General features: G+C 60.7%; 46 protein-coding genes and 2 tRNA genes. 31 read left to right on the top strand and 17 right to left on the bottom strand.

Going from position 1 to position 52,966, the window contains the following annotated elements; genetic code table 11:
• Window positions 1-243 precede the first annotated feature (243 nt).
• On the top strand, window positions 244-984 hold the full coding sequence (locus ASD64_RS19400; protein ID WP_056108686.1) for a DUF1194 domain-containing protein: 741 nt from the start codon (window positions 244-246) through the stop codon (window positions 982-984).
• Between the two features lie 324 nt (window positions 985-1,308).
• Here the strand turns inward: ASD64_RS19400 and ASD64_RS19395 are convergent.
• Window positions 1,309-1,383: transfer RNA gene (locus ASD64_RS19395), tRNA-Asn, on the bottom strand.
• A gap of 195 nt (window positions 1,384-1,578) precedes the next feature.
• Here ASD64_RS19395 and ASD64_RS19390 point away from each other — a divergent pair.
• Complete coding sequence (locus ASD64_RS19390) at window positions 1,579-1,845, top strand: hypothetical protein (protein ID WP_056108683.1); 267 nt, start codon at window positions 1,579-1,581, stop codon at window positions 1,843-1,845.
• A 126-nt stretch (window positions 1,846-1,971) separates the two neighbouring features.
• Here ASD64_RS19390 and ASD64_RS19385 read toward each other — a convergent pair whose 3' ends face one another.
• Window positions 1,972-2,208, bottom strand: a complete 237-nt coding sequence (locus ASD64_RS19385; RefSeq protein ID WP_056108680.1) for a DUF378 domain-containing protein — start codon at window positions 2,206-2,208, stop codon at window positions 1,972-1,974.
• 254 nt (window positions 2,209-2,462) lie between these two features.
• Between ASD64_RS19385 and ASD64_RS19380 the strand changes: the two genes are divergently transcribed.
• From ASD64_RS19380 to ASD64_RS19365, 4 genes are all read left to right on the top strand, one after another.
• A tRNA-Cys gene (locus tag ASD64_RS19380) sits at window positions 2,463-2,536 on the top strand.
• An 87-nt stretch (window positions 2,537-2,623) separates the two neighbouring features.
• A complete protein-coding gene (locus tag ASD64_RS19375) occupies window positions 2,624-3,292 on the top strand; it encodes a protein-L-isoaspartate O-methyltransferase family protein (RefSeq protein ID WP_056108676.1) in 669 nt (222 codons plus the stop codon).
• Window positions 3,293-3,466: 174 nt separating this feature from the next.
• On the top strand, window positions 3,467-4,846 hold the full coding sequence (locus ASD64_RS19370; RefSeq protein WP_056108674.1) for a TolC family outer membrane protein: 1,380 nt from the start codon (window positions 3,467-3,469) through the stop codon (window positions 4,844-4,846).
• 276 nt (window positions 4,847-5,122) lie between these two features.
• The gene (locus tag ASD64_RS19365; RefSeq protein ID WP_244480862.1) at window positions 5,123-5,896 is read left to right on the top strand and encodes a PopZ family protein; all 774 of its coding nucleotides are present in this window, start codon (window positions 5,123-5,125) and stop codon (window positions 5,894-5,896) included.
• A gap of 107 nt (window positions 5,897-6,003) precedes the next feature.
• Here ASD64_RS19365 and ASD64_RS19360 read toward each other — a convergent pair whose 3' ends face one another.
• From ASD64_RS19360 to uvrA, 4 genes are read right to left on the bottom strand one after another with little or no spacing between them, the layout of a single operon-like run.
• Entirely contained in the window at window positions 6,004-6,813 is an 810-nt protein-coding gene (locus tag ASD64_RS19360; RefSeq protein WP_056108670.1) for a DUF72 domain-containing protein, read from the bottom strand.
• Window positions 6,814-6,830: 17 nt separating this feature from the next.
• The gene (locus tag ASD64_RS19355; RefSeq protein ID WP_056108667.1) at window positions 6,831-7,298 is read right to left on the bottom strand and encodes a GNAT family N-acetyltransferase; all 468 of its coding nucleotides are present in this window, start codon (window positions 7,296-7,298) and stop codon (window positions 6,831-6,833) included.
• A gap of 12 nt (window positions 7,299-7,310) precedes the next feature.
• Complete coding sequence (locus ASD64_RS19350; RefSeq protein WP_056108664.1) at window positions 7,311-7,721, bottom strand: DUF302 domain-containing protein; 411 nt, start codon at window positions 7,719-7,721, stop codon at window positions 7,311-7,313.
• Window positions 7,721-10,642, bottom strand: a complete 2,922-nt coding sequence (gene uvrA, locus ASD64_RS19345; protein ID WP_056108661.1) for an excinuclease ABC subunit UvrA — start codon at window positions 10,640-10,642, stop codon at window positions 7,721-7,723. The genes ASD64_RS19350 and uvrA overlap by 1 nt, the downstream gene beginning before the upstream one ends.
• A gap of 848 nt (window positions 10,643-11,490) precedes the next feature.
• Here uvrA and ssb point away from each other — a divergent pair.
• Window positions 11,491-11,991: a single-stranded DNA-binding protein gene (gene ssb, locus ASD64_RS19335; protein ID WP_056108655.1), complete on the top strand. Its 501-nt coding sequence runs from the start codon at window positions 11,491-11,493 to the stop codon at window positions 11,989-11,991.
• 180 nt (window positions 11,992-12,171) lie between these two features.
• On the opposite strand, the gene lhgO is transcribed toward ssb, so the two are convergent.
• Complete coding sequence (lhgO, locus tag ASD64_RS19330; protein ID WP_056108651.1) at window positions 12,172-13,362, bottom strand: L-2-hydroxyglutarate oxidase; 1,191 nt, start codon at window positions 13,360-13,362, stop codon at window positions 12,172-12,174.
• A gap of 412 nt (window positions 13,363-13,774) precedes the next feature.
• Between lhgO and ASD64_RS19325 the strand changes: the two genes are divergently transcribed.
• On the top strand, window positions 13,775-14,197 hold the full coding sequence (locus ASD64_RS19325) for an OsmC family protein (RefSeq protein WP_056108648.1): 423 nt from the start codon (window positions 13,775-13,777) through the stop codon (window positions 14,195-14,197).
• A gap of 52 nt (window positions 14,198-14,249) precedes the next feature.
• On the opposite strand, the gene ASD64_RS19320 is transcribed toward ASD64_RS19325, so the two are convergent.
• Window positions 14,250-14,996 carry an SDR family oxidoreductase gene (locus ASD64_RS19320; RefSeq protein WP_056108646.1) on the bottom strand — a complete coding sequence of 249 codons (747 nt, stop codon included), beginning with the start codon at window positions 14,994-14,996 and terminating at the stop codon, window positions 14,250-14,252.
• Between the two features lie 3 nt (window positions 14,997-14,999).
• On the bottom strand, window positions 15,000-15,773 hold the full coding sequence (locus ASD64_RS19315; protein ID WP_082550069.1) for an enoyl-CoA hydratase-related protein: 774 nt from the start codon (window positions 15,771-15,773) through the stop codon (window positions 15,000-15,002).
• A 169-nt stretch (window positions 15,774-15,942) separates the two neighbouring features.
• On the opposite strand from ASD64_RS19315, the gene ASD64_RS19310 reads away from it, so the two are divergent.
• The gene (locus ASD64_RS19310) at window positions 15,943-17,151 is read left to right on the top strand and encodes a CaiB/BaiF CoA transferase family protein (RefSeq protein ID WP_056108639.1); all 1,209 of its coding nucleotides are present in this window, start codon (window positions 15,943-15,945) and stop codon (window positions 17,149-17,151) included.
• Here the strand turns inward: ASD64_RS19310 and ASD64_RS19305 are convergent.
• The gene (locus tag ASD64_RS19305; RefSeq protein ID WP_056108636.1) at window positions 17,076-18,224 is read right to left on the bottom strand and encodes a LacI family DNA-binding transcriptional regulator; all 1,149 of its coding nucleotides are present in this window, start codon (window positions 18,222-18,224) and stop codon (window positions 17,076-17,078) included. The genes ASD64_RS19310 and ASD64_RS19305 overlap by 76 nt on opposite strands.
• Window positions 18,225-18,648: 424 nt before the next feature.
• Between ASD64_RS19305 and ASD64_RS19300 the strand changes: the two genes are divergently transcribed.
• From ASD64_RS19300 to ASD64_RS19285, 4 genes are read left to right on the top strand one after another with little or no spacing between them, the layout of a single operon-like run.
• The gene (locus tag ASD64_RS19300) at window positions 18,649-19,953 is read left to right on the top strand and encodes an ABC transporter substrate-binding protein (protein ID WP_156460235.1); all 1,305 of its coding nucleotides are present in this window, start codon (window positions 18,649-18,651) and stop codon (window positions 19,951-19,953) included.
• A gap of 4 nt (window positions 19,954-19,957) precedes the next feature.
• Window positions 19,958-20,908 carry a carbohydrate ABC transporter permease gene (locus ASD64_RS19295; protein ID WP_056108629.1) on the top strand — a complete coding sequence of 317 codons (951 nt, stop codon included), beginning with the start codon at window positions 19,958-19,960 and terminating at the stop codon, window positions 20,906-20,908.
• Entirely contained in the window at window positions 20,905-21,762 is an 858-nt protein-coding gene (locus tag ASD64_RS19290; protein WP_056108626.1) for a carbohydrate ABC transporter permease, read from the top strand. Before ASD64_RS19295 ends, ASD64_RS19290 begins: the two co-directional genes overlap by 4 nt.
• A gap of 25 nt (window positions 21,763-21,787) precedes the next feature.
• Complete coding sequence (locus tag ASD64_RS19285) at window positions 21,788-22,879, top strand: ABC transporter ATP-binding protein (RefSeq protein ID WP_056108623.1); 1,092 nt, start codon at window positions 21,788-21,790, stop codon at window positions 22,877-22,879.
• 104 nt (window positions 22,880-22,983) lie between these two features.
• On the opposite strand, the gene ASD64_RS19280 is transcribed toward ASD64_RS19285, so the two are convergent.
• Window positions 22,984-24,030, bottom strand: coding sequence for a LacI family DNA-binding transcriptional regulator (locus ASD64_RS19280; protein ID WP_056108620.1), 1,047 nt, complete (start codon window positions 24,028-24,030; stop codon window positions 22,984-22,986).
• Window positions 24,031-24,177: 147 nt separating this feature from the next.
• Between ASD64_RS19280 and ASD64_RS19275 the strand changes: the two genes are divergently transcribed.
• From ASD64_RS19275 to ASD64_RS19220, 12 genes are all read left to right on the top strand, one after another.
• A complete protein-coding gene (locus ASD64_RS19275; protein ID WP_244480860.1) occupies window positions 24,178-25,395 on the top strand; it encodes a CaiB/BaiF CoA transferase family protein in 1,218 nt (405 codons plus the stop codon).
• Window positions 25,392-26,225: a 3-ketoacyl-ACP reductase gene (locus ASD64_RS19270; RefSeq protein ID WP_156460234.1), complete on the top strand. Its 834-nt coding sequence runs from the start codon at window positions 25,392-25,394 to the stop codon at window positions 26,223-26,225. Before ASD64_RS19275 ends, ASD64_RS19270 begins: the two co-directional genes overlap by 4 nt.
• A 99-nt stretch (window positions 26,226-26,324) precedes the next feature.
• A complete protein-coding gene (locus ASD64_RS19265; protein ID WP_244480858.1) occupies window positions 26,325-27,833 on the top strand; it encodes a sugar ABC transporter ATP-binding protein in 1,509 nt (502 codons plus the stop codon).
• 9 nt (window positions 27,834-27,842) lie between these two features.
• Window positions 27,843-28,676, top strand: a complete 834-nt coding sequence (locus tag ASD64_RS19260) for a Cof-type HAD-IIB family hydrolase (protein ID WP_056108616.1) — start codon at window positions 27,843-27,845, stop codon at window positions 28,674-28,676.
• Between the two features lie 2 nt (window positions 28,677-28,678).
• Window positions 28,679-29,656, top strand: coding sequence for an ABC transporter permease (locus ASD64_RS19255; RefSeq protein WP_056108613.1), 978 nt, complete (start codon window positions 28,679-28,681; stop codon window positions 29,654-29,656).
• 94 nt (window positions 29,657-29,750) lie between these two features.
• Entirely contained in the window at window positions 29,751-30,695 is a 945-nt protein-coding gene (locus ASD64_RS19250) for a substrate-binding domain-containing protein (protein ID WP_082550056.1), read from the top strand.
• A gap of 71 nt (window positions 30,696-30,766) precedes the next feature.
• A complete protein-coding gene (locus tag ASD64_RS19245; RefSeq protein ID WP_156460233.1) occupies window positions 30,767-31,729 on the top strand; it encodes a dihydrodipicolinate synthase family protein in 963 nt (320 codons plus the stop codon).
• Between the two features lie 16 nt (window positions 31,730-31,745).
• On the top strand, window positions 31,746-32,177 hold the full coding sequence (locus ASD64_RS19240) for a MaoC family dehydratase (RefSeq protein ID WP_056108610.1): 432 nt from the start codon (window positions 31,746-31,748) through the stop codon (window positions 32,175-32,177).
• Complete coding sequence (locus ASD64_RS19235) at window positions 32,174-33,805, top strand: GMC family oxidoreductase (RefSeq protein WP_056108608.1); 1,632 nt, start codon at window positions 32,174-32,176, stop codon at window positions 33,803-33,805. Before ASD64_RS19240 ends, ASD64_RS19235 begins: the two co-directional genes overlap by 4 nt.
• Window positions 33,802-34,590, top strand: a complete 789-nt coding sequence (locus ASD64_RS19230; RefSeq protein ID WP_056108605.1) for an enoyl-CoA hydratase-related protein — start codon at window positions 33,802-33,804, stop codon at window positions 34,588-34,590. The genes ASD64_RS19235 and ASD64_RS19230 overlap by 4 nt, the downstream gene beginning before the upstream one ends.
• Before the next feature lies 1 nt (window position 34,591).
• Window positions 34,592-36,190: a GMC family oxidoreductase gene (locus tag ASD64_RS19225; RefSeq protein WP_056108600.1), complete on the top strand. Its 1,599-nt coding sequence runs from the start codon at window positions 34,592-34,594 to the stop codon at window positions 36,188-36,190.
• Window positions 36,191-36,305: 115 nt separating this feature from the next.
• Entirely contained in the window at window positions 36,306-37,805 is a 1,500-nt protein-coding gene (locus ASD64_RS19220) for an aldehyde dehydrogenase family protein (RefSeq protein ID WP_056108597.1), read from the top strand.
• 182 nt (window positions 37,806-37,987) lie between these two features.
• Here ASD64_RS19220 and ASD64_RS19215 read toward each other — a convergent pair whose 3' ends face one another.
• Together ASD64_RS19215 and ASD64_RS20790 are read right to left on the bottom strand one after the other, a co-directional pair.
• Window positions 37,988-38,992 carry a Tim44 domain-containing protein gene (locus ASD64_RS19215; protein ID WP_056108594.1) on the bottom strand — a complete coding sequence of 335 codons (1,005 nt, stop codon included), beginning with the start codon at window positions 38,990-38,992 and terminating at the stop codon, window positions 37,988-37,990.
• Window positions 38,993-39,095: 103 nt separating this feature from the next.
• Complete coding sequence (locus ASD64_RS20790) at window positions 39,096-39,398, bottom strand: zf-TFIIB domain-containing protein (protein WP_082550068.1); 303 nt, start codon at window positions 39,396-39,398, stop codon at window positions 39,096-39,098.
• Window positions 39,399-39,897: 499 nt separating this feature from the next.
• Here ASD64_RS20790 and ASD64_RS19205 point away from each other — a divergent pair, with 499 nt between their 5' ends.
• Window positions 39,898-40,533 carry a TerC family protein gene (locus ASD64_RS19205; RefSeq protein ID WP_056108588.1) on the top strand — a complete coding sequence of 212 codons (636 nt, stop codon included), beginning with the start codon at window positions 39,898-39,900 and terminating at the stop codon, window positions 40,531-40,533.
• Window positions 40,534-40,682: 149 nt separating this feature from the next.
• Here the strand turns inward: ASD64_RS19205 and torT are convergent, their stop codons facing one another.
• Window positions 40,683-41,753: a TMAO reductase system periplasmic protein TorT gene (torT, locus tag ASD64_RS19200; protein WP_056108586.1), complete on the bottom strand. Its 1,071-nt coding sequence runs from the start codon at window positions 41,751-41,753 to the stop codon at window positions 40,683-40,685.
• 215 nt (window positions 41,754-41,968) lie between these two features.
• Between torT and torS the strand changes: the two genes are divergently transcribed.
• Window positions 41,969-44,887 (top strand): TMAO reductase system sensor histidine kinase/response regulator TorS, encoded by a 2,919-nt coding sequence (gene torS, locus ASD64_RS19195; protein WP_056108583.1) that lies wholly within the window; start codon window positions 41,969-41,971, stop codon window positions 44,885-44,887.
• Window positions 44,888-44,908: 21 nt separating this feature from the next.
• Here the strand turns inward: torS and torR are convergent, their stop codons facing one another.
• Complete coding sequence (torR, locus tag ASD64_RS19190) at window positions 44,909-45,646, bottom strand: two-component system response regulator TorR (RefSeq protein WP_056108579.1); 738 nt, start codon at window positions 45,644-45,646, stop codon at window positions 44,909-44,911.
• Between the two features lie 175 nt (window positions 45,647-45,821).
• Between torR and ASD64_RS19185 the strand changes: the two genes are divergently transcribed.
• The 3 genes from ASD64_RS19185 (at window position 45,822) to ASD64_RS19175 (ending at window position 49,896) form a co-directional block, all read left to right on the top strand.
• A complete protein-coding gene (locus ASD64_RS19185) occupies window positions 45,822-46,775 on the top strand; it encodes an ABC transporter substrate-binding protein (protein WP_056108575.1) in 954 nt (317 codons plus the stop codon).
• Between the two features lie 107 nt (window positions 46,776-46,882).
• The gene (locus ASD64_RS19180) at window positions 46,883-47,911 is read left to right on the top strand and encodes a quaternary amine ABC transporter ATP-binding protein (RefSeq protein ID WP_056108572.1); all 1,029 of its coding nucleotides are present in this window, start codon (window positions 46,883-46,885) and stop codon (window positions 47,909-47,911) included.
• Complete coding sequence (locus ASD64_RS19175) at window positions 47,908-49,896, top strand: ABC transporter permease (RefSeq protein ID WP_156460232.1); 1,989 nt, start codon at window positions 47,908-47,910, stop codon at window positions 49,894-49,896. The genes ASD64_RS19180 and ASD64_RS19175 overlap by 4 nt, the downstream gene beginning before the upstream one ends.
• A 107-nt stretch (window positions 49,897-50,003) precedes the next feature.
• On the opposite strand, the gene ASD64_RS19170 is transcribed toward ASD64_RS19175, so the two are convergent.
• Window positions 50,004-50,396 (bottom strand): hypothetical protein, encoded by a 393-nt coding sequence (locus ASD64_RS19170; protein WP_156460231.1) that lies wholly within the window; start codon window positions 50,394-50,396, stop codon window positions 50,004-50,006.
• Between the two features lie 157 nt (window positions 50,397-50,553).
• Between ASD64_RS19170 and ASD64_RS19165 the strand changes: the two genes are divergently transcribed.
• On the top strand, window positions 50,554-52,092 hold the full coding sequence (locus ASD64_RS19165) for a winged helix-turn-helix domain-containing tetratricopeptide repeat protein (RefSeq protein ID WP_056108562.1): 1,539 nt from the start codon (window positions 50,554-50,556) through the stop codon (window positions 52,090-52,092).
• Window positions 52,093-52,171: 79 nt separating this feature from the next.
• On the opposite strand, the gene ASD64_RS19160 is transcribed toward ASD64_RS19165, so the two are convergent.
• Window positions 52,172-52,966 (bottom strand): LysR substrate-binding domain-containing protein (locus ASD64_RS19160; RefSeq protein WP_082550055.1); only part of this gene is annotated, 795 nt, incomplete at its 5' end.

Here is a 52,966-nt window from a genome sequence, read left to right as displayed (position 1 = left end):
GCAAAAGTCGCCCATTTCCGCGTCGCGAACCCTCGACGGTGGTCCACACCGCCTTCGGCTCCGCTCCTCGAACTGAGCGATTTTTGCTCATACCACGCTCCAAACCCTGAATGTCGATTGGTCCTAGCTCCTTCAGTCACCTATCCGATCTTCTCAATGCGGCGTAGCATGATGTATGTTCACCCGAGGTGCGGGAGGCGTTATTGGGGGGCGCGATTTCGTGCCGGAGACACGGTTGCGGCCATGAACTCCCTTGCCGGTCCAATGGCTATCGTCGCAGCCCTGGCACCGCTATTGCCTCCATTGGCGCATACCGCGGATGTTGATGCCGCAATTGTATTCGCGGTTGATGTCTCGGCATCCATTGATCCGGCCACCGCCGACCTGCAGCGCGAGGGCCATGCTGCAGCAATCTCTTCGCCCGAGGTCGTCGCAGCCATTACCGGCAACCGCACCGGCTGCATCGCGGTTGCCTATGTTGAATGGGCAAGTTCGGGGGATGCACGTTCGGTTGTGCCGTGGACAAGCGTCTGCGGGCTTGGAGATGCGCAGGCCGTGGCATCAGTCATCCGCAGGGAGGGCGACAGAGGCTTCGGATGTGAACGCCGGTGCGCGACCTCCATCTCTTTCGCCATCGATGTGGGCTGTATGCTGCTCGACAACTATGTTGGATCAGTTTCCAGAAAGATTATCGATATCTCGGCCAATGGCACCAACAACGATGGCTTACCCGTTGCAGGAAGCCGATTGCGAGCGATTGCCAAGGGCTACACGATCAACGCAATCGCCATTCCTGAGGTGATACTGGGCCAAGTGTACGACTTCACCGCATATTTCGCGGACAATGTCATAGGGGGTCCAAGGGCTTTCGTTATCGCGCTATCCTCGACTGGCGACTACGCTGCGGCGCTCCGCCGAAAGTTGGTGACCGAGATCAGTCTGTCCATCAGGTCATCGAGAAATGAAATGACCGCCCACGAATAGCGTCACCCGTTCGGACCCCTTGTGATTCCTCGCGGGTCCTTCTGTGCCGTCCACCGTACTCCTCTTCAGAAACCTTTCGGCCTCGGTGTGTACTTTTCCGTAGAGTCTGAGGGCTTTCCCTTCATCGTGGCCAAGGCGATCAGAACGTTGTTCTTGCCGATGAAGGCCCAGGTTCCTTGGGAACACCCCCCTGTAGCGAGCGGCCATCGCTTCCTAACTGGAGGAATTGCGCGTCGAACGACATCGAGAATGTACCCGGCTAGGTACCCAAAGGCGGCTGGATGCCATGGAATGTGTGGGTCCGCGACGTATCGTTGCCAGAAATGGCTCCCCGGGCCGGATTCGAACCAGCGACCAACCGGTTAACAGCCGGTTGCTCTACCACTGAGCTACCGGGGAACAGCAGGCTCATGCGAACGGGGCAGCCTATAGCAAACCCGTTTCGGCTTTGCAAAGCAGCAATTCGTAATTTTTGGCGTTTGTTTGGACGACGTTTCTCGCAATATGCCAGAGGCACGACCATATTGGCGTGCCAACCGTTTTCTGCATGGCTAGAACGGCCTGCGGCCATCGCAAGGTCCGGGATGAAATGAGATGAGTTCGCAAGACCAAGACCAGCCTTTGCCAGTAAGGAAAATCTCGATCTTCGGACGAGAGTTCACCATGCCGCGCTCGCGGCGCGCCCGCATCGTCATCGGCGTCGGCTTGATCGTCCTGGGGATATTCGGATTCCTGCCGGTGCTCGGTTTCTGGATGGTTCCCCTTGGCCTGTTGGTCCTTTCTTATGAATTTGCGTCGGTTCGCCGCTGGCGGCGAAGATTCGCCGTGTGGTGGGAGCGTCGCCGCCGGCCGGACCGCTAAGGCGCTGGTCATGCGGCCGCGTCTCTTTCTCTGCGCGCCGAACCCGCCGACATCGGCAGGCCGCGCCGCAGTCATTTTAAGAGCAGTGGAGGCGGCAGGGCGATCCCGCCGCCTCCTACACGGCACTCACTGGTGGTGCATGTGCCGCTCGGCGTCGACTTCGCCCATGGTGAGGCTCTGGAAGCCGGGCATCAGTTGCCACACGGCGGCAAGTCCGACGATCACATAGGCGATGCGGGACACCGCACTGCCGGAACCGCCGAAGATTGCGCCGATAACGTCGAATCCCGAAACGCCCATCGCCAGCCAATTCAGGCCGCCAATGATGATGAGTGCAAGGGTTATGAGGTTCATGTAACGCATAAACGCCTCCCTTAAGAGTGTTGCCTGAATAAAAACGGTTGCCGTTTCAACTGGTTCCAATAATCACGGATTTGTGATCGACGATGATCGCCACGAAGTATGGCCGTCCGTTCGCCCCACCGCTTATTGCGCTATTCGCCGGTGGGGGCGCCGATACGAGGGCCGGGCGAGGAAAGCGCCGGGAAAGGATTTCGAGCGCTTGACGCCACTTGCCCGCCAACCTATTGAAGCGCCCTGGAACGCCGGAGTTATGAGGCCTCGTGGCGGAGTGGTTACGCAGAGGACTGCAAATCCTTGCACCCCGGTTCGATTCCGGGCGAGGCCTCCAAATTCGGGACACCTGCACGGTTGCGGGAAGTTCGACGTTCCGGCTTGAATATTGCGCGATTGGCGCGAAAGGCGAGGCGGCTTGGATATGAGCGCTGATTTCACCGAACTTCGCGTGAAAATGGTGGATGGGCAAATTCGCACCACCGACGTGACCAGCGCACCGTTGATCGAGGCTTTCCTCGCGGTGCCCCGCGAAGCCTTCGTCGATCCGTCAGTACGTGACCTGGCTTATATCGATGAGGATATCCGTATCGCCGGCGGATTGGACGATTCGCGCTTCCTGATGGAGCCGTCGCCGCTGGCACGGCTGCTGCAACTGGCCGAAGTCGATGCGGCCGATTCGGTCCTCGATGTCGGCTGCGGCACCGGTTATTCGGCTGCCATCCTGTCCAGGCTGGCGCACTCTGTCGTGGCGCTGGAAAGCGATCCCGCGCTGGCCGAGCGGGCAGGTGCCGAGCTTGCTGGTCTCGGTTGCGAAAATGTCGTCGTCGTTACCGGGCCGTTGCGAGACGGCCACGCGGGCAAGGCACCCTATAACGTGATCTTCATCGGCGGCAGTGTCGAAGAAGTGCCGGAAACGCTCTTCGGACAGCTGGCCGAAGGGGGGCGCCTGGTCTCCGTGGAAGGGCGCGGCAATGCCGGCGTCGCCCGGGTTTTCGTCAAGGCCTCTGGTATTGTTACGGGCAGACGTGCATTTAATGCGGCAATTAAGCCACTACCCGGATTCGAACGTGTCCGCGTTTTTGAGTTCTGATCGAATTTTTCTTGCAGCAGAGGCGTTGTCATGTTGGCCTAGGCCAGCAAGTCGTTTCTGGCCGTTTGGAGTATGCGAGCGGCCATGTGGGAATGGGGGCGCGGCCGGGTTCGCTTAACGAAAGCATGCCTGCGCTGCGCGGCTCTGTTGAACAAGATTGATTGAGGGGTCGACGTGCCGTCCTTTAGCAAGACCATTTTTGCTGCCCTGCTTTTCTCCGCCACGGCGCTCTCGCCGATGTCGGTTTCGGCGGAAACCATCACGGGCGCATTGTCCAAGGCCTACAAGAACAACTCGCAATTGAATTCGGCCCGCGCCGGTGTTCGCGTCATCGATGAGGACGTGGCCATCGCCAAATCCGGCTGGCGGCCGACGGTCGGCGCTTCCGCCAGCATCGATTATACCAATACGCGGCGTGATGCCGGCTCCTCCCGCCTGACAACCGGCAGCTTCGGCGTGCAGATCAACCAGACGTTGTTCGATGGCTTCCAGACCAAGAACAACGTGGCTTCTGCCGAATCTCGCGTTCGCGCTTCGCAGGAAAGTCTTCGCAACACCGAAGAGAACATCCTGTTCAGTGCCGCCCAGGCCTACATGAATGTCATTCATGACCGGCAGGTCGCGGCCCTTACCCAGCAAAATCTGCAGTTCCTCAACGAACAGGCGCGTGCGGCGCGCTCGCGCTTCGATGTCGGCGAGGGCACGCGCACCGACGTTGCGCAGGCCGATGCTGCGCGCTCCGGCGCGGAGGCTCAACTCAGCGCATCGCGAGCCCAGGCTTTAGCCAGCGCCGCTGCGTATCATCAGTTGGTCGGTGAAGAGCCCGGCAAATTGAAAGCGGCCTCGCCGCTTGGAAAGCAGTTGCCTTCAAGCCTCAATTCGGCAGTCTCCATTGCGTCCGCGGAGCATCCGGCCATCCTGGCAACAGGTCATCTGGTCGATGCGGCCGCATTTGCGGTGAAGTCTGCCGAGGGCGCGCTGCTGCCGTCGGTCACCGCTTCAGCTGGTATCTCCCAGACTCATGTGAGCAGTTCCGGATTTTCCAGCGGGACAATGGGGGAATCCACCTCGGCCAATATCGGCGCGACGCTGAATATTCCGATCTATCAGGGTGGCCGCGCGTCGGCGCAGGTGCGCAAGTCCAAGGAATCGCTCGGCCAAGCGCGCATCGAGGTCGATGTAAGCCGTGACCAGGTTCGTCAGGCTGTAACCGCCGCGTGGACGTCTTATGCTGCCGCCAAGGAAGGCGTTGTTGCCAACCGCGCATTGGTCAACGCCGCGCAACTGGCGCTCAACGGTGTGGTCGAAGAGCGCAATGTCGGCCAGCGCACCACGCTCGACGTGCTCAACGCCCAGGCTGATGTTATCAGCGCCAAGATCAATCTGGCTGGGTCGGAACGCGACGTGGTTCTGGCCAGCTATGCGATCCTGCAGGCGATGGGACGCCTGTCCGTCGATCGGCTGGGGTTGCAAGTCGCCGAATATCGGCCGCAAGAGCACTACAACGCCGTCAAGGACAAGTGGTACGGCCTGCGCACGCCGGATGGGCGCTGACCCGCTGACTGCGGCTCGGAAACACTTATTTGGTTAGCATTCGGAAAGGCCCTTATTTAGCCGGGCCTTTTCTGTTTGGCCGGATAGGGTGCAACACCTCTAATCTGTTGAAATTCGATGCAGTTCGAGATTGGGGATTCTCGGATGGCCATCGGTCGGGTACGCTTACAGCGTGATTCGGGTGCAGCCGCGGTTGGCTGATGAAACGAGCACCGGGTCACAGGGGCGGCGAACGTGACAATGGCGACGGCAAGCAGCATACAGCGCGAACCTTCCATGGAAGAAATCCTGGCTTCGATCCGAAGGATCATCGAAGACAGCGATACCGGCCGCAATAAGCCGGAAGACATGGCGGGGATCACGCAGGATATTGAGCCGCAGGAAGCACCGGCTATTGCCGATGTCGATGCCTTTCGCGCAGAATTCCGCACCGAACCTAAAATATCGCGGCCTGTTGATTTGGCGGAAACGCAATCTTCAGTAGCCTTGGCCGAGCGCGGGCGTATTGTTCCGTCGACCGAGCAGCCGGCCCCTGTCACCTTGGCGGAAGTTGGCGCGCAACTACATGCTCAAAAAACCACAGGCATGGCTTCTAACGGCGCGCCGTCGCCGAGCCGGACACCCGATGTCGCCGACAGGCGCGAAGAGGTGGTGGCAAGCACGATACACAACACCATCGCGGCCGGGCAACCATGGGATGAGCCAACGGACAGCGTGTCACCCGTGCACGTGGAGGCGGCATCGCCCGTTATCCGCACCGACGCGGCAGAAAACGTGACGTCCGAACTGCCCGAGGCGGAGCCTGTCCGCCCGGTTGCGGACGTGCCGGCTTCCAGGCTGGCGATCGTGTCCGAGCAGACTGGCCGCCAGGTCGCGGCAGCCTTCGGCGAATTGTCGGAGGCGTTTGCCAGTCGCAGCAAGAAGACCTTTGACGACAAGGCTGAGGAAATGCTCAAGCCGATGTTGCAGGACTGGCTCGACAACAACCTGCCGACGCTGGTCGAGCGCCTGGTGCGAGAAGAAATCGAACGGGTCGCGCGCGGCGCTTAAGCGAACAAGCCCAACGGGTAACCCGAACTGGGTGCCTCTTACGATAAATTTTTTTAATTAAAACAAAGATCTAGAGGCGTGTCCGGATACAATTTCTTGGGCGGCGCCTACCCACCTGAAACCCGTTTCATTAGCGCGATGGCCCCAAATGGCGCGCGTACCTTGCCCTCGGTGATGAAGTAGACGAACACATCTCGCGGCTTCGCAGGCGCGCTCGTCTTCTGATCTGCCTTGGACAGGCTACCGGGTTCTTGGCCAGTAGCCCATGTCTTTGCACGATCCGCCCATTCATCCAGCCGTTTGGGCTCGTAACAGTCAGGATTGACGTCCTTGCCGGTTTGCAGCCTCGCATAGACGAAATCGCCGGTGACATCAGCAATCGCCGGATATTTCTCGTGGTCGGCATAAACGATCGCCACCTTGTATTTGCGGGCCAGCGCAGGAAATTCCGGCACGATAAAGCTGTCGTTCCGCACCTCGACCGCATGGCGCAGGCTCACCCCATCCTGTTTTTCCGGCAGGAGTTTCAGGAAGGCTTCGAAGTCGTCGGGATCGAATTTTTTCGTCGGCATGAATTGCCAAAGAATCGGCCCTAGTTTGTCACCGAGAGCAGCGACACCTGATCCCAGGAAACGCATCATGGATTCGCCGGCTTCGCCGAGAACCCGGCGATTGGTGACGAAGCGATTACCTTTCAATGAAAAAATAAAGCCTTCCGGCGATTCATTCGCCCATTTGACGAAGGTCGGTTCCTTGAAACTCGAATAATAGGTGCCGTTGACCTCGATGGTAGGCACCTGCCGCGAGGCATAGTGAAGCTGTTTCGCCTTGGCCAGTTTTTCAGGGTAGAAAGAAGTGTCCCAAGGCTCGAACGTCCAGCCGCCCATGCCTGCGCGGATTGTTCCTATTTGGGCCATATTCTGCTCCCTGATTCTCAGGCCGCAATTGGGCCTATCGATTTCGCCATGTTCACGATCGTCCATCCTTGCCGATAAGGGTGCGGTCCGCGACCCGTTTCATGAAAACCATAGGTTTGGTAGATCGCGAGGTTCCGCTCCATTTTCGAACTGGCGAAAAGGCGAATCTCCGGCACAGCCCAAGCGCGCGCCTGTTCTTCCGACCATTTCAGCATAGCCAAAGCGAGCCCCCGGCGCTGGAACGCCGGGCTGACGGCGACGCTGAAGATCATCGCGTGGTCGGCATGTCGTTCGAGCACGATGAGCCCGGCGGTTTCGGTGCCTTCCTCCAGCAGCCAGACCTCGCCGCGTTCGATGCGGGGCGCATAGTCCTCGGTGACCGGCACAGGAGGCGCGCCGAGCAAGGGCGTCCAGGGCGCGTAGGCAGCATCGGTCAGCGCAACGACGGCGGCGAGATCGTCAGGTCGGGCTATTCTGGGCTTCAAGGCGCGCTCCAGTCAGGTCGGGTTCGTGCCGCTGGCGGCTGCTACCAGTTTTTTCATGCCTGCTGCAATGGCGGCAACGGCTTCATGGCTGGGCGCGCCCAGATCGTGCCGGTCGGCGATCCATTCCGCGCTACTATAGATCAGCCAGACCTTGCCCCGGTCGTCTTCCCAGGCGAGCGCCTTGACCGGCAGGTCGATGCCTGCGGTCTGGCGATCCTGCATCAACGGCGTGCCGCCTTTCGGATTGCCGAATATGAGAAGTTCGGTCGGACGCAGCGAAGCCCCGACGCCGTGCGCTCCGGCGGCATGGTCGATGCGGGCAAAAATGTTCAAACCGGCCTGCAGCACGGCTTCGGCCAGACGGTCAATGGTTTCGCGCACGCCAAAGCGGCTCTCGACCGTCACCAGGCCCTTGTCTGCCATTACTCCGCCGCTTCTCTTTTGCTGCCCGGCCGTCGTTCCAACAATTCCTTGAGGAACTGGCCGGTGTAGCTGCGTTTCTCGCGAACAATATCTTCCGGCGTGCCGGATGCTACCAGTTCGCCGCCGCCGTCGCCGCCTTCGGGGCCAAGGTCGAGCACCCAGTCCGATGTCTTGATCACCTCAAGATTGTGCTCGATGACCACCACCGTGTTGCCTTGCTCGACCAGTTCGTGCAGCACCTCCAGGAGCTTGGCGACATCGTGGAAGTGCAGGCCCGTCGTCGGCTCGTCGAGAATGTAGAGCGTCTTGCCGGTCGCCTTGCGCGACAGTTCCTTGGCGAGTTTGATGCGCTGTGCTTCACCGCCCGATAGCGTCGTCGCCTGCTGGCCGATGTGGATGTAGCCAAGGCCGACCTGTTTCAGCGTTTCCAGCTTGTCGCGCACGGCTGGTACGGCGGCGAAGAAATCGACGCCTTCCTCGACCGTCATGTCGAGCACGTCGGCGATGGACTTGCCCTTGAACAGAACGTCCAGCGTTTCGCGATTGTAGCGCTTGCCGTGGCAGACGTCGCAGGTGACGTAGACATCCGGCAAAAAGTGCATCTCGATCTTAATCACGCCATCGCCCTGACAGGCTTCGCAGCGGCCGCCCTTGACGTTGAAGGAAAAGCGGCCGGGCTGGTAGCCGCGCGCTTTGGATTCGGGCAGGCCGGCGAACCAGTCGCGGATCGGCGTGAAGGCGCCGGTATAGGTGGCGGGGTTGGAACGCGGCGTGCGGCCGATGGGAGACTGGTCGATGTCGATGACCTTGTCGAGAAATTCGAGACCCTCGATGCGGTCGTGCTCGGCCGGATGTTCTCTGCTGCCCATGATGCGGCGCGAGGCGGCCTTGAACAACGTCTCAATGAGGAAGGTGGACTTGCCGCCGCCGGAAACACCGGTCACCGCCGTGAAGGTGCCGAGTGGAATCTCGGCCGTCACGTTCTTCAGATTGTTGCCGCGCGCGCCAACCACCTTGATGCGCTTGCCCTTCTTGGCCTGGCGGCGCTCGGCGGGCGTTGCGATCTCCAGTTCGCCCGACAGGTATTTGCCGGTGATCGAATTGGGATTGGCCATGATTTCGTGCGGCGTACCCTGGGCGATGACGCGGCCGCCATAGATGCCGGCGGCAGGGCCGATATCGACGACGTAATCGGCGTGCAGGATGGCGTCCTCGTCATGTTCCACGACTATGACGGTGTTGCCGAGATCGCGCAGGTGCTTCAGCGTATCGAGCAAACGCTCATTATCCCTCTGGTGCAGCCCGATTGAGGGTTCGTCCAGAACGTAGAGAACGCCGGTCAATCCCGAGCCGATCTGCGAAGCAAGCCGGATACGCTGGCTTTCACCGCCCGACAGCGTGCCGGAATTGCGGGCAAGCGTCAGATAGTCAAGTCCGACATCATTGAGGAAGCGCAATCTCTCGCGGATCTCTTTGAGGATGCGCACAGCGATCTCGTTCTGCTTGTCGTTGAGCTGCTTCGGCAGTTCGGTGAACCACTGGTCGGCCTTGCGGATCGACTGTGCGGTGACCTCGCCGATGTGCTTGCCTGCAATCTTGACTGCCAGCGCTTCCGGCTTCAGGCGATAGCCGTTGCAGGCAGGGCAGGGCGTGGCCGACATGAAGCGTTCGATCTCTTCGCGCATCCAGGCGGATTCGGTTTCCTTCCAGCGCCGTTCGAGGTTGGGGATGACGCCTTCGAAGGTCTTGGTGGTCTTGTAGGAGCGCAGGCCGTCATCGTACTGGAACGGAATCTCGACATTGCCGGTGCCATGCAGGATGGCGTTCTTGGCTTCGCCGTCGAGATCCTTGAATTTGTCGGCAAGCTTGAATCCATAGACCTTGCCCAACGCCTCCAGCGTTTGCGCGTAGTAGGGCGAGGTCGATTTAGCCCAAGGCGCGACCGCGCCGCCACGCAGCGAAACGTTATCGTCGGGCACGATCAGGCTGGCATCAATGGCGCGTTGGCTGCCCAGCCCGTCGCAGGTCGGACAGGCGCCAAACGGATTGTTGAACGAAAACAGCCTTGGCTCGATCTCCGGAATGGTGAAACCGGATACCGGGCAGGCGAATTTTTCCGAGAACAGCACGCGCTCATGCGTGTCGTTCTTTGATTTGTAGGCGGATTCTTCCGATGTCTCGCTGGCTGGCAGCGGTTTGTCGGCAAACTCCGCCACCACCAGCCCTTCGGCGAGCTTCAGCGCCGTCTCCATGGAATCGGCCAAGCGGGTGGCAAGGTCGGCGCGCACGACGATACGGTCAACCACCACGTCGATGTCATGCTTGTATTTCTTGTCCAGCGCCGGCACTTCGGCGATCTCGTAGAATGTGCCGTCGATCTTGACGCGCTGGAAGCCTTTCTTCTGCAGTTCCAGCAGTTCCTTGCGGTACTCGCCCTTACGGCCGCGCACGATCGGCGCCATGATGTAAAGGCGGGTGCCTTCCTCCAGCGCCAGCACGCGGTCGACCATCTGGCTCACCGTCTGGCTCTCGATCGGCAGCCCGGTCGCCGGCGAATACGGAACGCCGACGCGCGCGAACAACAGGCGCATGTAGTCGTAGATTTCGGTGACGGTGCCGACCGTCGAACGCGGGTTCTTCGAGGTCGTCTTCTGCTCGATGGAAATGGCCGGCGACAGGCCGTCGATCTGGTCGACGTCCGGCTTCTGCATCATTTCCAGGAATTGGCGGGCATAGGCCGACAGGCTCTCGACGTAGCGGCGCTGCCCTTCGGCATAGATGGTGTCGAAGGCCAGAGACGACTTGCCGGAGCCCGACAGGCCGGTCATCACCACGAGGGAGTCGCGCGGCAAATCGAGGTCCACATTCTTCAAATTGTGTTCGCGCGCGCCGCGAATGGAAATGTATTTATGATCGGCCATGGCCGGTCCGCCGCCTCAGATGATGAAAGTCTCGGAATGGCGGGTTGTCCCGGCCTTCCGCCAATATAGGTCGTCTCGGCGCGGTTTCGAGAGAAGCCGCACTTCCCCGTCAGCGTTTAAGCGCCTTTCGGGCAGGCGGGCAAGCGAAAAGAACAAAAAATGAACAGGCTCCTGACAAAAATCGAGACCTGCCTCGGCATGTTACAGTTGATCACATTTTGGTCGGTCAGCCGGTCAAAGGTTGACGCGGATGCCTGGAAGCGCCAGTCTTTGAAGGTCAGGGAAGCCGATCGCCCAAGGGCGATCTTCGCAGCCGGCAGGCGGTCTGTGAGACGCCGCAGACCAGCGGATGAAGCGCTCCCGGACGACTGTGCAACGGAAAGAAGGAGCGAGGTATGACTCCACCGGACAGTCTCGGAAGGCTTCGCGCCTGAGCGAAGCCGCGATTTGCAGGGCACCCAGCCAAGGCCCTTGGTTGCAGACGTGCCGTGTGATCGTTTCCCCTACAATCAGAAACCATTGTCGGATCGTCGGCGGAATGCCGCGAAGCATCCGAATTCAAAGCCGGTAAAACGCTCCCGGCATTGTGGGTTGAACCCATGGAAGGCCCTGTCCGCTCGTGACCGTAGCGGCGGGGCCTAAATTTTGCCGCCGAAGATTTTCGATGGATGCGGATTTGCCGCCCGGTCTTTGCAAAGGTCGTAGTCTTGACAAGGCAGCTTTGAATATTTAGAACATAAAGAGAACAAAAACCCTGTGGGAAAGGCCTGCGTGAGGCAGGCGAAGTGGAACGCCGCCCTGTAAGGTGCGGCGGGAAATCTGGTTTCGGACAAGCGTGGAGAAGCGTGATGGCGGGTAGCGTCAACAAGGTCATTCTGGTGGGAAATCTGGGTGCAGATCCTGAAATCCGCCGGTTGAATTCGGGCGAGCCCGTCGTCAATTTGCGCATTGCAACCTCTGAAAGCTGGCGCGACAAGAATTCCGGGGAGCGCAAGGAAAAGACCGAGTGGCATCAGGTGGTGATCTTTAACGACAATCTGGCCAAGGTTGCCGAGCAGTACCTCAAGAAGGGCATGAAAGTTTACATCGAGGGCCAGTTGCAAACCCGCAAATGGGAAAAGGACGGTGTCGAACGCTACACGACCGAGATCGTGCTGCAGAAGTTCCGCGGCGAATTGCAAATGCTGGATGCGCGCGGCCAAGGTGAGGGCGGCCAGGTCGGCGGTTATTCCGGCGGCGGCGGTGGGCGCAGTTCCGACTTCGGTCAATCCGGCCCAGGCGACTACGGCGCAAGCCGTGGTGGCGGCAGCGGCGGTTCGCGCGATCTGGACGACGAAATCCCGTTCTGACGCCTTCTCGCGGACCTCGGTGACATTCTGATTTTGGCGCATCATCAATATGTTGGGCCGGCTTTATGAATCAGAATATTGGCTCCAAGCTCTTAAGACGAGCTGTCTGAAAACCGAAAAATCCGCTTCACAAACAGTGAGATAGGGCGGCAAGCAGAATCTAGCCGCTCTGTCGTTGCGCTACCCGGCCAGCACCTTATCGACGATCATCTTGCCAATTGGAATTGCCGATGTTGCGGCTGGCGAAGGCGCGTTGCAGACATGCAGCATGCGCTCGGATTGCACGAACAGGAAGTCGTGCACCAGCGTTCCGTCCTGCATCACCGCTTGTGCCCGTATGCCGGCCGGCCAGGGTTGCAGGTCGCCGGCCTCGAGTTCCGGGCAGTATTTGCGGCAGGCTTCGAGATAGCGCCGTTTGAACAGCGAGTTGCCGAATTCCAACAGGCCGGAGCGCCAGTTGGCGGCGATCAATTTCCAGAAGCCGGCAAAACCCATCATGTCGGCGATGTCGGCCCCCCGCATCCGGCCTTTCGGATAGCCTTCTCGGTCGAAACCGAGCACGGCGTTCGGCCCCACCGTCAGGCTGCCGTCGATCATCCTTGTCAGGTGGATACCCAGAAATGGCAGGTCGGGGTCGGGTATGGGGTAGATCAGGTGCTTGACGATATTGGAGAGGCGAGGCGGAAGCACATGATATTCGCCGCGAAACGGCACGATGCGGTGCTTGATTTTCAGGCCGGCCAGGCGCGCCAGCCGGTCGGATTGCAGGCCGGCGCAGGCGATCAGCCGTCTGGCTTCGATCCTGTCGCCTCCGGCCTCAATGACGACGCCGGTATCCTCTTCCCGCAAAGCCGAGACATTCGCACCCAAACGGATCACACCGCCTTTCGCCTGGATCGCCCCGGCCATTGCCTCGCCCACTGTGCGATAGTTGACGATGCCGGTCGATGGCACCAGCAGCGCACCCAGGCCTGAAATGCGGGACTCCGTATTCTGCAGTTGCTGGGCATCAAGGTATTTGAAGGCAATGTCGTTTTGGGCCGCACGCTTGGCGAGCACATCCATGCGCTCGAGTTCCAGCGCGTTGGTCGCCACCAGAAGCTTTCCGCACTGGTCGAACGCGATAGCGTTGTCGCGGCAGAATTGCTTGGTCGCCTCGGCGCCTTCGCGGCACAGGCGCGCCTTGAGTGAATCCGGTTGGTAGTAGATGCCGGAATGGATCACGCCGCTGTTATGACCGGTCTGGTGCACGGCGGCGGCGGGTTCTTTCTCCAGCACCACGACGCGCGCTCCCGGTTCGCGCCGCAGCAGCTCCGTGGCCACGGCCAACCCGACGATGCCGGCACCCACCACGCAATAATCGAACGTCATCTTGCCGCTCCGCTCCTGTCGCCATCGTTTACGTCGATTTGCGGCCGCGTGAAATAGCACGCAGGGCGGGGTCAACGAAAAGGCCCGGCTGCACCAGCACGAATCCGGTTGAAATGACGCTGCTTTGTCGAGGCCGGCAGGCTTGGCCGGCGTGTGTGCAATAGCTTGGGCTATTCACGCCGGCCAATACGGTAGTCGTTGCGACCGCCGCATGAAGCTAACTATCGCGCTCGGGGCAGTTGACCACGGTTGCGGTACAAAAATGCCCGAGGCGGTGAAGGCCCTACCGATGAAATCTGATGTCCAAAGGTGCAAAGGCGATCGAGCAGGGCTTGAACGCTGGACGGTCGCGGGACACAAATCAAAGTGCAGGGCGTGATGCCCGAATGCCGAGATGAAAGGAACGTGTTCAATGAAAGCGCGCATTAAATGGGTTGAAAACCGCACGTTCGTCGGTGAATCCGGATCCGGGCACAAATTGGTGTTGGGCACGGCCTTCGGGCCTGAGGGCTCTACGCCGGGGCCGAGCCCAATGGAACTGGTCCTGATCGGCACCGGAGGCTGCTCGGCCTACGACGTTGTTCACATTCTGGAAAAGGGGCGCGAGGCGGTCCAGGACTGCGTGGTCGAACTCGATGCGGAACGGGCCGAAAGCGAGCCCAAGGTGTTCACGCGAATCCACATGCATTTCGTGGTGACGGGAAGGGGGCTTGAGCATGCGAAAGTGAAACGGGCCATCGATTTGTCGATCGAAAAATACTGTTCCGCTTCGGCGATGCTCGCGAAAACAGCCGCCATCACCCATGACTTCGAGGTCATCGATATTGGAAAATAGCGGTTGCGCCGAGCGAACAGCGCCTTTCGCCAATTGATTGACGATACAATTCCTAAATTGAGCGCCCGCCATCTATCGGCAGGCATATGCCGGTGAGGAATGCTGCGGCCGGAGATGCCAGGAAGGTTACGACGCCGGCGATGTCCGAACTCTCGCCAAGTCTTCCAAGAGGGATCGTTGCTTCGATCTGGCGGCGACGCTCCTGCGGGTCGGCACTCCCCAGCGTGTTCTTGGTCATACCGGTAAGGGAGGCGACCGGTGCGACGGCATTTGCGCGTACGCCGTCTGGCGCCAATTCGATCGCCAGGGCGCGTGTAAAGCTGATCATGGCCCCCTTGGTCGCGGCATAGACGGACTGTCCCCAGCGCGGATGTTCGGCGGTCACTGAGGCGACATTGACGATGACACCCTTGCGTTTGCGTAGTGCCGGAATGGCCTGCGTCGCCATCAGGTAGACGGACTTGAAGTTGACGGCGAAAATGCGGTCGAACTCCACCTCGTTGATGGTTTCAACCGGAACCGGCGGATGCGTGATGCCGGCGTTGTTGACCAGTACGTCGATACCCCCCGACCATTGGATTGTAGCGTCGATGAGTTTTTGCGTCGAACGTGCGTCGGCAACATCGGTGTGTTGGAAACGGGCTTTGCCGCCGGCCGCCTCGATCTCATGCGCCACACGCCGGCCGCCGGCTTCGTTGAGGTCAGCAAGCATGACTGCGTCGCCCGCCGCGGCGAAGCTCCTGGCGATCGCCTCGCCGAAGCCGGAGGCGGCGCCCGTGACCATGATGCTGCGTGCCATTGTTCAGTGTCCCTGGAAATTCGGTTTGCGCTTCGTCATGAAGGCTTCGACGCCCTCGTCGTGATCGGTAGTCTGGAAACTCAACCGGACCTGCTCGCGCTCGGCATCAAGACCTGCTGATAGCGTGGTCTCATAGGCCGTGCGTACGGCCTGCTTGGCCAGACGCGCAGCAATGGGGGCCTTGGCAGCGATCCGCGCGGCAATTTCCACCGCACGGTGAACCGCTTCGCCCGCAGCTACCAGATCGGAGACCAGGCCCCAGCGTTCGGCAGTCGCTGCGTCGATTGCTTCGCCGGTGAGAACGAGGCGCATCGCCTGTGCCTTGCTTAGGCTGCGGGGCAGGCGCTGCGTGCCACCATCGCCGGGTAGCGAGCCAAGGTCGATCTCGGGTTGGGCAAAGCGGGCGTTGGCACCAGCGACGACGATGTCGCAGAGCATGACCAGTTCGTGTCCGCCGCCAAAGGCGATGCCCTCGACCGCTGCGATAAGCGGCTTTTCGAAGGCATCGACAGACTTCCAGGCATCAAGCCTGCGCGCCCCATAGATCGCCTCGATCCCGGCAGCAGCCATTTCGTGTACATCAGCTCCAGCTGAAAAGGCGCGTTCATCGCCAGCCAGCACAACCGCGCGAACGCCGCTGCTGGAGGCACAAGCTCCAAGCTCGGCCGCAAGTTCGACCAAAAGATCGCCGCTTAAGGCATTCAGCCGACTTGGCCGATTGAGGCGGATCAACCGCACGCCGGCCGTAGGCTCGCTTGTCTCGATCAGCAGCGTCACGGTCACCTCGTTATGAAAAGGCTTTCATAAATAAGGTCGATCTGTCACACTGCCAGCCACAAGTCAACGATACCCTTGGATAATAGCCATTAAAACAGGTAGATATATGCTCTACCCACGAACTTGTTCATTGGTAATAATGTAATCGCTTACATAAATTGGGGATTCCGTGACTCTTCTCGATGGCGTCCGAATTGTGAGTTTCAACCACTTCCTGATGGGCCCGGTTGGTGTGCAGCATCTGGCGGACCTGGGCGCGGACGTGGTGGCGATCGAGCCGCTCGGCGGCGGCCAGCAGCGGCATTGGGCTGCGGCGGGCAAGTGGATCGGACCAGACACGCCGTTATTTCTGGCCGGCGGCCGCAACAAGCGCAGCCTGGCACTCGATCTGAAGTCGCCGGACGGTGCCGAGATTGCTCGGCGGCTGGTCGCTCAGGCCGACGTCATCGTCGAGAACTATCGGCCTGGCGTCATGGACAAACTCGGTCTCGGTTTCGAGACCGTGCAGGCATTCAATCCCAAGGTCGTCTACGCATCGGCTTCCGGTTTCGGAGCTGACGGCCCTTATCGCGACCGCCCAGGCCAGGACCTTCTGATCCAAGCTATGAGCGGGTTGGCCGCGATCACCGGGCGCGCTGGGCAAACAGCGCGCCCGGTAGGCGTTTCGGCTGTCGACCACCACGGTGCATCGCTGCTGGCGCTCGGCGTGCTTGCCGCACTCTACCGGCGAAGCACCACGGGAAAGGGTTGTCGCGTCGACGTCAGCTTGCTCAACGCGGCCATCGACCTTCAACTTGAATCCTTCGTCACCTACCTGAACGGTCCGCGCCCTGACGCAGGGGTTGCTACCGAAGGCTCGCTGGGCGGCTGGTATTTTCCGGCACCCTACGGCATCTACCGCACTGCGGATGCCGATCTGGCGATCTCGCTGACCAGCCTCAAGGTGCTCGCCGCTGCAACCGGATCGGTGGAATTGGCGGCCATTGACGACGCCGACGCCTGGTCGGCCCGCACGCGCATTTGCACCTTGCTTGAGGACGTTCTTGTTCAAAAACCATGCGCCGAATGGGAAGCGATCTTTGCAAAGGCAGGCATCTGGCATGCACGGGTCGGTGACTACGAATCCGTGATGGCGGACCCGCAAGTGCGCCACAATGGCTGCTTCATCGACACCTGCAGCGCCGCCGGCGACCCCATAACATTGGTGGCACACCCCGTCCGCTACGATGGTGCCGCACCGGCGGTGCGCCTTACGCCTCAGCCCTTGGGTGCTCAAACTGTCGAGATTCTGGCGGAGCTTGGCTATTCGGCGGCGGAGCGTGCCCGCCTTTTCGCAGATGGGGTCTGCACGGGTCCGGAATCCTGCCCGCCGCGCTGAGCGTCAGCTTTTGCCGGCTCCGGCGGGCGACCGGTCGATTCACGCACGATGAAGGATGCCTTCAGCTTGGTCGAAGAAGCACCGTCGCGCCCCTCGATACGAGCCAGCAGATACTCGCCGACGCGCCGGCTCTGCTCGGCCAGGGGTAGTCTGATGGTGGTCAGCGAAGGCTGCGTATGCTCTGCAATGTCGAGATCGTCAAAGCCGATCACGGACAACTGCTCCGGCACCTCGATGCCAAGGGTTCGGCACTCGGCCAGCGCGCCGAAAGCCATCAGGTCGTTGGTGCAAGCCACTGCGGTAACATGGGGCTTGCGTTCGACAAGGCGGCGCAGCCCCTGGCGCGCATCGGTCAGCGTGGACGGCACCTCGATCACATCGGGTTTGGGCAAATCGTGATCGGCAATACAGGCCCGGGCTCCCTCGACACGAGCCGCAAGCCGCTCGTTGCTATGCGTCTCGGCGGTGAGCACGCCGATATTGGTGTGGCCCAGATTGATGAGAAATCGCGTCGCGTCGTAAAACTCCTGGCAATTGTCCACGCCGATGCACGGATAGGGAGAGTCACTCGCATACTGAAAGGCGGTGACGAACGGCAGGCCCGATGTTTCGAGCAGTTGCCACAGTTCAGGTGCATGGTCGTGGCCCACAAGGACCATGCCGTCGATGCCGTGCTGCAAGAGCGCCCTTACCTCGTGGAATTCGCGCGCCTTGTCATATTCCGAACTGGCGATGATCAGGTGGTAGCCGCTGCGGTTAAGCGCCTGCTGCAGGATTTCGGCTGATTCAGCGAACACCGCAGTGCGCAAGGTCGGCACGATCAGGCCGATGGAATGCGTTCGATCCGAGGCAAGGGCGCGGGCTGCGCCATGGGCGACGTAGCTCAGTTCCTGAATCACGCGTGCCACGCGTTCGCGCACCTCCTGTCGGACGAGTTCAGGGCGGTTGATGGCGCGCGAAGCCGTCGCTTCCGAGACGCCCGCGTGGCGCGCAACGTCGGCGAGCCGCATCTTGCGCTTGACGCTTCGGCGCGCGCGGTGACGCTTCGGCTCGTCCTGCTGTGACTGCGTCATCGAAACTCCTCTTGCGTTGCGCGAATCCCGCAGCATCCAGCGTAGCACCAAGTGTACATCGTGCCAAATGAATGAAAGCGTTTGCAGAAATTAAAACTCATATAAAACAGATGTTTATTTGAATCCGGGGGCAAAATAGCACAGAAATTATGCAAACTTGACATCAATTGCACCAGACCTTCGTCGTATTTGATCCAAAAACGATGTCCGGCGCTTGACTTCCTGCGTCGCAAAACAGTAAGATTTGCGGGCTAATCCAAGAGTCAGAGGCCGGTTCTGGCGCCCCAATCGCGTGCGCCATTGTTCTTCGAAATGAAATGAAAGCGGTTTCATAAATTGGAGCGGTATGTAACTGAGCATCGCAAATCGCACGGTCCGCAATTTGCTTAGGACGGCGCGAACCGGATTTCTTGGGAGGAAGTTGATGAAACGAAAACTGACAGGGCTGCCTTTGGCCGGGAGCATGGTGCTCGGTTTGGCTGCGCTTGGGGCTACCCCTGCGCAGGCGGAAGGCACGCTCAAGATCTGCTACATGAGCCATCCCGTTATCGACGCGAACGTCGCAATGATGGAAAAATGGGCCAAGGCAAACGACGTCGAATTCGAGAAGAATCCGATGTCCTATTCGGTCTATCTGCCGAAAATGAGCCAGATGCTCAGCAGCGGCGGCACCGATTGCGATATCTTCTGGCACAATGATGATTGGGGCCAACTGTGGAAGCAGTGGGTGGAACAAACCTCCGACGTCGCCGGCATGGATACCATCCAGAAGGGGCCGATGCGCGCCTTCCCCAACGACGAAGGTCAGCCGACGGCGGTTCCGTTGGCGCACACAGTCGGAACATTCTTCTACCGCACCGATCTGGTCGCCGAAAATGACGTGCCGAAGACCTGGGCCGACATGGTGGCTGTTGGCCACAAGCTGCAGGAAGAAGGGAAGACCAAGTGGGGCTATGTCGGCGGCATGACCCACCAGAACACCTGGTTCTCCATCTGGTGGTCGCTGTGGACAAACGGCTGCGACATCTTCAATCCGAAATTCGAACGCGACAACGCCGTTCTCGACAAGAGCGGCTGGGTGCCGACGCTGACGGAAGATTGCCACCGCGAGACCATCGAGTTCTGGTGGGACAACCTGCACAAGGACAAGATCAGCCCCGAGGGCATGGTTTCCTACGGACGCAACGAAGCCAACGCCATCTTCATGGCCGGAGAATCGGCCTTTACCTTCGCCGACTCGACCTTCCTGGGAGAGTTCAACAATCCCGAAAAGTCGAAGATCGCCGGAAAAGTCGGGATGGCACTGTGGCCGATGGGGCCGCGCCTCGATCACAATGTGGCCTGGGACACCGTCTGGGCCTGGGGCATCCCCAAGGCGCTGGATGCCAAGCAGAAGGATATCGCCAAGCAAGCGCTCGGCGCCATGCTGCTCGATAAAGAGGGCCAGATAGACCAGTGGAAGGGCACTGGCGGACCGCCGCCCAACACGACATTGTGGCCTGAACTGGCCAGCCAGGATCCCGTGTTCGCCAAGCTCAAGGCGGTCGTCTTCGACGTGCAGGACCACATCCTGTCGGCTTACTACTTCCCCAATTGGCCGGCGGTGCAAAAGGCCTACGCTGATATCTCGACCGAAGCCTTGAGCGGCAAGCGGGAGGATATACCCGCTGTATTGGAGCGGGGCATGAAGACCCTGCACGATGCAGCCGTCCAGCAGATCGCGAAATAACGCGATGCCGACGGTTGCCGCAGATCGTCAACCAGCGTCGCGGGGAGCAATCCCCGCGACGCGCCGCCGTAGCCGATTGATCGGCGAGCGGCTGAATTTCCAGATCGGCCTGATCCTGCCGTCTGTGCTGGTGCTCTTGCTGTTCCAGGTCGTACCGATCTTTATCGGCACGGATGCAAGCTTCCGGCGTTGGACCCTTTACGATCCGGACAAGACCTGGGTCGGGCTCGAGCACTATCGCTATGTGCTCAGCGACACCAATTTCCTTTTCACCGTCCTGCCAAACACGTTTCTGCTGATGGTAGGTTCCGTCGGTCTTTCGTTGGCGCTCGGCATGGCGGTCGCGCTGCTCCTCCATCGCGGTTTCGCCGCCCAGCGACTGGTCCAGACGGTGGTGCTGCTGCCGTTGATGATCGGCCCCGTCATTGCTTCGACGATGATGCGCTGGACCTTCAACGACCAGTTCGGCGTGGTCAACGCATTCCTTGGCTGGCTCGGGCTTGGCCAACCTGCCTGGCTAGCCGATCGCTGGTATGCGTTCGGGGTAATCGTCTTCACTGATGTCTGGATCTGGACGCCGTGGTTTGGCCTGTTGTTGCTTGCCGGACTGAAGAGCCTGCCCAAGGAGCCGTTTGAGGCGGCGGCACTGGATGCGGCGGGGCGTTGGCGCACCTTCACCCATATCACCGTGCCGATGCTGCGCCCGGTCATCGGAGTGTGCGTCGTCATCCGGGCCATCGATTGCTTCCGCACCTTCGACCAGGTCTGGTTGCTGACAGGCGGGGGGCCTGCCCGATCCACGGAGGTGTTCAGTATCTACGTCTACATGGAAGCGTTCCAGAACCTGAATTTCGCCCGCGGGTCTGCTGCAGCTGTCATCGGCACGCTGATCATCATGGTGGCAGGTCTGGCACTCTACGCCCTCATCAACCGCTTCATGGATGTGTCCCGATGAGCCTTGCTTCCACCGCTCAGTCATCGCCACGACGGACCCGCCTGTTTGATTTCCTGCAGCCGGGCGCACGCGCCGCCTTCACTGCAATCGCGGTTACGGCCGTGGTTGTGCTGTTCCTGGCGCCGATCATCATCCTGGTTGTGACGTCGCTGCGTCCGGGATGGGGTGTCTACTACATTTATCGCGGCACCGAGTTCACGCTGGCCAACTACGTCGAAGTTTTCCAGCGCAGCGTGGTTGTCGAGGCGTTCATCAATTCGTTCCTGCTCTCGACTGTGGCGACGATCCTTTCGCTGGGAGTGACAGTGACCAGTGGCTATATGCTCTCCCGCTTCAAGGGCTGGCTGCCGAAGACCTGGTTCACCTCCATCTATGTGTTCCGGACCGTGCCCTACATTTCCTGGGTGCTGCCCCTCTACATAGTCAATGAATCCCTCGGCCTCTACGACACGTTTTTCGGCATCCTGGCAGCCCATGTCGCCGTTCATGTCTGCTTCTTCTCGTGGATCATGAAAGGCTTCTTCGATGGCATCGACCCGTCGATGGAGTATGCCGCCATGATCGACGGCTGCACGCGCTGGGGGGCGTTTCGTCGGGTGGCGCTGCCAGCTGCCGGTCCGGCGATCGCGGCACTCGGCATCCTGTCCTGGCTGTGGACATGGAACGAATTCCTGTTCGCTCTCATCCTTACCGGCAACCGCACGCCGCTCCTTACCGTGACGATGGCGCAGTTTGTGACGGAACTCGGAACGGAATGGAATCTGATGAGCGCCATGGCGGTAATGGCCATGATTCCGGCTGTCATCATTACGCTGTTCGCCCAGAAATACGTGATCCAGGGCCTGCGCATCTGAACGCGCCCCAATTCGGAGTTTTGATATGGCTGAAGTCGTTCTGCGCGATGTGTGCAAGCGCTACGGTAGCTACAACGCCGTCGACAACGTCAACCTGACCATCCGCGACAAGGAATTCGTCGTGCTGGTCGGGCCGTCCGGCTGCGGCAAGTCGACGACACTGCGGATGATCGCCGGTCTGGAGGATATTTCAGATGGCACCATCACCATCGGTGACCAGACGGTCAACGATCTGCCGCCGCGCGAGCGCGATATCGCCATGGTGTTCCAGAACTATGCGCTCTACCAGCACATGACGGTCTACGACAATCTCGCCTTCGGCCTGCGCAACCGGAAGGTGCCGGAGGACAAGATCAAGGCGGAAATCGACCGGGCCGTCGACATTCTCGGCCTGCGTGACCTGCTCAAGCGCAAGCCGCGCGAGTTGTCGGGCGGCCAGCAGCAACGGGTCGCGCTCGGTCGTTGCATCGTGCGGCACGCCAAGGTGTTCCTGTTCGACGAGCCGCTGTCCAATCTGGATGCGAAATTGCGCGCGCACATGCGTCTCGAACTCAAGCGGCTGCACCGGCGCGTCGAAACCACCGCCATCTATGTCACGCACGACCAGGTCGAAGCGATGACGCTGGGCGATCGGGTGGTCGTCATGAACAACAGCCGTATCGAGCAGGTAGGAACGCCGTGGGAGATCTATGCGCACCCGCGAACTCGCTTTGTCGCGAGCTTCATCGGTTCGCCGGCGATGAATTTCCTCGACGGCAGGGTCCGGAGCAACGGCTCGGGTTTCCATGTCGAGACACCGGGCGGAACGTTCCACGTTTCCGATGCCAACGCGACCGGATTGGCCGGTCACGACGGGCGCGACGTGACCGTTGGCCTTCGGCCGGAACATATTCGCTTGAGCGAAACCAAGGCCGAGAACGCGCTTCATGGCCGCATCGAATTGACTGAACAACTCGGGGCCGAGCAACTTGTCGAGGTCGTTGCCGAAGAATCCCGGATCATGGTTTCGCGCGTCGAAGCGGAGCGTGATCTGAAACCGGGTACTCCAGTGTATCTCACCGTCGAGCCCGGCCAACTACGTTACTTCGACCGCGAGACAGAGCAAAGGTTGGCTTGAGCGGGCCGCAGCCGTGGCCAACTGTGTTCCACTTTGCGGGTACTCTTGTTGCGATGAGGCAATGCCAACCGGCTGGTCTATATCGTGTGCTGAAAGGACCGCGCTTACTCTGAGAACTTGGGCGCGGCTCCGGTGCTGCCGCGCACGATGATGCGGATGGGCAGCTCCGTCTGACGCAGGTACCTCTTCTGCGCGACGGGTGCGAGAATGTAGTTGGCTGCAAGGGTGCCCATCTCGCGCGCAGGCACTTCCAGGGTGGTCAGTTCCGGCGCCGTGAGTTCGGCAATCTCGAGATTGTCGAAGCCCACGATGGAGATTTCCTTCGGCATCGCAATGCCTTGCTGCTGGCAATATTTGATGGCGCCCGTGGCCAGGATGTCGCTGCCGCAGAATACCGCGGTTGGCCGCACCGGCAGATCCATCAGCGAGCGCATCGCCTGCCGGCCGCTCTCGACCTTGTAAGCACCCTCGACCACGGGCACGGCCTCCGGATCGTGGCCACGTGCAGCGACCTCGGCCAGGAAGCCGTCGAGGCGGCCCTTGGCGCGGTCATTGTTGGTTGTGATGCCAGCGATCATGCCGAGCCTGGTATGACCGAGATCCATCAGAAATCGGGCGGCGGCGGCACCGGCCTTTTCGTTGTCGAAGCCGATCGCCGCTCCGGTGTCGGCGGCAACCGACGTATAGGTGAGAACGTAGTCGACACGCTTCTGGTCAAGCAAGGCCATGGTCTGCGCACTGTGCGCCGAGCCGACCAGGACGATTGATTCCGCACCGCGCTCGACAAGCAGGCGAGCCTGTTCGAATTCCAGGTCAAGATCATAGTGCGAAGTGCTGATGATCACCGAAACGCCGCTCTCGGCCAATTTCGCCTGCAGACCATCGACCATGGTGGCATAGATGGCGTGATCCAGCGTCGGAATGATCGCGCCGACCAGCCGCGAGCGGGTCGAGCGCAGCGCCCGAGCCGAGCCGTTGGGCACATAGCCGAGATCTGCAGCCGCGCGCATGACGCGCTCGCGCTCGTCCTGTCCGACACGCGGATTGCCATTGAGCACGCGCGAGGCAGTTGCAAGCGAACAATTGGCGAGGCGGGCGACGTCGATCAGCTTGGCTCCGCCGCTGTCTGGTCCTTGGGCTCGTCCAGCCAAGCGATGCTCTCCTGTTTGTGAAAACGTTTTATCAGTTTTTCTTGATCTAGCACAATCACATAGGCGATCGAAGCAAAAACTCGCTTGACTCGCAAGTTTCTATGTGAAAACGTTTTCTCATCGAAGGAGTTCAGGGGAGAACAGCGGATGCTGCTCAATGGCATCAAGGTCGTCAGCTTTTGCCATTTTCTGCAGGGTCCGGCCGCAGATCAGTATCTGGCCGACATGGGCGCGGACGTCATCAAGGTCGAGCCTCTCACCGGGGCCTACGAGCGGCATTGGTCTGGCGCCGATGTTTATGTCGAGGGCGTCAGCGGCTTCTACCTATGCGCCAATCGCAACAAGCGCTCCATCGCCATCGACCTCAAGAGCGAGGAAGGCAAAGCCGTAGCGCGTCGGCTGATCGCCTCGGCAGATGTCGTGTCCGAGAACTTTCGTCCAGGTGTGTTCTCACGGCTCGGCTTCGACGAAGCCGCGCTGCGCGAGATCAATCCAGATTTGATTTTTGCCTCGGCGAGCGGCTACGGTTCCAGCGGCCCGATGGCGCAGAAACCCGGCCAGGACATTTTGTGCCAGGCACGCTCCGGCCTGATCAGCGCAACAGGAACGCCGCAGGGCGGACCGACACCGGTCGGCGTCGCGGTGGTCGACCAGCACGGTGGCGCATTGATGGCGATGGGTATTCTCGGCGCCCTGATCCGCAAGCTCCGCGAAGGTCTCGGGACGCGCGTCGAATCCAGCCTTATCAACTCCGCCATCGACCTGCAGGGCGAGGCCCTGGTCAACTATTTCGCCGGCGGCATGACGCGCGAAGTGCTGAAGCGTGAACACAATTTGGCAACATGGTTTCACGCCGCGCCTTATGGTGTCTATCCGACCCGCGATGGCCATGTCGTCATCTCGCTGTGTGAGGCAAGCGTGCTGGCCGAGGCGGTGGACAGTGACGAATTGCGCGCCGCCGTCACCGTCGACCGCTACAAGAACCGTGACGAGTATGCCCGCATGCTCGACAGGGCGACCGCCGTCTTCACCACCGACGAACTCGCCATGCGTCTCGACGAGCGCGGTATCTGGTGGGCTCCGATCGCCTACTACGACGACCTACTGGCCGACCCGCAACTCACCCATATGCAGGTGTTCCGGCGCATCGACGTCAGGGGCCGGACCATCCATCTCGTCAATCACCCCAACCGCTATGACGGCGAGGTGCCGGACGTGCGGGTTCTGGCGCTGGAGATCGGTGAGCACACGCGCGAAATCCTGGGCGAACTCGGCTACTCGCGAGCTGAAACCGACGACCTCATCGAAGCGAGTGCGGTAGCCGCGTCGCGTACCGAACACAGCAAGGCAACAGAACTGTCATGACGTTGAGTGAACCCCTTCCGCGCGCAAGCGAAACGTCGCAACTACCCCAGACAGGTGCCGGCGAGCGGGGCGTTGCCTTGGTCACTGGTGGGCGCCGCGGCATCGGCCGAGCCATATGTCGCGAACTCGCGAGGAGTGGCTTTGACATCGCCGTCATTGACATCATCGACGATGACAGTGGCCGCGAAACCGTCGAGATGGTGAGGCAGGCGGGACGCAAGACGCTGTTCAGGCAATGCGACATATCTGATACCGGTTCCTACAACGCTACGCTCGATCGGGTGGAAGGCGAACTCGGCGCGATCAGTTGCCTGGTCAACAACGCCGGCATCCAGGTGCCGGTTCGAGGCGATCTCCTTGAAGTGTCGGAGGAGATGTTCGATCATCTCATCAACATCAATCTGCGCGGCACCTTCTTCCTTACCCAGGCGGTAGCACGCCGCATGGTGGCGCAGACAACTCCCGCCGCAGAGCGCTCGATCATCACCATCACCTCGGCCAATGCCGGTCTGGTATCACCGGAAAAGGGGCCGTATTGCGTGTCCAAGGCCGGCCTCTCGATGGCCTCGCAGCAATTTGCGCTGCGGCTCGCCGAGGAGGGCATCAGGGTGCATGAAATCCGCCCCGGCCTTATCCGCACGAATATGACGGTGGATGTATACGACCGCTACTCGCCGCTTGTGGCGGCTGGCGACATCTGCCCGATGCGACGCTGGGGCGAGCCCGAGGACATCGCCCGCGGCATCGCCACGCTGGCGACGGGCGCCATGCCGTTCAGCACCGGCGATATCTACAACATCGGCGGAGGTATGCAGATCCATCAACTTTGATGACTTCAAGGACGTTTCGCGCTCTGGTTGAGAAAACGATTTCTCTGCCCAATTGGACAACGAAAGAGGATCGGGACCATGCCGTTGGAGGCAACCTCGATGAACAGTCAAACCTTCGATCCGACGATGATTCTGCAGATGGCCGGCATCGCCAAGTCGTTCCCTGGCGTGCGCGCGCTTGACGGCGTCAGCTTCTCGGTGCGGCGCGGCGAGGTTCATGCATTGGTCGGCGAGAACGGTGCCGGCAAATCGACGCTGATGAAGATCCTCTCCGGTGCCTATCAGGCGGATCAGGGCGTGATCACCTTCGATGGAAGGGCGGTTGCCTTCCCGACACCGTCGCAAATGATCGGCCTAGGAATTGCGGTCATCTACCAGGAATTCGCGCAGGCCCCGCACCTGACGGTGGCGGAGAATATCTTCCTGCATCGTTTGCCCCGCACGCGGTTCGGGCTGATCGATTGGAAGCAGGCGGCAAACTATGCCAAGCGTTTCATGGACCGTCTCGGCTTCACGGTCGATCCTCTGGCGCGCGTCGATCGACTGAGCGTCGCCCAGCGGCAGATGGTGGAAATCGCACGCGCGTTGTCGCGCAACGCCCGGCTGATCGTGCTCGACGAGCCATCGGCGGTGCTCGGCGACAACGAACTGCAGAAGCTGTTCACCACCATTCGCAGCCTGCAGGAGGAGGGCGTCTCCTTCATCTATATCTCGCACCGGCTGAAGGAAGTCTTCGACATCAGCCAGACCGTTACAGTGCTCAGGGACGGGAAGGTGGTGAATTCCACCGCAACCAGCGAAATGACGACAGACGACCTGATCCGCTCGATGGTCGGGCGCTCGATCGGCGACTATTTCCCCGCCCGCAATCCCAGGTTCGGCGCAGACGTACTGAAAATCAGCAATATCAACCGCGGCAAGGTGCTGAAGGAAATCTCGCTCAATCTGCGTGGCGGCGAGATCGTCGGCATTTGCGGCCTTGCCGGCGCTGGGCGCTCGGAACTGTTGCGCGCCATCATCGGGGCTGATGCCATCGACCGTGGCCGCATCGAATTGCACGGCAAGGCGCTGGTCATCGACAAGCCGCGCAAGGCGATTGCGCTCGGCATCGGCTTTGCGCCGGAAGATCGCAAGACCGACGGCCTGTTTCTGTCCCAATCGGTCAGCTTCAACATCACCATTTCGCGCCTGCGCGATGTTCTCAGCGGTTTCTGGCTAAACCTCGCCCACGAGCGCAAGACGGCTCAGGACCTTGCCGCAAGGCTTCGGATCAAGACGCCAGACGTCGATGCCCGCGTCGGCAATCTATCGGGCGGCAATCAGCAGAAGTGCGTGATCGCCAAGCAGCTCCATGCCAAATGCGACGTTCTTCTGGTCGACGAGCCGACGCGCGGCGTCGATGTCGGCGCCAAGCGCGAAATCTATGATCTGCTTGTAGACCTCACCGAGCACAACGGCCTCGCCATCCTCATGGTTTCGTCCGACCTGCCGGAGGTGATCGGGATGTGTGACCGCATCCTGGTCATGTGCGAAGGCCGCATCACGGCTGAACTGGCCAAGGCCGATGCGACGGAAGAAGAAATCATGAAGTACGCGACGGTGCACTGAGGAGGAGTGATGCGCCAGCCGATTTCCCTCATCGCCCTCGATGTCGACCGGACAACACTGACCGATGACTACCGTCTCCTGCCGGCGGTCATCGAGGCGGTCGGGCGGGCAACGAAGGCTGATGTTTTGGTGGTCGCAGCCACGGCCCGGGCGCCTAACGCGCTGCGCGGCATTGCGGCGGCTCTCGACCTCAAGGGGCCGAGCATATGCCTCAACGGCGCCTGGACGGGAACCATACGGCCCGACGAAGCTGTGATGGAACACGGTGCGTCGATGAACCTCGCACGGACCAAGGCGTTGATCGCCGAGGCCGAAGCGGCCGGTCTGAACCCATGCTGGTTCACCGAAACGGATTGGCATGCATTGTCGCACGGTCACCTCGTCGAACGGGAGGCGTGTGCCACGCAAACCGACCCGGTGATGACGCCATCGCTGGATGACATTGGAGAAACTGTATTCAAGGTTCTGTGCCTGGAGACTGAAGGCTCGGGTGATGCCCTTGATCGGTTGGCGGCGCACTTCGCCGCAGAATTCAATTTCGTGCGCTCCGACAAGCGCCTGATCGAGATCACCGCCAAAGGCGTTTCCAAACAGGGCGCGGTCGCGGCCCTGACGCGACGCCTCGGTGTAGATCGGGAAAACGTCGCCGCCATCGGCGATTCGGAAAACGACCTCGACCTGATCCGGTGGGCCGGCTTCGGCGTGGCCATGGGCAACGGCACGGAAGTTGTCAGACGGGCCGCCGATTGGGTCACCTGGTCAAACGCACACGCTGGCGCAGCGTTCGCCATAGACACAATCATCGCCGCCAACCGGGCGGCGGCCTGCTCCGCGGAGATCTGACCATGAGCGACATCAGCACGATGCAACCACAGTCGAGCATGCAGAAACTCTCCGCTTCGGTTTTCAAGGCGTCGGGCCTGTTGTGGGTGTTCCTCGGTCTTTGCGTGGTTGCCGCGTTGTTGTCGCCGGCTTTCCTCAATCCCGCCAACCTGATGAATGTATTCCGCCAGGTGGCGCTCTACGGCATCGTCAGCGTTGGCATGACCTTCGTCATCCTGACCAAGGGCATCGACCTGTCTGTCGGCTCCATACTGGGTGTCTGCGCGGTCTCGGCAGCTTTACTGCTAACAGGCGGCTGGTCGCCCTGGCTGGCCGTCGTGGTCGTGCTTCTGATCGGCGCTGGCCTCGGAGCGGTCAACGGCATCGGCGTCGCTGTCGGGCGTGTGCCGCCCTTCATCATGACGCTCGGCATGATGGTGATGGCGCGTGGCCTCGCGTTGACGCTGGCAAACGGTCAGCCGATCGGACTGAAGGAAGCCGCCGCCAGCTTCGCCTGGCTCGGTCGTGGCGCCATGCTCGGCGTACCTGTCCCGGTCTGGATTTTCGCCGTCGTCGCAGCAATCGCCATCTTCGTGCTGCGCTACACCCCATTCGGTCGTCAGATCTATGCCGTAGGTTCCAATGAGGAAGCCGCGCACCTGTCCGGCATCAGCGTCAACCTCGTCAACTTCTATGTTTATGTGATCAGCGGATTCCTTGCGGCGTTGACGGCACTGATCTTTGTGTCGCGCCTGACCGTCGGCGAGCCGACTGCGGGCACAGGCATCGAGCTTGAAGCCATTGCCATTACCGTGATCGGCGGCACCAGCCTGTTCGGCGGTGAAGGCGGCATCTTCGGCACCATCATCGGTGCGGCCATCTTGGCCGTGCTCGCCAACATCATGAATCTGGTCGGCATTTCGCCGTTCACGCAACAGATCGTCAAGGGAGCCATCATCGTGGGAGCCGTGCTCTACGAGATGCAACGCAAGCGCAAATGACCTCTTGGCCCACAAACTTCGCCGTCGCGAAGACCGCCGCGGGAAAGTGCGGCAGGCGCTGGAAACAGAGCTACAACCAAAGGGAGGACTGTTCATGTCACTAAAACAAAGCCTGAAGAGGGCCGGCATCGCATTTGCCGGGGCCGCCGCCGTGCTGGCTATGGCCGGCGCCTCATTCGCCGCCGACAATATCCTGATCGGCTTCAGCCAGGGCACTCTCAACCATCCGTGGCGTGTCGCCATGGTCGACGGCAACAAGAAGTATGCCGAGGAGCATTACAAGGATGTCGAACTCGTCGTCACTGACGGCCAGAACGACTCGGCCAAGCAGGTGGCAGACGTCGAAAGTCTGATCGCACGCGGCGTCAAGGTGCTGATGATCAGCCCGCTGACCTCGGATGCCCTGACACCCGTCGTGCAGCAGGCGCTCGACGCCGGCATCAAGGTGGTCACCATGGACCGCAAGGTCAACATTCCGGTGACCGTGCATGTCGGCGCGCTCAACCTGCCGATCGGCGAGGCTGCCGGAAAGTTCCTGGTTAAGGCGCTCGACAACAAGGGCAAGGTGATCGAATTGCAGGGCACTGGCGGCGCATCGGCCACAGTGGATCGCCACGACGGCTTCGTGAAGGGTATCGAGGGATCCGGGTTGGAAGTCGTTGCCTCACAGAACTGTGACTATCTGCGTGAGAACGCGGTGAAGTTCATGGAAGACCAGTTGCAGCGCTTTGGCCCCGGCGAAATCCAGGCCGTCTATGCACATAACGATGAGATGGCATTGGGTGCCATCCAGGCGCTCGAAGCCGCAAATCGCCTCGGCGAAGTCAAGGTCGTCGGCGTCGATGGCCAGAACAACGCTTTCGAAGCCATTGCAGCCGGCAAGCTCGCCGCCACTTTCACCTACCCCTATGTCGCGCCTGAAGGCATTGAGATCGCCTACAAGCTCGCCAAGGGTGAGAAGGTGGATGCGGAAGTCGTTCTTCCCGGCAAGCAGGTCGATGCCGCCAACATCAAGGAAATGCTCGGTACAGGCTTCTGAACCGACAAATCGGTCCCGCGCGGCCATCGGGTCGCGCGGGTTTCATTCGGTCAATTTCAAGGAGAACTCTCGTGGCTCAGGCCAAGCATTTCGATCCGAAAGGCGTGATCCCGGCGGTGTTGATGCCGTTCGACGCCGATCTAGCTGTAGACGAACGCGCCTATCGCGATCATCTCGCAGACGTGGCCTCGGTCGAAGGGATTGCCGCAATCACCATTAACGGCCACGCTGCCGAAGTGCATGCGCTGACGCTCGACGAACAGCATCAGGCAATCGTCACCACCAAGGACGTGTTGCAGGAGCGCGTGCCAACCATCGTCGGCATCTTCACCAATTCGAGCCTCGAAGCCGCGCGCATGGCGGCGGACGCTGAACGCGAAGGCGCCAATGCGCTGCTGGTATTTCCGCCCGACATCCTGACGCTTGGCGGCCATATGCGGCCCGAGATGATTTACGAGCACCTGCGCCGCATCACCGACGCCTCAGGCCTGCCGATCATCCTGTTCCAGTTTCCGCTCGGTTCCAATCTTGCCTATCGGTTGCCGACGCTGCTTGAGCTTTGCCAGCGCTTCCCGGCGATCAAGGCGATCAAGGACATGTGCGGCGACGGCAATCTGCACGAACGCCAGATACGCGAACTGAAGGCGCTGGACCGGCCGGTCAAGACGCTCACCACGCACAGTTCATGGCTGCTCGGCTCACTGGTGCTCGGCTGCGATGGCTTGCTTTCCGGGGCCGGCAGCGTCATCGCCGACCTGCAGGTGGCATTGTTTCGTGCGGTTCAGGCCGGCGACCTCAACACCGCCAAGGCAATCAACGACCGCATCTATCCGACGGTTCGCGCCTTCTACGACCATCCGCTGGTCGACATGCACAATCGCATGAAGGAGTTGCTGGTCATTCTCGGCAAGATGAAGTCAGCGCATGTGCGTCCGCCTCTGGTGAAGCCCTCGGCGGTGGAGATCGAGAAGATCAGGCGGCTTGCGGCGCAGGCGGGTCTGACGCCGGCCTCGGTTTACAGATACGCGGCCTGATCGGAGGAGCATCCGAATGGCTGATTTCTATCTAAAGGTCGGCGACGAAGTCAGTCTTGACCGTGAAGTGACCGAGGCAGCGGTGAACACTTTTGCCGGCCTCAGCGGCGATCATTCGCCCAACCATGTCGATGAAGGCGACATGGCGAAATCCACCTACAAGGGACGCATTGCCCATGGCGCCATGCTGGTCGCCTACATGTCGGCCTGTTCGACCGAGATCGTCGAGCGGGTGCCGAACGTGCGGGCAACCGAGACGCCGGTCTCGCTCGGCTATGACGGCATCCGCTACATCAAGCCCGTCTATATCGGTGACCGACTGAACCTGCGCTATGCCGTCAAGGAGGTGGATGTTCAAAGGAGGCGTACGCGCTCGACCATCACCATCACCAACCAGCATGGCGACCTGGTCTGCGTCGGCGAACATATCCTGAAATGGGTGTCATGACGCGAGGCGCGGCAAAAACCTATGACTACGTCATCGTCGGCGGTGGCTCGGCCGGCTGTGCGCTGGCCAGCCGGCTCAGCGAAGACCCTGATCGCCACGTCCTTTTGCTCGAGGCCGGGCCCGTCGACCGCAGCCCCTACATCCATTTGCCGGTCTGTTACTACAAGACCACCAAGGGGCCGCTGACCTGGGGCTTCGAGCTTGCCGCGCAACAGCGTCAGGACGGCATCACGCCGGCCTATGCGCAGGGGCGCGTGCTTGGCGGTGGCAGTTCCATCAATGCACAGGTCTATATTCGCGGCAGCGCGCAGGATTATGATGGCTGGGTGGACATGGGTTGCCCCGGCTGGTCGTACCGTGAGGTGTTGCCATATTTCACGCGTTCCGAATCGAATGAGCGGTTTGCCGGCGCTTATCACGGAACGGAAGGCCCGCTCGGCGTTTCCGACCAGCGCCACACGCATCCTCTCTCCAAGGTATTCGTGCAGGCCTGCCAGGAATACGGCATGCCCTACAATGCCGACTTCAACGGCGCCGGCCAAAGCGGCTGCGGACTCTATCAGGTCACGAACCGCAATGGCCGCCGTTGCAGTGCGGCCGTCGGCTATCTCGGCAAGACGCGGGGCCGCGCCAACCTTACGGTGCGGACCGGCGTGCAGGTCCATCGCATCGTGCTGAAGAACGGCCGCGCCGTCGGCGTCGAATATATTGAGAACGGTCGCCTCGTTGAGGTGAACGCCGATGCACAGGTCGTGGTGACGGCCGGCGCCATCAATTCCCCGAAACTCCTGATGTTGTCGGGCATCGGGCCGGCGGCGCACCTCGCCGCCCACGGCATCGACACCAAGGTCGACCTGTCCGGCGTCGGTCAGAACCTGCACGACCATCTCGATGTCTTCTTGATGTACAACCTGAAAGGCATCACCAGCTACGACGCCTATCGCAAGCCGCATCGCCAGCTATGGGCGGGTATCCAGTACGCTGCCTTCCGCAACGGGCCGGTCAGCGCCACGGTGGTCGAGGGCGGCGCGTTCTGGGCGACGAGTGACGGGCTCGCCCAGCCGGATCTGCAGTTCCATTTCCTTGCCGGAACCGGCATCGAGGCGGTTACCGACGGCCACTCTTCCGGCAATGGCTGCACGCTGAACGCCTATTTCCTGCACCCGCGCTCGCGCGGGTCGGTGACGCTGAAAAGTGCCGATCCGGGCATCGCTCCGAACATTGACCCGAACTTCCTCGCTGAAAGCTACGATCTCGACCGTACGGTGGAGTCACTCGAGATCGGGCAGGAGATCATGGCGCAACCATCGATGGCGAGATACATCGCCAATCAGTTCGTGCCGGGGCCGGACGTGCATACGCGAGCCGGTTACGAAGCCTATGTACGGCGCGAGGCACGGTCCGGCTATCATCCGGTCGGAACCTGCAAGATGGGCACCGACGAGATGGCGGTTGTCGACCCGCAACTGCGGGTTCATGGTGTCGATGGCCTGATGGTGGCCGACTCCTCTATCATGCCGCGTCTTGTCTCTGGCAATACCAACGCGCCGTCGATCATGATCGGCGAGCGAGCCTCGGATTTCCTGCGCGGCAACCGTATCGAGACAACCAAGGGGCAGGCCGCATGACAGCCGCTCAGCTACCGGAATTGGTGATTGCCGAACGGCCCCGTCAAAGCGTCGTCGTGCTGACGCTCAACCGTCCTGAAAAACTCAATGCCTTGTCGAAGGAATTGCTGCGGCAACTTCTCGACCGGCTGGCAGAGGCCGAAGCCGATCCATCCATCGGCTGCGTGGTGCTGACCGGCGCCGGTCGCGCCTTCGCCGCGGGTGCGGATATCACCGACATGCTGGCGCGTGGCGTGGCTTCCTACGCCGACCCGGAACGGCTCTCGGTTTGGAAAGGCATTGAGGCGTTCAGCAAACCTCTCATTGCCGCCGTCAACGGCTATGCGATGGGCGGCGGGCTGGAACTGGCGCTGTTGTGCGACATCATTGTCGTCAGCGACACGGCCAAGTTTGCCTCGCCGGAAATTCGCATCGGCTCGTTTCCGGGCGATGGCGGCACACAGCGACTGCCACGCCTTGTCGGGCAATCCTTTGCCATGCAGATGGTGCTGACCGGCATGATGGTCGATGCAGCACTTGCCGAGCGAAAGGGCTTGATCAGTGAAGTGGTTGCACTCGACGCCTTGATGGAACGGGCGCTGGAGATCGCCGGCGAGATTGCGGCGATGTCGGCGGCCATCACGCCCTATGCCAAGCGCGCGGTGAAGGCAGCAGCCGAACTTCCGCTTGAGGAAGGGCTGAAATTCGAGCACCGGCTCACCGTGGAAGCCTTCGACACCGAGGATCGCATCGAGGGTCTGCGTGCCTTTGCCGAGAAGCGCAAACCGGACTTCAAGGGACGTTGACATGGCAAGCCGGCAAGCAACCGCCTGGGACTATATTATCGTCGGCGCCGGCTCGGCCGGCTGCGTGCTTGCCAACCGGCTGAGTGAAGACCCGTCCGTGCGTGTCCTGTTGCTGGAGGCGGGCAGCCGCGACTGGAACCCGATGATCCATATCCCCGGCGGGCTCGGCAAGCTGTTCGGCCCTGGCGTCAACTGGCGCTTCCACACCGTGCCGCAGAAGAACCTCGACAATCGCGAAATCTGGTATCCGCAGGGCAAGACGCTCGGCGGTTCGAGTTCGATCAACGCCATGATCTACATTCGCTGTCAGAAGGAAGACTACGATCACTGGGCCGAACTTGGAAACACCGGCTGGGGTTATGAAGACATCTTGCCCTATTTCCGCAAGTCCGAAGACAACGACCGGCTAGCCGACCGCTATCACGGCGAGGGCGGGCCGCTGTGGGTGTCGGATCAGATTTCGCCGCATCCGATCAGCCGCGCTTTCGTCCGCGCCGCGCAGCAATATGGCCTGCCTTACAACGCCGATTTCAACGGTGAGACGCCGTATGGCGCAGGGCTCTATCAGGTCACTTGCCGCCATGGTCGCCGCCGCTCGGCCGCCGTCTCCTACCTGCACCCCGTAAAGTCACGCCGCAACCTGACGGTCAGGACCGGTGCGCGCGTGGTCCGTATCGCCGTTGAAGGCGGGCGGGCCGTCGGCGTCGAACTGGCGAACGGCCGCACGCTACGGACGGAACGGGCCGACCGCGAGGTGCTGGTGGCGAGCGGTACGATCAACTCGCCGCGCCTGCTGATGCTGTCCGGCATCGGCCCTGCCGACGAATTGAAAGCACTCGGCATCAAGCCGCAGCATGATCTCAACGGCGTCGGCAAGAACCTGCAGGACCATCTGTGCACCAACATCCATGTCGGTACGAAGGAACGCATCAGCTACGACGGCCACGACAAATTTCCACGCTCGATTCCGCACGGCCTCCAGTGGCTGCTCTATCGCAACGGGCCGGCGGCTTCGGTCATTGTCGAGGGCGGCGGCTTCTTCAAGAGCGAGGGCGCGACCCGGCCCGACCTGCAGATTCATGTTGCGCCGGGAACGGTCGTGCGCGGCGGCCAGACGACGATCCCCGGCCATGGCTTCACTGTCAATTCCACGTTCCTGAGGCCGGAAAGTCGTGGAACGGTGCGCCTGCGTTCAGCCGATCCCGCCGACGAACCGCTGATAGATCCAAATTATCTTGGCGATGCGAAGGACCGCGCCATGGCGTTGAAATCGGTCCGGATCATCCGCGAGGTGCTGTCGCAAAGCGCCATCTCCCATCTCATCGACAACGAGCGGTTGCCGGGACCCGGAACCCAGTCGGATGAAGAGATCATGGCCTATGCGCGCCAGTATGCCTGTTGCGACTATCATCCGGTCGGTACCTGCAAGATGGGCATTGACGATGCCGCCGTCGTCGATCCGCAACTCAGGGTGCGTGGCATAGAGCGGCTGAGAGTTATCGATGCCTCGGTCATGCCCAAACTTCCCAGCGGCAACACCAACGGGCCGACCATGGCGCTCGCCGAAAAAGGCGCAGACCTCGTCAAGGCGGGCACATAGAGCATGTTCCCGAAAAGTGGGTGCGGGTTTTCGGAAAAGATCATGCTCAAACAAAGAGGCAGTTGCACCAACCGGTCGCCCGGTAGGGCGGCCACAAAGCATAGGAGCAAGCACGATGGACGCGAAAAACCCAACTCTTTCCCTGCCGCCGAAGCCACGAGAATTCGGCTTTCATGTCGGTGGTCGCTGGATCGCAACCGGCAAGCGCGAGACCATGGAGCGGCTCAGCCCCGGCCATGACGTGCCGGTGACGCGCATCACGCTTTGCACGCGCAAGGACCTGGATGAAGCCGTGGCGGTGGCGCGCAAGACCTTCGACAGCCGTGTCTGGTCCGGCATTTCGGGCGCGGAGCGGGCGACCGTGCTGCTCAGGGCTGCGGCAGGTATTCGCGCGCGCGCCGAGGAACTCGCCTATTGGGAAACGCTTGAGACCGGCAAACCGATCTCCCAGTCGCGCGCCGAGGTCGAAGGGGCTGCCGGCATCTATGAGTACGGCGCCGGCGCCGCGCGGTGCCTGCATGGCGACAGTTTCAACAACCTCGGCGACAAGCTGTTCGGTATCGTCACCCGCGAGCCGATCGGTGTTGTCGGTCTGATCACGCCGTGGAACTTCCCGTTCTTCATCCTGGCGGAACGCATCCCCTTCATGCTGGCGGCAGGTTGCACCATCGTTGCCAAGCCGTCCGAAATGACCTCCGCCACGACGCTGATCATGGCCGAGATTCTCACCGAAGCAGGGCTTCCTGACGGCGTCTTCAACGTCGTCACCGGCACCGGCCCGGAGATTGGTCAGGCAATGACCGAACACGTGGGCATCGACCAGATATCGTTCACCGGCTCGACCGCCGTTGGCCGGCATGCGCTGCTGGCTTCGGCAACCAATTTCAAGAAAGCCGGCCTCGAGATGGGCGGCAAGAGCCCGCAGGTCGTGTTTGCCGACGCCAACCTCGATGATGCCGCGGATGGCGTGGTCTTCGGAATCTGCCACAATGCCGGCCAATGCTGCGTCAGCGGCAGCCGGCTTATCGTCGAAAAATCGGTGGCAGACGAATTCGAGAAGCTACTGGTAGAAAAGTTCGCCCGGGTGCGGATCGGTGATCCGCTTGACCCAAGCACGCAGTTGGGAGCCATCGTCTCGACCGCGCACAATGAGAAGATCTTGGGCTATATCCGCAAGGGCGGTGAAGAAGGCGCCCGACTCGCCTGCGGCGGTGAATCCGTTGCCAGCAAGGCCGGCCGCTTCATTCATCCGACGCTGCTTGCCGACGTCACCAACGACATGGCGGTGGCGCGTGAGGAGATTTTTGGACCGGTCCTGACTATGATCACTTTTACAACCCGGGACGAAGCAATCGCTATAGCCAACGATAGCGTCTACGGGCTGGCCGCCAGCGTCTGGACGTCCAACCTCGACAAGGCGCTTGGCACTATTCGACGCATCCAGGCCGGCCGCACCTGGATCAACACCACCATCGCCGGAGGTCCGGAAATGCCGATCGGCGGCTTCAAGCAGTCGGGTATAGGCCGCGATACCGGCATGTACGGTGTCGAGGAGTATATGGAGGTGAAGTCGATTCACATCGCATTGGGTGGCCGCGACCACTGGGTTTCATGATGAGGGCGGGATTCTTGAACTCGTTGACGAGATTCTGGTGCGACGCGACATTGGGATGACCCTTCGGGGAAGACTCCATCATCTTGTCAACTCGTGCTGGTTTGCGCTTGGCACCCGATCCAGGGTCATGCCAATCATTCTGATAGTTGCCAGCGTGGTCATGGCGATGATGTCGATTGGTCCTAGGCCTGCTGTATTGCCGAGAGCTTCCATTCCGCGCCCTTCTGGCGGGTAAAAGTCCACAACTCGGTCGTTTCCGTGGGCTGGTCGGCATCGCCGTCCACGACTTCTCCCGTAGCGCGGTCGCGGGTCACGTCGAGCGAGGAATACTGCAATGCCGCCGTCGCGTAGTCGCGGTCGCCTTCGCGCCAGCTTTCGGCAACATCGGCCTGCTGCAAAGTGACGTCCGAAACATCGTTGCGGACACCGTTCTGGGCGTTGTCGGCGAGCTCTTCCGACAGGTAGGAAACCATTTCCGGCGTCACCAACCGGCGCAGCGCACCGTGGTCTTCGCGTCCGAAGGCTTCCTGGACCTCCGTCAGCATCCGCTGGAATGTCTCGAGATCGTTCTGGGTCAGCGTGATGTCCTCGGACACAGCCGCCTCGGCCTTTCCGCCAAATCCAGAGCCGGAGCCGATGCCCGGAATGCTGAATGAAGATGCATTGGCCGTTTGGCGTTGGTGGCTGTCAGCACGCCCGAAGCCCTGCGCGCCGTTGGAATAGCCAGCCCCAGCCATCGCCGGTGTCTGCGTGCGCGCCGATTGCGAGCGGAAAAACCGAACCGCCAGCATGATCGCGCCACCGATCAGCAGCACTTGGAGGAGAAAGCCGAACATGCCTGCCAACCCGCCAAAACCTTGCCCCAGTAGAACGCCCAGCAGGCCGCCAAGCAACAGGCCGCGCATCATCGAACCGCCGAGACCATTCATGAAGCCCGGGCGCTGCATACCGGCCGGCTGTTGGCGGCTTGCTGCGTTGGTTCCGGTGTTGGGTGTGATCGACCGTTCGACCGGAGCGGTTGGCGCAGGCGCAGTTCTGGTCGGCGGTGCCGCCTGGAAAGTGCGCGCGCCCCGGCTGCCGAAGCTGCCGCCGCGCCGGGCCTCCGCGTGATCCATCGCCGTCATGGAGAATGCCAGGAACAGGCCCGCAAACAGGGCTGCAAATCGGACGGTAGGCGAAGTCGACATCGGATGTTCCTCAGTGAATGCTGTCTTGGCTGCTTTGTGCTCTCGGGCGAGCGGTCGTTGCGCGAGACAGGCGCATAGCCTGTCTCGCGCAAATTTTGCGCGGTCAGTCGAACAATTCTTCGAGGAACGATTTCCTGCGCTTTGGATATCGATGGCCCTGCGAGCGGACATAATCGTCGTCGTCATGGCCGTGCCTTGGCTGAGGCGGGGCGTAAGGCTGTGGTTGCGGCTGAGGCTGGGGCGCCGCGTCCTTGCTGGCACGCTCGATGATCTTGTCGAGTTCGCCTCGATCGAGCCAGACGCCACGGCATTGCGGGCAATAGTCGATCTCTATGCCCTGGCGTTCGCTCATCACCAGTGCGACGCGGCAGGAAGGGCAAACCAGGCCTAGGAGGGAAGATGTCATGCGAATCTCCGAACCGACATTGGACATGAGCCCACTCGAACCGGATTGATGTTCTTCAACACCTTGGAACGGGCCCTCTCACGCGGTCCGACATCACGGTCGCTAGAAGGCGACAGTCAGAGGGGCCTGGCCCGCGCACCTGAATTGGGCGCAAGGGCATCGAGTTTCAAGAGCAGCCTCATGTTAAAAACATCATGACCGTCAACTTTTTGCGGGTGGGGTGCGGCAAGGTGGATCGAGACTGCGCGTCGACGCACGGGCCCCTTGAATTTCCAAACTCGTGCGGGTAAACGGTGCGCACCAGACCGGGCCCCTCTGACGGTTCCCATGAACCGTGATGTCGGACTGGATATCCAAACAGGTGGCCTGGTGTTCGTGGAATTTCATTGACTTAGCCTTGCAGCGCAACCCGCCCCGGGCACGAAAGTGCCGGCTCGGGCGTCTGCTGCATCCGGTCGATCCATGACATTCGGGCGCCCCAACGAAAAACGGGTCCCACATGAGCGAACTTCTTACCCCGGAAGCCCTTTCCGCCCTCCTGCAAGTCATCTTCATCGACCTGGTCCTGGCTGGCGACAACGCAATCGTCATCGGCCTTGCCGCGGCAGGCCTGCCGAAGGGCCAGCGCAACAAAGCCATCCTCATTGGCATCATCGCAGCGACGGTGCTGCGTATCGGCTTCGCCGCCGTCACCACCCAGCTCCTGCAGATTGTTGGATTGCTGCTTGCCGGTGGCATCCTTCTGCTATGGGTCTGCTGGAAAATGTGGCGCGAATTGCGCGCCGGCCATAGCCAGGAGGCAACTGATGCCATCGAAGGCCGCGCCGCCAACCCTGATGACGGCGCCCGTCGCAAAACCTTCGCCCAGGCGGCATGGCTGATCGTCGTCGCCGACGTATCGATGTCGCTCGACAACGTGCTCGCCGTCGCGGGTGCGGCGCGCGATCACCTGACCATCATGATATTCGGTCTGGTTCTGTCCATCGCCCTGATGGGTCTGGCGGCAACATTTATCGCCCGCCTGCTGCAGCGTTACCGCTGGATCGCCTATGTCGGTCTCGCCGTTATCCTTTATGTCGCGCTGGAGATGATCTACCGCGGCGGCCATGAGGTTCTGGCATATCTCAATCCCTGAGATCGCCAGCGGGTGACCTGGCTGGGCTAAAGCCCAGCCAGGTCGCAGGGCGCGGCAGCGGTGTCAGCTTGGCTGCAGTGAATGAACCGGTCCGACGAGGTTCGTGAAAATCAGCAAGCCGGCTGTGAAAAATTGCGATCGGACGTCTGCTATTTTACCTGGAATGTCGGTTTGAACCATGCGGGCGCGAGGCTCTGGTCCAAGTCGAGCGAGAGCACGTTGTTTTTGTCGATGATCGTCACATGCGGCCCGACATGTTTGTACTGCAAGGTCCCTTCGATGGCACGGATCGCCTGATCGATGGCAATCCGGCCCTGCATTGGTGGGGAATCCGTTGGTGCGGCAAGCACCTTGCTACGGATTATCCCTCGGAACGTGCCGTGGGTGAAGTAGTCGGCCAGTATCTTGATCTGACCTTCCCGGTTCTGGGCGCGCAGGACACTGACGGCGGCGTCCGCGGTGGGCGCGCTGCCGACGATGTAGTCGACATCCGGCTGTGCCTCCAGCATCTCTTCGATCAGGAGAAGCTGGATCTCGAGCCCGGTATCGCCCCATTTGACAGCGGTAATCCTTGCCGAACTGTCCTTGATGCCTTTCTGGAAGCCGGCTTCGATGAACTGAACCCAGCCGGCTCCCTTCGGGCCGGGAAACCATGCCACCTTGACCGGTTCGGTGCCCGCCGGATGAAGACTCGCCAGATAGGCCCCGATGGACCGGCCCATCTCTTCCCAGGACACGCCGGTCTTTGCCGTGATGCCGGTGTCGTCGATGTCGTTCACCGCTGCGATTACGGGGATGCGGCTGGCTATTTCCCTGATCGTCGGGGTCAAGCCGTCATAGGATACGGTACCCACGATCAACGCATCGGCATCGGCGCTGCACGTCTTTATCTGTTCGATCTGTCGTTCGAGATTGGGGTAGCCTCCGGCTTCCACAACCGTTAGCCCGACGCCGGTCGCCTTTGCTTGTTCGACCATGCCGTAATTGACACTGACCCAGTAGGAGTCTTTCAGGTGCGGATAGGAGGCACAGATCTTCCAGCGTTTTGCGGCCTTGGCCACAGGCTCATAATCGACCGCCACAGGTGGGCGGGAGTAGTCGAAAGGCGGTTGCCAAGTGTCGAGCCGCCATGTGACGGGTCTGTCCTTGGCACCGCTGTCCGACGCAGCCATGACAAGGATTGCCGCGCAAACCACGCTGAAGATTGCCGCTGTTTTCATAAAGCAAACGCTAGGGTCAGGACCTGTCAATTTGGCTCGAATGGTCGGAGCGGGTTTGCCCGGGCTACTTTGTCGCAATGTCTCGAAAGGCTTGAGCCTTCCTGCGGCATTGCTTCGCGTATCCGCACAAATCCGCTCCGACCATTCGAGCCAAATTAACAGGTCCTGACCCTAGACGGCTTACGCGGACAGCGCAAACCGTGGTTATATGAAATATGTTTCGTAGGCTCGGCATCGGCGGAAGGCTGTTTCTCGCCTTCCTGTGCATCACTGGCCTGTCGCTGTCATCTGGCATCGCCAGTTGGCTGATCCTTCGTCATATCGCTGCGGCCCAGGCGGTGGTGAATGCGCAAGCCTTGCCGGCAGTTGCTGCAACCCAGCACACCGCCGAACTCAGTGCCAAACTGGTCGCGACGGCTCCCGCACTTGCCGCCGTCCAGTCGAGAGCCGCACTGTCTGCCGAGCAGACCAAGCTGTCGCGCCTTGCCCAGGAGATGGTGGCGTCGCTCGACGAGGCCAGGAAGCTGGCGATCGACACCCAGCTTGTGGAGGAGTTCGCAGGCGCCGTCGAAAAAATGCTCGCCAATTTGAAGAGCAATTACGAGTTTGTGCGTCAAAGGCTGGAGGAGGATGCCGCCTATCGCGACAGTGCCGAGAAGGTCACGGAGGCGGCGCAATCGATCCTGCTCCTGTCCGAAACGCTGATTTCCAACGCCTCGGCCGGCGCCTCCGCGGTCACGGCCAACCTATACGGGCTCATCGGCGATCCTTCGCGGCGTGAGGATGCTTACAATGCCATCGACCGCCTGATTGAGCATGACATTTTCCTCATGGAGCGCATGTATGAACTGCGCCACCGAAGCGCCCAGATCAGCCTTCTGGTCAATCGCCTGACGCGTGCAGAATCGGGCATGGAAATCAAAGAAATCAGCCACATTTTTCAAGACCACATGACGGTTATCCGGCGGCGCATTCTGGGTATAGACGACCCGGTACGACGCAAGCAGGCGCTTGAATTCTTCAGCGCGATCGAAACCGCGGCAGGCGACGTTCCCGTGGCCGGCTCGCTGTTCGGGCGTCGCCAGCGTGTGGTCGACCTGATCGGCCACCTGGATACGATCGCGGCAGCCAACCGTGATCTTTCTGCAAAACAGAACGTGGTTGCCAGAAGCATTCTCGATAGATCCGGGGAGTTTGCCAGGACCACAGCGGAGCGTGCTGATCATGCGTTGCGCATCGGTGTTGTGGTGCTTGTGCTGACCCTGCTCGGCGCGGTTCTGGTGTCTGGCGGCATCGTTTGGCTTTATGTCGAACGGAACCTCGTCCGGCGGCTGGGCGGCCTGTCGCGCGCCATGCAGCGACTGACGGCCGGCGATCTCGCCGTTCAGGTCGCGGAAGATGGCGACGACGAGTTGCGCACGATGGCAGTGGCGGTGAACAGGTTCCGCGACGAGTCACAGCGGCGGCTCGACCTGGAGCAGGAGCGCGAGCGCATCACTGTCGAGTTGAAGCGCCACCGCGAGGAATTGCAGCAACTGGTCGAGGAGCAAACCGAACAGATACGGCTGGTCAATACGCAGTTGCGCCAGGAAGCCCTGGATCACGCCGAAGCGCGCGAACACGCCGAACAGGCGAGTAGTGCGAAATCGGCATTCCTTGCGACGATGAGCCACGAAATACGTACGCCCATGACCGGTATGCTCGGCATGATGCGCCTGCTCGCCGATACCAAGCTCAGTTCAACCCAGCGCAAGCACCTTTCCATCGCGGCCAATTCAGGCGAGGCATTGCTTGGCATCCTCAACGCGATACTCGATTACTCCAAGATCGAATCCGGCAATGTGGTGCTGGAGCAGGTTGACTTCGACATGGCCACCTTGGTCGAGGGCGTCGTCGCTTTCATGCGGCCGATAGCAACCGAAAAGGGCCTCGATTTCAGCTTTCACATTGACCGCAAGCTTTCACCGGCGTTTTCCGGCGATGCCACCAAGATAAGACAGGTCCTGTTCAATCTCGTCAGCAACGCCATCAAATTCACTCAACATGGCGAAGTGCGGGTGGAGGTTGCCGGGAAGGAAGCAGGCAAGGGTTCGCAGCGTGTAGTCGTCTCCATTGCCGATAGCGGGATCGGCATTTCGCCGGAACAGCAAGAACACATATTCCAGGCGTTCACGCAGACCGATGCATCGATCACACGGCGATTTGGCGGTACGGGCCTCGGTCTGGCAATCAGCCGTGAACTCGCGCGGCTTATGGGGGCCGAACTGAAGGTCGAGTCCGTAGAAGGTGAGGGAAGTACTTTCACTTTCGAAATTGCGATGAAAACCGCGCGTCGGCCTAGCCGCGTGCAAATGCGCCAACGCGCCACCAAGCCAACGTCCGCACTCAACATTCTCATGGTCGAGGACGATGAAGCGACGCGGCTGGTTGCCGACACTGTGCTGTCAAAGGCAGGTCACCATGTCAGGGCTGTCAGTTCCGGCTACGCGGCGGTCGAGGCGGTCGCGGATTTCAAGCCTGACATCCTCGTCATGGACATCAGCCTTCCAGGGATCGACGGTCTCGAAGCCATGAAACGTGTTCGAAAGGCTCTCGATTCGCCGGGCTTGCCGGTTATTGCGATGTCGGCACACGTTTTCACTTCGGAGGTCGAGCGCTATCTCAATTCCGGTGTGGATGCCTTCGTTGCCAAGCCGATCATCGACGAGCAATTGATCGAAGCTATTGCGGCCCTGAGCGACCGTGTTCCGACTGCTACCCTTCTGGCCGCATTTGATGAAGCTGCCTGCAAGGCAGACGTTCACGCCTTGGGGCTGGAGGTTGTCCAACGCCTGTACCGCATAGCGCAGGACAGCCTGCCGCGCCGCTTCGAGGCGATGCACGAGGCCTTGCGAAGCAACAACCGCAAGGCGTTGCGAGACCTGGCTCACGCGACGAAAAGCTCGGCGGGGTCGCTCGGCTTCCCGAGGTTGCTGGCTGCAGCGGTTGCGCTGGAGACGGCCTCAGCCGCGGCCTCCATCGAGGAGGTGGCTCAAATCGTCGTCGAATGCGAGGCAGCGTTTGCAGACGGTTCTGCGCAGTTGTCACAAATCCTCTCAGCCGATCGGCCCATAGAGCGGACCGCCGCAGAGTGATCGGCTGATTGCGCTGCGTTTTCAGTAACGCGGTACATCCCGCTGTATAGGCGGCGTCGCCTCCGGGGTGAAGAAGTAGCCTTCGCCATGTGCAGTCACGATGATACGGGGCGCGCGTGGATTGTCGTGAAGCTTCTGCCTAAGACGCCTGACCAGCACGTCCACGGTACGGTCGCTGGCATCCCATTCGCGTCTCGATATCTCGTGCAGCAGCCGTTCGCGCGACAGCACTTGCCCCGGATTGGCAGTGAGGGCAGACAGTAGTTTGAATTCGGCCCCGGTCAGATCGACGAAAGTTCCGTCTGTTGCTTGCAAGGTGCGGCGGGCGACATCGAGAATCCAGCCGTAAAAGGCGCGCGTGGAGGTGTTGGCGTTCGGCTGCCGGCTTTTGCCGACGCGCCGTAGGAGGCCCTTGACCCTCGCCAGAAGCTCCCGGTGCTCGAATGGCTTGGTCACGTAGTCGTCGGCGCCTATTTCCAGCCCGACTATGCGGTCGACGGTATCGGTGCGACCGGTCACAAGGATGATCCCCGCATCGGACCGTTCCCGCTGTTCCCGGGTGAGTTTCAGCCCGTCCTCGCCTGGCAGGTTGATGTCGATCATCAAAAGATCGGCAGGATGGCGTCCAACGATGCTGCGCATCTGTTCGCCATCGCCGGCTTCGCTGACCTTGTAGCCCTCGGCGAGAAAATACCCGGCAAGCTTCGCCCGCGTAACCGGGTCATCCTCCACGATCACAATGTGATGCTGGAGCCGCATGCCGAATTCCTCCCGCGCTCCGATTAACATCTTTTCACATGGCAAGCCACGACTTTTACATCGACGACGACACCGGTTCACTTCTGGCAGCTATTCTTGCTGGGCTGAGCGTATCAGAACTACCCGCAGAGGTGATTATCCGCTCGTCTGGAACGAGGAATAAAAGGGAGAAGAAATGAGAAAACTCACGATATCCGCAAGCGTAGCTGCGATCCTGGCTTTCACGGTAACCACCGCCTTTGCCCAGGATTCCACCGACGTCATCAAGATACCCACTCACAATTGGTCGAGCCAGATCGTAGGCGCGCATATCGTCGGCAAGCTGCTCGAGAAGACCGGCGCGAAAGTAGAATACGTGTCGGCGGATAGTCAGGTCGTCTATACGGCGCTCTGTGAAGGTGATGTGCATCTCGTCCATGAAGTTTGGGAAGGTGCCTTCGGCGTTGCGTTCGAGAAGGTCGTAAAGGAAGGCTGCGCCATCGATGCCGCCACCCATGACGCGAAGACCCGCGAGGAATGGTGGTATCCCAAATACGTCGAGGAAATCTGTCCCGGCCTGCCTGCCTGGGAAGCGCTCAATGCGTGCGCGGACAAGTTTGCCACCGCCGAGACTTCGCCCAAGGGCCGGTTCCTTGGCGGACCGGTCGACTGGCTCAAGCACGATTCCGAGCGTGTCGAAGCCTTCGGCATGAACTTCGAGGTGGTCAACGCAGGCTCTGCTGCAGCACTTTGGGCGGAACTTGCCTCGGCCGAGAAGCGCAAGGAGCCGATCGTTCTGTTCAACTGGACGCCCAACTTCATCGAGGCCCTGTATGAAGGCGCGTTCGTCGAGTTCCCGCCCTTCGATCCCAAGTGCAAGGACGATGCTTCCTGGGGAACCAACAAGGATCTCACCTATGACTGCGGGAACCCGAAGGACGGTTATCTGAAGATCGGCGCGTGGAAGGAATTCCCGAACAAGTGGCCCAAGGCCTACTCCGTGCTTCAGAAGATCAACTTCACCAACATGGATGTCGCGGTGCAGGCCAAGCTTGCCGATATCGACAACATGGAGCCGGAGCAGGCTGCAGACAAATGGCTGTCTGACAATGAAGCCCGCTGGAAGGAATGGCTGGGCTCGGCAAGCTGATCCCGACGTCCAGACTTCTACCTGCATAGTTGGCAGCGCCCGCCTGATTGCGGGCGCTCCCTCTCGCGCAGGCACAGTGCTGCCCTCCAACGGCAAAGGGAATTTCCATGGGCGACCCCAAGATTGCATGCCGAAATCTCTGGAAACTATATGGCCCCGATCCGGTCGGTTTCCTGAAACGACACGATGGCCGTCCTTCCATCGAGGCCATCCGGGCGCAGGGCTATATTTCGGCGGTTAGAGACGTTTCGTTCGACGTCATGCCCGGCGAGATTCTCGTTGTCATGGGACTTTCCGGTTCCGGAAAATCGACATTGCTGCGCTGCCTGTCGCGGCTTGTCCAACCCACGGCCGGCGAGGTGATGTTCGAAGGCCGCGACATGCTGACGGCTTCCGACAGCGAGTTGATCGAATTGCGCCGGCACAAGATGGGCATGGTGTTCCAGAACTTTGCACTGCTGCCGCACCGGACGGTCCTGGAGAATGTCGCGTTCCCCTTGCAGGTGCGGGGAACGGCTAGGCAGGAGCGGGAAAGCCGGGCGCGCGATGTTATCGAACTGGTTGGGTTGAAGGGGCGCGAAGGCTACTATCCGCGTGAACTTTCGGGCGGCCAGCAACAACGCGTCGGCATAGCCCGTTCGCTCGCAGTCGGGCCGGACCTGTGGTTCCTCGACGAACCCTTCTCTGCGCTCGATCCGCTGATCCGCAAGGAAATGCAGGACGAGTTTCTGCGGCTCCAGAAGGTTCTCAACAAGACGATCGTTTTCATTACGCACGATTTTGACGAAGCCATACGCGTCGCCGACCGCATCGCCATCATGAAGGACGGGGCCATCGAACAGCTTGGCACGGCTGAGCAGTTGGTAACCCGCCCAGCCACGCCTTATGTTGCGAAGTTCACTGAGAATATTCCGCGAGATCGGCTGCTGTCGGTAAGAAGTGTCATGGCGTCGACATCTCCCCGCAAGCCGGCCAAGGATGCGATCCGGGCCGACGCCCTGCTGGCGAGCATCGCGCGCCAGATCGTCACCACGGAACGCCCCATCGACGTCGTCGATGACGAGGGCATATTGGTAGGTACGCTGGATCGCGGCACCTATATCGATGCCCTTTACGACCAGGAACCGGCGCGGTGAGCGCGGTGGCCATGGAGCGCCCCACCAAGGTTGGCGCACCGGGAGCGCTTGCCAGGGCGGCGAAACCGGCGCTCACCGTGCTGCCGTTTCTGATCCTGTTCCTGTGCGCATCCTTGCTACCGGACTGGATGATGAAAGTGCCGCAGGCGTGGACGGTTCCATTCATCGACTGGACGAATGCCGTCATCGATCATCTGCGCGAAGATGCCCTGTTTGGTCTTTTCTCGTTCAGGGATTTTACCCGCTGGATTGCCGAGCTCATTACCTGGCCGCTTGCGCTGGTCGAAGGCTTGCTTGTCTCGGGCTTTCCGGATTTTGGTATACCAGCGATGCCGTGGGTGATGACCGCGGGCTTGTGCGGTGTCCTGGGGTGGGCCTTGCGTGACTGGCGGCTTGGCACGTTGGCCGCGGGCTGCGTTGCCTACATGGCGATCTTCGGCAAATGGGAACTGTCGATGATCACGCTGTCGGTCGTTCTGGTTGCAGCGCCGATAGCAGGTAGTATCGGATTCCTGCTCGGTATCATGGCGGTCAAGAAGCCATGGTTCGAGGCCGTGATCGTGCCGCTCCTCAACGTCCTGCAGTCGCTGCCGCACTTCTCCTACCTGATTCCCATCGCCGTATTCATCGGAGTGGGCCACAAGGCCGGAACAATCGCCACGATCATTTTTGCCATCCCGCCCATGGCGCGGCTGACGATCCTCGGCCTGAAAGGCATAGCCGAAGAGATCCGTGAAGCTGGCAAGATGGCGGGGTGCACCCGCTTCCAGATGCTCTGGATGGTCGAAATTCCGGCGGCCCGCCAGGCTCTGCTGGTAGGCGTCAACCAGGTCATCATGCAATGCCTTGCGATGGTCGTTATCGCCTCCTTCGTTGGCGCGCGCGGGCTTGGGCACGATCTTCTGTTTCGCCTTCAATCGCTCAAGATTGGTCAGGCGCTCGAAAGCGGCGTCGCGATCGTACTGATGGCGATCGTCCTCGACCAGTTGAGCCGTGCGGCTGCCGAGAAGCAGCCAAGCCATCTGGCCGACAACGTTTCATGGTTGGCGCGCTTCCCGTTCCTGTCTGCTGCAATAGCCGTATGCGGTGTGTCGCTGCTTTTGTCGGCGATCACGCCATACGCAAGCGTGTGGCCTGACGAACTTACACTGAGCACGGCACCGTTGTGGGATGGACTGGTCGACTGGATCACGCTCTACTTCTTCGATCCGCTGCAATACTTCCGGGATGCGATGCTGCTTTACGTGCTGATCCCGGTGCGTGGGCTGTTCCAGCAGATTCCGTGGACTGCAATGGTGGCGCTGGTCGCTGTGGCAGGCTGGTCGCTTGGGGGCGTACGTCTGGCGCTTGTCGTATCCGGCTTCGTGCTTTTCATTGCCTTTGCCGGTTTTTGGGAACGCTCGCTGATCACCGCCTATATGGTGGCGGTCGCGGTCATGCTGTGCGTGCTGATCGGTCTGCCGGTCGGGATATGGGCCTCCAAGACCGACCGCCGCGCAAAGATGGCGAAGCTCTGGTGCGATACGTTCCAGACCTTCCCATCCTTCATCTACCTGATCCCGGTGATCATGCTGTTCAAGGTGGGCGACGTCGCGGCCATTTCGGCGATCATCATCTACGCGATGATCCCGATCATTCGCTACACCGTGTTCGGCCTGCGCAACGTCCCGCAGGATATTGTCGAAGCCGGCATCACCTCGGGCTGCACCGAGCGCCAACTGTTGTGGAACATTCGCTTGCCGCTGGCCTTTCCGGAAATCATGCTGGGCATCAACCAGACCATCATGTTCGCACTGTTCATGGTCATTATTGCCGCCTTCATCGGCACCAAGGATATCGGGCAGGAGATATTCCGGGCGTTGACCTTCAATGACGCCGGCAAAGGCCTGGTGCTGGGCCTGTGCGTGGCCTTCATGGGACTGACGGCCGACAAACTCATCACCGCATGGTCGGCGGAGCGCAAGAGCAGATTGGGTCTGGCGTAGGGCCGGACCCAGACAAAATTCCGGATTGTGAAGACGCATGCAGGCGAAGGCGGCAACCCGACTGTAAGAGCCTCATTGCCGCTCGCGCACTCGAAAGGGACATTCGATCAGTTGCCCCCGACCGCGGCCCGCTGCCGCAAAACCGTCACAGTGGGCGGGGGCAGGCGGCAATCCATAGCCCTCGCCGCATCTGAAACCTCGCACTCCCGCACGAGCACGAATGTCCAAAGACCGTCTCTCTGCACTCCAAGCAGCGGCCGGTACGCGAACGTGTCCCTCTCCGCGTCGCCCGTGACGGGACCAACATTGCGGGCTGGACCGATGAAAGCGAGCGGGCGATCGCCTTCAGTCTTCACCAAGTAGGCGAACGTCTCGTCCTCGGGGTCCGCCGCTCTGTCCCCGATGTATGTCGGGCCGGCCATTGAGGAATCGGCTACGGCATCGCCGCAAAGCCCGGTCACGCCGGCAAGCACACTCATCGCCAATGTTAGTTTAGTCATATCATTAACTCCCTTGCTGCCGTGCTAAGCTGCTAGGCTACGGACCGTTTTCCGTTCAGGCTGGCCCGAGGTGGAGAGCATCGGCGATTTCGCGGCGCCAATCCTAAAGAGGCTCCGAATTGATCGCAAAATTTTTCCGAAGGTCGTATGATAGGCTATGGTGCCTCTGCGCTTTGCATTTGGTCCCTTTGTGCTTGACGCTCGCGACGGCGCACTATTCGAGCACGGCCTGCCTGTTGCGATTGGAAGCAAACCCCTTGCGCTGCTGCAGGCCTTGGTGGAGGCGCGCGGTCAAGTGGTGCCCAAGGCGGCCTTGATGGACGCTGCCTGGCCAAATACCTACGTTGAAGAAAGCAATCTGACGGTTCAGATCGCTGCTCTTCGGAGACGGTTGCGGGTCTCGCCCGACGGGGAAGAGTGGATCGCGACTTTCCCGCGGGTGGGCTATCGGTTCACAGGCCCGCTCACCATCCAACAGCGCGAGGCTCCAATCGTCGATCCCAGCCGGGCGCTCGAAGCGGACCCCTCTATCGCAGTCTTGCCCTTTGCGAACATGAGCCTCGATCCGGAGCAGGCGCATTTCGCCGACGGTTTGGTGGACGATTTGATCACCGACTTGTCGAAGGTGCCGGGTCTCCTGGTGATCGCAAGCCATTCATCGTTCGCTTTCAAGGCAATGTCCGCCGATACGCAATCGATCGCGAAGGAACTCGGTGTCCGCTATGTCATCGAGGGCAGCGTGCGTCGCGTCGCAGGCCAGGTCCGAATTGGGATTCATCTCACTGAGGCGACGACGAGCAGATGTCTTTGGGCTGAGCGGTTTGATGGCGATCTGGCCGACGTCTTTCGTCTGCAGGACCAAGTAGTGCGCAAGGTCGTCGCGGCTCTGGCGAACGTGCTGCCGCTTGAACCAGCGCTCGATGACGCGCCGTCTACCCGGCGCCGGACGACGATTATCGAAGCGTATGATTTCCTCGTTCGCGGGCGCGTTCTTGTCATGCACTCGCCCGCCGGAAACGATCTTGCTCGTACTCTCCTCGTCAAGGCCGCCGAGCTCGATCCGAATTTGGCTGAGGCCTACGCATGGCTCGCCGTTTCGCACTACAACGCGGCGATCCACTACGGGGAGGACTTTAACGCGAACCAGGCTTTGGGGCTCGCTTACGCTCAGAAGGCGATGTCGCTCGATATGAGCGATCCTATGGCACATAGCGTTCTTGGGTTTGCTCGGCTCTGCGAGGGCATACTCGAAGAGGCGGAGTCCGCATTCCAAACGGCGCTGCGGATCAACCCGAACCATGCCGACACGATGGTGAACATGGCGAACTTGAGAGTCCTGCAAGGCCGGCCCGGCGACGCCGTCGAACTGGCTGAGAATGCTCTCCGCCTCAACCCCTATCCGCCGGGCTGGTACTACTGGGACCTCGGCTTCGCGTACTATGCTGCCGGCCACTATACCCAGGCAGTCAGGGTTCTCCGCAAGGAGGAGGTTGGCCGGCTACCGGCAAAGCGCATCCTTGCTGCGAGCTTGGCGCAGCTCGGTCAGTTCGCCGAAGCTCACGAGGAAGCCCGCCGGTTCCTTGAGATAAATCCCGGCTTCCTCGCATCTCGTTGGGCAGCTACGCAGCCTTTTAGGCGCGATGAGGACCGACAACATTTCCTCGACGGTTATATCAAGGCGGGTTTGCCGCTTTAGACCTAGCGTCTGCGATACTTTCTCCGGCCCGTGCCGTCGGAATTAATCTAACCGCTCCGCAATCTCTCTGCTTGTCCTACTACCCGTTCGATCGCGGCACACAGAAAGTGGAAAGTCGCTCTTTCATTAAGCCCATGAATGCCTGGGCGACAACCGATGGTTCGTGATCTGCGGATCGAAAAAGCGCAATGTCATAGGTTATCTGTGGCTCAAAGCGTCGACAGACAAAACCGAGCTTGCTGAACATCCCCGCTGAAGCCGGGTCAACTATGGAGACGCCGCTTCCGCACGCGACCATTGCACAGATCGACGCGAACATTTCGACTTCCGCTACTATATTCAAGGTCGCGCCGCGTTCTGCGAATGCGCTGCTTATGTGATGGAAGATCGCTCTTCGCGACGAGACGATGACGAAGCTTTCGGCGTGAAACAATTCTGGCGTAAGGGTTGCATGCGTTGCAAGCCGATGCTGTTCCGGCACGATGGCCACGCAGTCCATAACATAGCGCTCGACTGAAAGCCCCGACGGGTCGATCGGCAACTCCGCGATGCCCAGGTCGTACTTGCGCGACGGGAACAGCGCTCGGACCTCATCGGAATTTCGGGTCAACAATTCGATACGCACCTCAGGCCGTTGGGACTTGAAATCCGCTAGTGCAGGCGGCAGCAGCGAGATCGCCGCGCTTGGATGGGCTGCTATGACCAAGTCGCCGGCATGGCCGGAGCGGATGGTCCTGGCCACGCGATCCAGTCCCTCTATGACGCCCAAAGTACGCACTGTTGGTTTCCACGCGGAACTGAGCCGGTTAGGCGCATAATTTCCATTGAGAATTGAGCCATGTGAACCTTCCCCCAACGCGGTGAGTGGCGGGGG

Source organism: Mesorhizobium sp. Root157 (genome assembly GCF_001427385.1).
GTDB lineage: Bacteria > Pseudomonadota > Alphaproteobacteria > Rhizobiales > Rhizobiaceae > Mesorhizobium.
Note: the sequence above shows the minus strand (reverse complement) of the source record. Positions and strands in the feature narration are given on the sequence as shown.

Bases quoted from the DNA above. Each gene is read 5' to 3' on its own strand.
- ASD64_RS19400 (WP_056108686.1), top strand. From the start codon at position 244: ATGAACTCCCTTGCCGGTCCAATGGCTATCGTCGCAGCCCTGGCACCG.
- ASD64_RS19390 (WP_056108683.1), top strand. From the start codon at position 1,579: ATGAGTTCGCAAGACCAAGACCAGCCTTTGCCAGTAAGGAAAATCTCG.
- ASD64_RS19385 (WP_056108680.1), bottom strand. From the start codon at position 2,208: ATGCGTTACATGAACCTCATAACCCTTGCACTCATCATCATTGGCGGC.
- ASD64_RS19375 (WP_056108676.1), top strand. From the start codon at position 2,624: ATGAGCGCTGATTTCACCGAACTTCGCGTGAAAATGGTGGATGGGCAA.
- ASD64_RS19365 (WP_244480862.1), top strand. From the start codon at position 5,123: ATGGAAGAAATCCTGGCTTCGATCCGAAGGATCATCGAAGACAGCGAT.
- ASD64_RS19360 (WP_056108670.1), bottom strand. From the start codon at position 6,813: ATGGCCCAAATAGGAACAATCCGCGCAGGCATGGGCGGCTGGACGTTC.
- ASD64_RS19350 (WP_056108664.1), bottom strand. From the start codon at position 7,721: ATGGCAGACAAGGGCCTGGTGACGGTCGAGAGCCGCTTTGGCGTGCGC.
- uvrA (WP_056108661.1), bottom strand. From the start codon at position 10,642: ATGGCCGATCATAAATACATTTCCATTCGCGGCGCGCGCGAACACAAT.
- ssb (WP_056108655.1), top strand. From the start codon at position 11,491: ATGGCGGGTAGCGTCAACAAGGTCATTCTGGTGGGAAATCTGGGTGCA.
- lhgO (WP_056108651.1), bottom strand. From the start codon at position 13,362: ATGACGTTCGATTATTGCGTGGTGGGTGCCGGCATCGTCGGGTTGGCC.
- ASD64_RS19325 (WP_056108648.1), top strand. From the start codon at position 13,775: ATGAAAGCGCGCATTAAATGGGTTGAAAACCGCACGTTCGTCGGTGAA.
- ASD64_RS19320 (WP_056108646.1), bottom strand. From the start codon at position 14,996: ATGGCACGCAGCATCATGGTCACGGGCGCCGCCTCCGGCTTCGGCGAG.
- ASD64_RS19305 (WP_056108636.1), bottom strand. From the start codon at position 18,224: ATGACGCAGTCACAGCAGGACGAGCCGAAGCGTCACCGCGCGCGCCGA.
- ASD64_RS19300 (WP_156460235.1), top strand. From the start codon at position 18,649: ATGAAACGAAAACTGACAGGGCTGCCTTTGGCCGGGAGCATGGTGCTC.
- ASD64_RS19295 (WP_056108629.1), top strand. From the start codon at position 19,958: ATGCCGACGGTTGCCGCAGATCGTCAACCAGCGTCGCGGGGAGCAATC.
- ASD64_RS19290 (WP_056108626.1), top strand. From the start codon at position 20,905: ATGAGCCTTGCTTCCACCGCTCAGTCATCGCCACGACGGACCCGCCTG.
- ASD64_RS19285 (WP_056108623.1), top strand. From the start codon at position 21,788: ATGGCTGAAGTCGTTCTGCGCGATGTGTGCAAGCGCTACGGTAGCTAC.
- ASD64_RS19275 (WP_244480860.1), top strand. From the start codon at position 24,178: ATGCTGCTCAATGGCATCAAGGTCGTCAGCTTTTGCCATTTTCTGCAG.
- ASD64_RS19270 (WP_156460234.1), top strand. From the start codon at position 25,392: ATGACGTTGAGTGAACCCCTTCCGCGCGCAAGCGAAACGTCGCAACTA.
- ASD64_RS19265 (WP_244480858.1), top strand. From the start codon at position 26,325: ATGAACAGTCAAACCTTCGATCCGACGATGATTCTGCAGATGGCCGGC.
- ASD64_RS19260 (WP_056108616.1), top strand. From the start codon at position 27,843: ATGCGCCAGCCGATTTCCCTCATCGCCCTCGATGTCGACCGGACAACA.
- ASD64_RS19255 (WP_056108613.1), top strand. From the start codon at position 28,679: ATGAGCGACATCAGCACGATGCAACCACAGTCGAGCATGCAGAAACTC.
- ASD64_RS19250 (WP_082550056.1), top strand. From the start codon at position 29,751: ATGTCACTAAAACAAAGCCTGAAGAGGGCCGGCATCGCATTTGCCGGG.
- ASD64_RS19240 (WP_056108610.1), top strand. From the start codon at position 31,746: ATGGCTGATTTCTATCTAAAGGTCGGCGACGAAGTCAGTCTTGACCGT.
- ASD64_RS19235 (WP_056108608.1), top strand. From the start codon at position 32,174: ATGACGCGAGGCGCGGCAAAAACCTATGACTACGTCATCGTCGGCGGT.
- ASD64_RS19230 (WP_056108605.1), top strand. From the start codon at position 33,802: ATGACAGCCGCTCAGCTACCGGAATTGGTGATTGCCGAACGGCCCCGT.
- ASD64_RS19225 (WP_056108600.1), top strand. From the start codon at position 34,592: ATGGCAAGCCGGCAAGCAACCGCCTGGGACTATATTATCGTCGGCGCC.
- ASD64_RS19220 (WP_056108597.1), top strand. From the start codon at position 36,306: ATGGACGCGAAAAACCCAACTCTTTCCCTGCCGCCGAAGCCACGAGAA.
- ASD64_RS19215 (WP_056108594.1), bottom strand. From the start codon at position 38,992: ATGTCGACTTCGCCTACCGTCCGATTTGCAGCCCTGTTTGCGGGCCTG.
- ASD64_RS20790 (WP_082550068.1), bottom strand. From the start codon at position 39,398: ATGACATCTTCCCTCCTAGGCCTGGTTTGCCCTTCCTGCCGCGTCGCA.
- ASD64_RS19205 (WP_056108588.1), top strand. From the start codon at position 39,898: ATGAGCGAACTTCTTACCCCGGAAGCCCTTTCCGCCCTCCTGCAAGTC.
- torT (WP_056108586.1), bottom strand. From the start codon at position 41,753: ATGAAAACAGCGGCAATCTTCAGCGTGGTTTGCGCGGCAATCCTTGTC.
- torS (WP_056108583.1), top strand. From the start codon at position 41,969: ATGTTTCGTAGGCTCGGCATCGGCGGAAGGCTGTTTCTCGCCTTCCTG.
- torR (WP_056108579.1), bottom strand. From the start codon at position 45,646: ATGCGGCTCCAGCATCACATTGTGATCGTGGAGGATGACCCGGTTACG.
- ASD64_RS19185 (WP_056108575.1), top strand. From the start codon at position 45,822: ATGAGAAAACTCACGATATCCGCAAGCGTAGCTGCGATCCTGGCTTTC.
- ASD64_RS19180 (WP_056108572.1), top strand. From the start codon at position 46,883: ATGGGCGACCCCAAGATTGCATGCCGAAATCTCTGGAAACTATATGGC.
- ASD64_RS19170 (WP_156460231.1), bottom strand. From the start codon at position 50,396: ATGACTAAACTAACATTGGCGATGAGTGTGCTTGCCGGCGTGACCGGG.
- ASD64_RS19165 (WP_056108562.1), top strand. From the start codon at position 50,554: ATGGTGCCTCTGCGCTTTGCATTTGGTCCCTTTGTGCTTGACGCTCGC.